We start from the raw sequence: 56896 nt of genomic DNA, 5'->3' as shown, positions 1-56896 counted from the left end.
CCACAGGCCTGGGTGATGCCGGCGCCGCGTTCCCATACGCGCATGCGGATGCGGTCGTTGGCCAAAACCTCTACGGCTTCGACGTTGGTGCGTTCGGGAAACAATTGATCGTGTTCGATCAAGGGACCGAAGGTGTTTAAGTCGATGGCGTTGGCATCGGCGACCATGAACACCGCGTGGGGATTGCCCATGTTGACGCCCACCGGGTTTTTCAGGGGACCGATTTCGATGGGCAGGTTGTCCGTGTCACAGGCATGGGACAAGGGCAAATCGCGCCAATCTAGGCGCGCCAGACCCATGTCGACGCTGTACAGTCCGTCACCAACGTTTTCGCAATCGAGCAAGCCGGAAATGGTTTCGACAATGACTTCCGTGACGTCTTGTTCCGCCATCAGCAGGCTTGCGACGCACCGTGTGGCATTGCCGCACGCACCGCTTTCAGACCCATCGGGATTGTAAATGCGCATAAAGACGTCGGCCAATTCGTTCCGGGCGGGTTCCAGGACGATCAACTGATCGCAACCGACGCCCCGTTGGCGGGCAGAAATGGCGCGCACGTCGCCCGCAGACAGGGAAAGTCCACCGTCACGACCGTCCAGGATCACGAAATCGTTGCCAAGTCCGTGCATCTTTATGAAATCAAGTGCTGCCATGGACGCTATATATGGGGGAAAAGGCCCCAAAGTCCAGGATTTTGGGCGCTTACGGCGCTTTGGTGGGGTATTCGTTGGCCAGGGTTTCAATCAGTTCAAACACATCGCGCTTGATCGTCGGGTCTTTGATGCTCATGAAGGCCAGCAAAAGGCGCTGTTTTTCCAGTTCTTGATCATATGAACCCCCGGGGGAAGCCTCAGGGCTCTGGGCATCGTCGAGGGTGTCGTAAAAAAAGCCGATGGGCACGCCGGTGGCGGCGCACAGCGCGTACAGATGGTTGGCGTAGACCCGCAATTCCCCCCGCTCCAAACGCCCCGTTGTGCCGGGGCTAAAGCCGGCATGGCGGTCCATCATCGCGGCGCTAAGGTTCAGGGACAGGCGCATCGCTTTGATGCGAATGGGAAAGAAGCGGTCGAAATCGTTGGTTAAGGGTGGCTTGGTCCGCTGCATGGGGACGTGATCATTGCTGGGGATCAGCTTGGGTTTGATCGGCGGTGTCGAGCGAACTGTCATGGGTGCGGCTTTCAAGGTGTCGCGCTAGGCTCATTAATAGGTGTATAAGTGTAGGCATGCATTATATTGGTTGTGCACTCTGAGGTATACACTAAATATTCAAACTCTTTAAGGTTGTGTTGATGGGCGCGCAAATTCATGCTCTGAGGCACATGCACAAAACTGTATGATTTTAAGAATGGGAGAAAGGGGAATGGAGCCCGTCAAAGCGCTTGGAAAAAAGGCACTCTTGGGTGTTAAGACCAATCACGCGTTGTCCGGGTCTTCCCCCAAGGCTTCGGCGTCGGCAATGGATTTGACCAACTGAAACATGCGCGCCCGCACGCTGGGACTGGCGATGCGGAAGTAGTTGTGCACCAGCTTGATCGATTCCGGCTGGCTCATGGGGTCGTGTTCGAAGGCTGCGGCGGGCTGATCGGACAGGGAGCGCATTTTTTGTGCCGAGGGCATGTCTTCAAAAAAATACGATACATCGACGTTTAACGCCTGGGCCAGTTTGTAAAGATTGCTGGCGCCAATGCGGTTGGCCCCGTTTTCGTATTTTTGCACTTGCTGAAACGTCACGTCGAGCGCCTTGCCGATATCCGACTGGCTGATGCGCAATCCCACCCGGCGGGCTTTCAGGCGTTGCCCAACATGGATATCAATGGGGTCAGGGGTTTCTTTAGGCGGTCGACGGCTCATGGTTAGGCTCCAGGATTAAGGCTATTAAAGAAGACACCGCGTAAACGTGTCAGTGTTTCGTTTAAGATAAAACAACCAAACCGGATCATGAATCAACCCTTTTGAAGTGTATAGGTTGAATTGCCCCAAAATACGGTGGTGGTGTTCAGCCTTGGAATTGTGGGAAAAAAGCCGAAAGGTGTTGACTCTCAGCGCTTCGACGGGGTAGATAGCCGCATCCATCAGCCTCATAGCTGAACCGAAGATGCCCTGAGACCTCTGCACTGAGGGCACCGCCAGTCCGCGAGTTTCGCGCACTGGCGCGATTTTCGTTTGGCCTAAGGCGTTGATGGAAGTGAGTTTTTAAGGCGTCTTTTGGGGCGTGACAAAGCTGGAATGAGCATGTTTGAAGGTTTGAGCAATAAGCTTGGCGACGTATTCGACAAGCTGACAAGACGCGGCGCGCTGAAGGCCTCGGACGTTTCCGAAGCCATGCGCGAAGTGCGTATTGCGCTGCTCGAGGCCGACGTCGCTCTTCCGGTGGTCAAAGATTTCATCGCCAAAGTGTCTGAAGCCGCCGTTGGCGAACAAATATTACGCTCCGTCACCCCCGGCCAATTGGTCGTCAAGGTGGTGCACGATCATTTGGTCGAGATGCTGGGCGCAGAACCCCAACCCTTGCGCGTTCATGGCAATCCACCCAACGCGGTGTTGATGGTCGGTCTGCAAGGTTCCGGTAAAACCACGACCACTGCGAAAATCGCCGCGCGTCTGACGCGCTTGGACAAGAAAAAAGTGCTGATGGCGTCGTTGGACATCTATCGTCCTGCCGCGCAACAGCAGTTGGCGCAGTTGGGCCAGCAAAACGACATCGCGACCTTGCCAATCGTTTTTGGCGAACAGCCCGTCGCCATCGCCAAGCGCGCCATGAACGTTGGCCGCACCGAAGGTTACGACGTGGTGATGCTCGACACCGCCGGGCGTTTGCACATCGACGAAGCGTTGATGAGCGAAGTCCAACAGGTGAGCGACGCGGTAAACCCCGGCGAAACCCTGTTGGTGACCGATGCCATGACCGGCCAAGACGCGGTCAATGTCGCCAAAGAGTTTCACGACAAGGTCGGCATCACCGGCATTGTGTTGACCCGTGTTGACGGCGATGCCCGCGGCGGTGCGGCGTTGTCCATGCGCGCCGTCACCAACACACCGATTAAATTTTTAGGCGTCGGCGAAAAAATTGATGAGCTGGATGCGTTTGACGCCAAGCGCGTCGCGGGCTCGATTTTGGGCCAGGGCGACGTGGTCGGCTTGGTCGAACGCGCCGCGCAAGTCATCGACCAAGAAGAGGCCGAAAAAACCGCCGAACGCATGATGAAGGGGCAATTCACCCTGGACGACATGGCCAATCAAATCGGTCAGTTGCGTAAAATGGGCGACTTGAAGGGCCTGATGGGCATGATGCCCGGCATGGGCAAAATGAAAAAACAGTTGGCCAACGCCGACATCGACGAAAAAAAGATCGCTCACCAAGAAGCGATCATTCGTTCCATGACATTGCGCGAACGGCGCAACCCGAAACTGATCAACGGCTCGCGGCGCAAACGCATCGCGGCTGGGTCCGGGACCACGGTTCCGGAAGTGAACCGCTTGCTCAAGCAATTCGAAACGATGAGCAAGATGATGAAGAATATGGGCAAGATGGGCAAAAAAGGCCTGCTCAAAATGCCCAATATACCGGGTATGGGTGGTGGGGCGATGCCTAACCTTCCGCCTGGTTTTAAGTGATGAACGTTACGCATTAGCCGGGGCAATGCCTTGGTTTCGAATTTTGGATTGAACGAACAAACATAGAAAAGGATAGCGAGAACCATGTCTCTGCGTATTCGACTTTCCCGCGGTGGCGCGAAAAAGCGCCCCTACTACCGTATCGTTGTTGCGGATTCCCGCAGCCCCCGTGACGGCCGCTTTATCGAGCGTGTCGGCACTTACAACCCGATGCTGGCCAAAGACAGTGACCAGCGCGTGGTGTTGAAAGAAGACCGCATCACCCATTGGGTGGGTCTCGGCGCACAGCCGTCTGACCGCGTTGCACGCTTCTTGGGCGCTGCTGGCCTGGCCGAAAAACCGGCCATTCCTCAGCAGACCAAAAAGAACAAGCCCAAAGCGAAAGCTTTGGAGCGGATTGCAGAAAAAGAAGCCAAAGCTGCTGAAGCGATTGAAGCTGCTGAAGCTGCAAAAGCTGCTGCTGCCGAAGCCGCTGCTGCACCTGCTGAAGAAGCTCCGGCTGAAGAAGCACCTGCAGAAGAGGCCGCGGCTGAGGGCTAACGCTCTTGGTCTGGCTTCAAGCCAAGGTCTAAGTTGGTCATGGTTGACCCCACTGCTCAAAGCTCCAAAGACGAGCTCATCTGTGTCGGACTTGTTGGTTCGGCGCGGGGCCTAAAAGGCGAGCTGCGCGTCAAAAGTTTTACTGCTGACGCAAGCGCTCTCGCCTCCTACGGGCCCCTTAAGGATGAAACCGGAAAAAAGGTTTTTGAGCTTAAGGTGACGGGAAAACACAAGGAGCAACTGGTGGTCCGCATCAAGGGCATCAACGACCGCACAGCGGCCGAAGCGCTCAACGGGCAAAAGCTCTATATAGAGCGCAAGCTGTTGCCGAAACCGCAAGAGGACGAGTTTTACTTTTCCGATTTGCAGGGTCTTGATGCAGAACTTCTCGACGGTACGCCGTTCGGTCGCGTGATTGAGGCCAATGATTTTGGCGGTGGGCCGTTTATTGAAGTGAAGACCATCAACCACGGCACCGTGTTGGTGCCGTTCACCAAAGCGGCGGTGCCGCTGGTGGATGTGGCGGCTGGACGTTTGGTGATTGACCTGCCTCTAGGTCTGTTGGAACCGGGTGATCCGGAACCACAAGATGGACAAGACGAAGGTCCAGACGGGGGTGGGTATGACGATTGAGACGAGGCGCGAAAACGCACCCAAGGTGCCCTGGCGGGCGGTGGCGTTGACGCTTTTCCCGGATATGTTTCCGGGGTCCTTGGGTCAGTCGTTGGCGGGACAAGCGCTTGAAGACGGGCGCTGGTCGTTGGAAACGGTGGACATCCGTGGGTTTGCACGCGATAAACACCGCACCGTAGACGACACACCCAGTGGGGGCGGCGCCGGAATGGTGATGCGCCCCGATGTGGTGGACCTGGCGGTTCGTGATGTGAGATCCAGATTGGGCGGCGACGTGCCGCTGATCTATATGACCCCCAGGGGTCGCCCGCTGTCCCAAAACCGGGTCCGGGAACTGGCCGAAGGGCCGGGTGTAGCGGTTTTGTGTGGCCGTTATGAAGGGGTCGACCAGCGTGTGCTGGACGCCCACAATGTCGAGGAAATCTCGATCGGCGACTATGTGTTGTCGGGCGGAGAAGTGGCGGCATTGGTTTTGATGGACGCGTGCGTGCGTTTGATCCCCGGCGTGATGGGGTCAGATCAATCGCACGCAGAGGAAAGTTTTGAAGAGGGGTTGCTTGAATACCCCCTCTATACGCGCCCTCAAGAGTGGGAAGGGCGCACGGTGCCAGACGTTTTGTTGTCGGGTCACCACGCGAACATCCGCGCTTGGCGGCGCGAACAGGCAGAGGCCATCACTCGGGAAAGACGTCCCGATTTATGGCTGGCGTTTAATGCGGCTCCTGAGAAATCAGGATGTGAAGAGAATTGAATTTTGATTTCGCCTGGGTGCGCCCCGGCAATGGACTTTGAAAGAAAAGGATGAGTGCCATGAACATCATCGAAGAGCTCGAAAAAGAGCAGCTTGGCAAGCTCTCGGCTGAGAAGAATATCCCGGATTTTGGCGCGGGTGATACCATTCGCGTTCAGGTGAAGGTGGTTGAAGGTACGCGCGAACGCTTGCAGGCGTTTGAAGGCGTGTGCATTGCGCGTAAAAATGCAGGTCTGAACTCTGCATTCACCGTGCGCAAGATTTCCAGCGGTGAAGGCGTGGAACGTGTGTTCCCGCTGCATTCGCCGAACGTGGCGGCCATTGAAGTGATTCGTCGTGGCGATGTGCGCCGCGCGAAGCTGTATTACCTGCGTGGCCGCACCGGTAAGTCCGCACGTATCCGCGAACAGACCGATGGCAACAAAGCCAAGCTCAACGCCGCCGATAAGGCCGTCGCAGCGTCCATCAAGGCCGATCGCGAAGCCGCTTCCAAGGCGAAAAAAGCCGCTGCTGCCGAGGCCAAAGGCGAATAAGCCTTTTGCATTGGGAAGCTCTGCTTTTGGCACCGTTCAAAACGGACCGTCAGGTGAACACCAAAAGGTGATCGCCTGACGGTAACCGTGGCTATGGGGCCAAGCGCGATGCGTGCTTATATGTGCTGTACTTAGCGCATATGCGGTTAAGTCCGTGTGATTCTGAAAACAACAAAACAGGCCCTGAACGATGCCAAAAACGCTCTTCGACAAAATCTGGGATGCTCACCTGGTTGATGTGCAAGATGACGGCACATGCCTTTTGTATATTGATCGCCACTTGGTCCACGAAGTGACCAGCCCCCAGGCTTTTGAAGGGTTACGCACCGCCGGGCGCACCGTGCACCGCACCGATGCGACGCTGGCTGTGGCCGATCACAACGTGCCGACCACGGACCGCTCCAAAGGCATCTCCAACCCGGAATCGCGTATCCAGGTTGAAACCTTGGAACAGAACGTTTCTGATTTTCACGTGCCGTATTTCCAGATGGATGACATCCGCCAAGGCGTGGTGCACATCGTTGGGCCCGAACAAGGGTTCACGCTGCCGGGCACGACGATTGTCTGCGGCGACAGCCACACCGCCACCCACGGCGCGTTCGGCGCGCTGGCGTTCGGCATCGGCACGTCGGAAGTCGAACATGTTCTGGCCACCCAGACGTTGCTGCAAAAGCCCGCCAAAAACATGCTGATCAAGGTGTCCGGCACGCTGCCGTCTTATTGCAGCGCCAAGGACATCGTACTGGCCATCATCGGCAAAATCGGCACTGCGGGCGGCACCGGATACGTGGTCGAATACGCCGGCGAGGCCATCGAAGCGCTGTCCATGGAAGGCCGCATGACGGTCTGCAATATGACCATCGAGGGCGGTGCGCGCGCGGGCTTGATCGCCCCGGACGAAAAGACCTTTGCTTATCTGAAAGGCCGTCCCATGGCCCCCAAAGCGGGTGCGTGGGAACAGGCTGTCGCTTACTGGCAGACGTTGAAATCCGATCCGGGCGCACACTATGACGCAGTGATCGAATTGGACGTCACCGACATGGCCCCGCAAATCACCTGGGGCACCAGCCCGGAAAACGTTTTGTCCATTGAAGAAAACGTGCCCGATCCGGCAAACGAATCCAACGTTGAAAAGAAAACCGCCATCGGCCGCGCCATCGCTTATATGGACTTCAAAGCCGGACAGGCCATCGAAGGTGTGAAAATCAACACGGTCTTTATCGGCTCGTGCACCAACGGGCGCATCGAAGACTTCCGCGAAGCCGCAGCCATCGCCAAGGGCCGCAAAGTCGCGGACGGTGTGCGCGCCTTGGTGGTGCCGGGTTCGGGCTTGGTCAAAGAACAGGCCGAAGAAGAAGGCCTGGACAAGGTCTTCTTGGAAGCGGGCTTTGAATGGCGCGAACCGGGATGCTCCATGTGCTTGGCCATGAACGACGACCGTCTGGCACCGGGCGACCGCTGTGCATCCACATCCAACCGCAACTTCGAAGGCCGTCAAGGCAAGGGCGGACGCACCCATCTGGTGAGCCCCGCCATGGCTGCTGCGGCAGCGATTAAAGGCTGCCTCACAGACGTGCGCAAACTGGTATAACAAGAGGGACGGCGACCATGGAAAAATTCACCAAGCTCACCGGTGTCGCGGCACCTATGCCGATTCGCAACATCGATACCGACATGATCATCCCCAAGCAGTTCTTGAAGACCATCAAGCGCGAAGGTTTGGGTGTGCATTTGTTTGATGAAATGCGCTACCTGGACGACGGTTCGGAAAATCCCGATTTTGTGTTGAACAAGCCCGCTTATCGCAACGCCCAGATCATCGTTGCGGCGGACAACTTCGGCTGTGGCTCGTCGCGTGAACATGCACCTTGGGCGCTCAACGATTTTGGCATCCGGGTGATCATTTCCACCAGCTTCGCCGATATCTTTTACAACAACAGCTTCAAAAACGGCATGCTGCCGATCCGCGTCGATGAAGAGACGTTGGGCAAATTGATGGACGACGCCGAACGCGGCTCCAACGCGACCTTGACCATCGATCTGGAAGCCCAGACGATCTCTGGCCCCGACGGCGGCGAAGTGAAGTTTGAGATTGATCCGTTCCGCAAGCACTGCTTGCTGGAAGGCCTGGACGACATCGGCTTGACGCAGAAAAAAGCGGACAAGATCGACAGCTATGAAACCAAACAGAAGGCCAGCCAGCCCTGGCTCTTTGCGTAAGGAAATTTGATCGTGTCCAACACCAAAAACATTCTCATGCTGGCAGGCGACGGCATCGGCCCCGAAGTGATGGCCGAAGTCAAAAAAGTCATCGATTGGTCCAACGACAAGCGCGATACCGGCTTTCAGGTCGAAGACGATTTGGTCGGCGGGGCGTGTTATGACGCGCACGGCTGTGCCGTCACCGACGAAACCATGGAAAAAGCCCTGGCTGCCGATGCGGTGATGTTGGGGGCCGTGGGCGGTCCCAAGTGGGACAACGTGGCGCGCGAACACCGCCCCGAAGCGGGACTGCTGCGCCTGCGCAAGGACATGGACCTGTTCGCCAACCTGCGCCCGGCCTTGGTGTTTGATGCGCTGATCGACAGTTCCAGTTTGAAGCCCGAATTGGTGCGCGGCCTGGACATCATGATCGTGCGCGAATTGACGGCGGGCGTGTACTTTGGTGAGCCCCGCGGTGAAGACGTGCGCAACGGCGTGCGCTATGGTTTTGATACGCAAATCTACAGCGAACACGAAATCGACCGGGTGGCGCGGGTGGCCTTTGAGCTGGCGAAAAAACGCAGCAACAAAGTCACCTCGGTGGAAAAAGCCAACGTCATGGAATCGGGCGTGTTCTGGCGCAAGATCGTCAATGAAGTGCACGCGGCGGACTACGCCGACGTGGAGCTGGGTCACATGTACGCCGACAACTGCGCCATGCAGTTGGTGCGCTGGCCGGCCCAATTCGACGTTATCGTGACCGACAACCTGTTCGGCGATTTGCTGTCCGATTGCGCCGCCATGCTGACCGGATCTTTGGGCATGCTGCCGTCCGCCAGCCTCGGCGCCAAAGACGAAAAAACCGGCAAAATCCCTGCCATGTACGAACCGGTCCACGGCTCCGCGCCGGACATCGCGGGCCAAGGCAAAGCCAACCCGCTGGCGACGTTGCTGTCGTACTCGATGATGCTGCGCTACAGCTTCGACATGACCGAAGACGCCGACCACTTGGACAACGCCGTGCAAAACGTCTTGGCGCGCGGCCTGCGCACCGCCGACATCATGAGCGACGGCATGACCCAAGTCAGCACGTCGGGCATGGGCGACGCGCTGATCGAAGAGCTGGAGAAGCTGAGCTAAAGCCTAATTTGTTGCTTTTGCCCCATTTCAAGTGTAAAAAAGCACAGATTTGAACGAGGACGCTTTCATGAGCCAGGGTTTGGCACAGTATGAATTGTTTCCCGCCCCGGCGCTTATGGCCGTTGGCGCTCGTTATGCTGCGAAAACAAAAACCACCAAAACCACCACTCGCTGTTAGCGGGCACATGGTTTTGCTTGAATGCAACCAGGCCCGCGGACAGCTCCGCGGGCCTTGGTTTATGGGCCCCAAGAGCAAAAAGCCAGATGCGGGCTCAAACGGAGGAGAAAGACAAAATGGGTTATAAAGTTGCGGTCGTCGGCGCCACCGGCAATGTGGGCCGGGAAATGATGCAAACGATGTTTGAACGGAAGTTTCCGGCTGACGAAGTGATCGCACTCGCCAGTCACCGTTCGGTTGGCAAAGAAGTCTCTTATGGCGACGATCAGATCTTGAAGTGTCAAGATTTGGCGACCTTTGACTTCAAGGGCACTGACATTGTTTTGTCCAGCCCCGGCGCGTCGGTTTCGGCAGAATTTTCCCCCAAGGCTGCGGCTGCGGGCGCGGTGGTGGTCGACAACACCTCGCACTTTCGCATGGACCCGGACGTGCCTTTGGTGGTGCCGGAAGTGAACCCCGAAGCCATTGCGGGCTACAAAAAGAAAGGCATCATCGCCAACCCCAACTGTTCGACCATTCAGATGCTGGTGGCGCTAAAGCCCTTGCACGATTTGGCGACCATCAAACGCGTGGTGGTGGCGACCTATCAGTCGGTATCGGGCGGCGGCAAAGCGGCCATGGACGAACTGTTCAACCAGACCAAAGGCGTCTACGTGAACCAGTCTGCGGAAGAAAATCGCAAGGTTTTCACCAAGCAAATCGCCTTCAACGTCATTCCGCACATCGATAAATTCATGGATGACGGCATGACCAAAGAAGAATGGAAGATGGTGGTCGAGACCAAAAAGATTCTCGATGCCAACATCGAAGTGTGTGCGTCGTGCGTACGGGTTCCGGTGTTTATCGGTCATTCCGAAATGGTCAACGTGGAATTCGTCAAGGGCATCAGTGAAGACGAAGCCCGTAACGTATTGCGCGAAGCGCCGGGCGTCACCGTGATCGATCACCACAAAGACGGAGGCTATGTCACGCCTGCGGAATGTGCGGGTGAAGATGCGGTGTTCGTATCACGTATCCGCAAAGACCCAACGGTCAAAAACGGTTTGAATTTCTGGTGTGTGTCCGACAACCTGCGCAAGGGTGCGGCCCTCAACACGGTTCAGATCGCAGAAATTCTGGCCAGCGATTATTTGGGCAAATAAGCCCTTTTACACGCCCAATACGATCAAGCCGCCCCCGTTCATGGACGGGGGCGGTTTTGTTTTGCCCTGATTCTAGCTCGTCGTATCTGGAGCTTTATCGTCCGAGGCGTCTGATTTGAGCGGTGTCGCAGGGGTATAACTTGGCATGTGTGCCGGGTCGTTCGGGTGGGTGCTGAAAAAATCGTTGATTTCATCTTGGCTCATGACCAGATCCGGTGAAATTTGGTCGGGATCGTGCTCGCGCCGTTCTTGTTGGTGGTTCACCTCATGGCGGCGGCGGTCGGGTCCAAAAAATCCCGGGGCATTGACGAATGGGCGCGGATTTTCAATGACGTTTTGAATGCGCGAAAACAGGGCTTTCACGGAAATGGGTTTCACCAAAAACTCCGTCACGCCCGCATCGCGCGCCGCAGAAATACGCCAATATTCCGAATGGGCGGAAATCATGATTATGGGTTCAAAGGCCTTGCTGGAATCGTGGGAGTTGCGCACCATTTTGGTGAATTCAATGCCGTTGAACGGCGTCATTTCCCAATCCAACAAGACGATGTCGGCGGGCCATTTTTTAAGGGTTTCGAGGGCTTCTTCACCGTTAGCGGCTTCGTTGATTTCATTCACGCCCAGCGTGTCCAGAATGCGTCGCAAAATGCCGCGCATGAACGAATTGTCATCGACGATGAGAAACCTGATGTTGGCAAGATAACTGCTCTGTCCCATGAGACCCTCTAAACACAGCTGGAGTATGTAGAATATTTTAGCGCCAAAAATCATACAAGTACAGAGGGTTGCATCCCAACCAAGCCTGAATCGGAATGCCGAAAGGTGTCTGCCTTATCTTACTTATGGTCTTAAACTTACATAGGGGGCGTTGGGGGCGGGGCAAGCGATTTTGCCGGTATGCGCTCTACGATGTCCGAACGCGTGCGTTTCATGGCGCTAAAAACGTTATTGGCTTACGTCGTCTTCAAACTGCAGATCAAGGGGGCCGCGACGTTCTTCTTCGCGATGGGGTAGGGGGCGTCGGCGTCGGTCGGGGCCGAAGTAAGGGTTGGCGCGAACGAACTGGCGGGGCTTTTCAATCACCGCTTTGATGCGCATCAACAAAGACTTTGCCGAAATCGGCTTGGCCAAAAATTCATTAACGCCCAAGTCCCGCGCTTGCATGATGTTGCTCATGTGCGAATACGACGTGACCATAATCACCGGGGTGAACGGTGAGGGGCTATCTTCGGATTCGCGCAACCAGCGAACGAACTCAACCCCGTCCATGGGGCTCATAACCCAATCGAGCAAGATGATGTCGGGTTTGAAGGAGCATGTTTCCTTTTGTGCGGCAATGCCGTCAGCAGCCTCGACAATATCGCGTGCGCCAAACTGCATAAGGATGAGACGTGTAATTTGGCGACTGAAGCTGTTGTCGTCGACAATCAAAAATCGCACCTTTTCCAGGTAACCAGTTGCCATGAGCGTCTTCATCCTAAATGTATATATTCGGCGAAATAAGTCGGTAGTTTAGTATGATTGTAATTATAGGCCATTGTGGGCAATAACAATCTCTTCGACAAGCGTATTGTCGGGACTTGCCATCATTTGAGAAGTTGGGCATATTGCGTGTTCGCAGGTGCACAATGACTTGATAGCGGAGGCCTCCCCATGCCCACCAACCAGCACCCCGCTCGCCCACGGCGTAGCGTTTTGTATATGCCCGGATCTAATGCGCGCGCCTTGGATAAAGGCCGTGGCCTGGCGTGCGACGCCTTGATTATGGATTTGGAAGATGCCGTTGCGCCGGATGCCAAAGAACAGGCGCGTGCTCAAATCACAGCAGCACTTGCAGAAGGCGGCTACGGCCAGCGTGAAATCATCGTGCGCACCAATGGCTTAGATACCCCTTGGGGCTATCAAGACATTGTTTCCGCCGCCACATCGGGTGCCGATGCGATATTGTTGCCCAAGGTCGAAGGCCCCACCACCATTCATCAGGTGGAACGCATTATGGAAGCCGCAGGCGCCCCCGAGACACAGTCGATTTGGTGCATGATGGAAACGCCGCTGGGCATCCTCAACGCCCAAGACATCGGCTCGGCCAGTCCACGAGTCGGCTGTTTTGTCATGGGTTCATCCGATTTGGCCAAAGACCTTCACGCCGCCCATACGCGGGAACGGGTGCCGCTGCAATCGTCGCTCAGCCATTGTTTGCTGGTGGTGCGGGCTTACGGCTTGGCCGCCATCGACGGCGTGCATCTGAACTTGGACGATGATGAAGGCTTTGCGTATTCCTGTGAACAAGGCCGCGACATGGGCTTTGATGGCAAGACGTTGATCCATCCCAAGACCATTGCCAAGGCCAACGAAATTTTCGCCCCTTCTGATGACGCCGTCGCGTGGTCGAAAAAAATCATCGACGCGTTTGAAGCCGCACAAGCCGAAGGCAAGGGCGTGGTGGTGGTGGACGGCAAATTGGTTGAAAACCTGCATGTGGCTGAAGCCAAACGGCTGGTCGCCCTGTCTGACATGATCGGCCTTTTGCAAGCCGATTTGGCGGCATAAGACCCTGTTTAATTTTTTACACACCGAAGTGATGAAAGCGACAGATGAGCATTAAAACCGGAACCGGGAACTTTTTTGAAGATTTCCAGTTGGGACAAGTCATCGAACACGCCACCCCGCGCACCGTGACGGAAGGTGACGTCGCGCTGTATTGCGCCCTTTACGGGTCTCGTTTCGCGGTTCAGTCCGCCGACAGCTTCGCCATGGACTTGGGTTATGAAGCCGCCCCCATCGATGATTTGTTGGTGTTTCACATTGTGTTTGGCAAATCGGTGCCGGATGTGTCGTTGAACGCGGTGGCCAATTTGGGCTATGCGGCGGGGCGCATGGTGAGCCCGGTGTATGCTGGCGATACGCTGTCGTCGCGCTCCGAAGTGATTGGCCTGAAAGAAACCTCGAACGGCAAAACCGGCATCGTTTATGTGCACACGGTCGGACAAAACCAACGCGGCGAACTGGTCGCGGATTTTGTGCGCTGGGTGATGGTCAACAAAAAAGACCCTGCCAGCCCTGCGCCGGATGCGGTGGTGCCCGATTTGCCCGAATCTGTGGCGGCTGAGCACTTGGCCGCACCGACGGATTTGGATATGGGCGAATACAACTTCACGCTCGCGGGCAGTGCCCACACTTGGGACGATTACGCGGTGGGCGAACAAATCGATCATGTGGACGGCTTCACCGTCGAAGAGGCTGAGCATGCGCTCGCCACCCGCATGTACCAAAACACCGCGCGCGTGCACTTTAATCAGCACACCGAAAAAGACGGCCGCTTTGGCAAGCGCATCGTGTATGGCGGCCATGTGATTTCCATTTGCCGGTCCATCACGTTCAATGGCTTAGCCAATGCGTTCAAGATTGCCGCCATCAACGGCGGTCGCCACGTCGCGCCGATTTTTGCCGGCGACACGGTTTATGCGTGGTCCGAAGTTTTGGACAAAATGGAACTTCCCGGCCATCCCGGCGTAGGTGCGCTGCGCCTGCGCACGGTCGGCCTGAAAGATCGAAATGCCCAGGGTTTCCCCTATAAGGATGGGGCGGGTAAATATGATCCTGCAGTCGTGCTGGATTTCGACTACACTGTATTGATGCCCACGCGGATATGAGTGGTTTTCACAAAAACCACATGTCCATGTTTGTGTAGGGCGTGCGTTGACATACCCGTTGGGGGGCGGGACAATCGAGTTCTCCAATAGGGAGCGGAGTTCAGCTTATGCGTGACAACACAAGACCACTTTCACCGCATTTGCAGGTTTATCGCCCGCAAATCACTTCCATACTTTCCATCTTGCACCGGATGACCGGGGTCACTTTGGCACTGGCCGCATTGCTTTTGACGTACTGGCTGGCGTCCGCAGCGTATGGGCCGGAAGCCTTTGGCCGCGCCCAGGTGCTTTTGGAATCGTGGTTCGGACGCCTTGTCTTGTTCGGCTTCACGTTTTCTTTGTTCTACCACATGTGCAACGGCATTCGGCACTTGGGCTGGGACATGCTGTGGGGCTTTGATATGCCTCGGTTGCGTATCACCGGAGCCATCGTGGTGATCACGTCCCTGTCGCTGACCGTGCTCAGCTGGCTCATGGCTTACGGCCATGTTGGCAAGTTGTGAGGAGGAATTTGAGATGATCAACACCCCGCAACAAAAGCGCGTTTTGCAATCGAAACTGGGCCGCGTGCGCGGCTTGGGCTCAACCCGCGAAGGCGTTCATCATTGGTGGGCGCAGCGCATGAGCGCGGTGGCTTTGCTGCCGCTGTCTTTGTGGTTCGTTTATTCCCTGATTACGCTGACTGGCTCGGACTACGGCACCTTCCACGCCTGGGCCAGTGAATTTGGTAACTCCGTATTCCTGGTGTTGCTTGTGGTGACCATGTTCCATCACACGCAGCTCGGCTTGCAAGTCGTGATCGAGGACTACGTGCATTCCGAAATTTGGAAAATGGGAATGCTGTTGCTCGTGAAGTACGGGTCGGTTTTGTTTGCCGCCTCCGCCATCTTCGCCGTTCTCAAAATCTCGATTGCTGGATGACCGATTATGACTGAAGCCTATCCCATTACAGATCACACCTATGACTGCGTGGTCGTCGGCGCTGGCGGCGCAGGTTTGCGCGCCACCTTCGGCATGACCAAGGCGGGCCTTAAAACCGCGTGTATCACCAAAGTGTTTCCCACCCGCAGTCACACCGTGGCGGCCCAAGGCGGCATCGGCGCCGCGTTGGGCAATATGGACGAAGACAGCTGGCAATGGCACATGTACGACACCGTCAAGGGTTCCGACTGGCTCGGTGATCAAGACGCCATCGAATACATGTGTCGCAATGCGGTTCCCGCCGTGCATGAACTGGAGCACTTCGGTGTTCCGTTCACGCGCACCGAAGAAGGCAAGATTTATCAGCGTCCGTTTGGCGGGCATATGAAAAATATGGGCGAAGCCCCTGTGCCGCGCGCCTGTGCCGCTGCGGATCGCACCGGCCACGCCATCTTGCACACGCTTTATCAGCAAAGCCTCAAACACGATGCGGAATTTTTTGTGGAGTTCATCGCCCTTGATTTGATCATGGACGAAGAAGGTGTGTGCCGCGGCGTGATCGCTTGGAACTTGGAAGACGGCTCCATCCATCGCTTTCGCGCCCAGACGACTGTTTTGGCATCTGGAGGTTATGGCCGGGCCTGGTTCTCGTGCACCTCGGCCCACACCTGTACGGGTGACGGTCATGGTATGGTGGCGCGGGCGGGTTTGCCGCTCCAGGATATGGAGTTTGTGCAGTTCCACCCCACCGGCATTTACGGTGCGGGCGTGCTGATCACCGAAGGGGCACGCGGCGAAGGCGGCTATTTGACCAACGCCAACGGTGAACGCTTTATGGAACGCTACGCCCCATCGGCGAAGGATCTGGCGTCGCGTGACGTTGTGTCGCGCGCCATGACGGTGGAAATTCTCGAAGGCCGGGGCGTCGGCGGGGATCAAGATCACATCATGTTGCACCTGGAACATTTGGGCGCGGATATGCTGGCGGAACGGCTGCCGGGCATTTCCGAAAGTGCCAAGGTGTTTGCCGGCGTCGACGTGACCCGCGATCCGATCCCGGTCATTCCCACCGTGCACTACAACATGGGTGGCATTCCCACCAACATTCATGGCGAAGTCTTGCGTCCCACTGAGGCGGACCCCGACGCGGTGTGTCCGGGGCTGATGGCCATTGGCGAAGCGGCATGCGTGTCTGTGCACGGGGCCAACCGTTTGGGTACCAACTCGTTGCTGGACATCGTTGTGTTCGGCCGCGCGGCGGCGCTTCGGGCTGCCGAGATTTTGAAAGCCGGAGCGGAACAAAAAGGTCTCGCCAAAGACAGCGCCGACAAAGCGCTGGCGCGTTTCGACAAGATGCGCCATGCCTCAGGCGCCTTGCCGACGGCGCAAATTCGCGATGACATGCAGCGGTCCATGCAACGTGGTGCTGCGGTGTTCCGCGATGCAACGATTTTGGCGGACGGCAAAAAGAAGATTGACGATATCGTCAACGGTTTGGATGAAATCGCCATCACGGATCGTTCCATGATTTGGAACTCGGACTTGGTCGAAGCGTTGGAGCTGGAAAATCTTCTCGCCTGCGCCCAAGCCACCGTGCATTCGGCGTTGAACCGGGAAGAAAGCCGCGGCGCACACGCCCGCGACGATTTCCCCGATCGCAACGACGATGACTGGATGAAACACACCGTCGCGTGGCTGGGCGAAGATAAATCCGTGAAGTTGGATTATCGCCCGGTTCACACCTGGACCTTAACCGATGAGGTCGAGTACATCGTCCCCAAAGCGCGCGTTTATTAGGCGGAGGAAAGAGACATGGTTGAATTTAATCTTCCCGCCAATTCGAAAGTGATGCGCGGTAAACTGTTTAAGGCTCTTGAAGGTGCCAAGGACATCAAACGGTTCAAGGTCTATCGCTTTGATCCCGACAGCGGGGAAAACCCACGCCTCGATACCTATGAGATCGATTTGGCGACGTGTGGACCGATGGTCCTGGACGCGATGCTCAAGATCAAGAACGAGATCGACAGCACCTTCACCTTCCGCAGGTCATGCCGTGAAGGTGTGTGTGGATCGTGTGCGTTCAACATCGACGGCACCAACACGCTGGCGTGTACCAAGCCCATCAAAGACATCCGCGGCGATGTCAAAATCTATCCGTTGCCGCACATGCCGGTGATTAAGGATTTGGTGCCCGACCTTTCGGTGCCTTATGCGCAGTATGCGTCGATTGAGCCATGGCTGAAATCGGATACCCCGGCCCCCACCGGCGAACGCCTGCAAAGTCCGGAAGAGCGCAAGCAGCTCGATGGTATGTGGGAATGCATCTTGTGTTTCTGCTGCCAAACCAGCTGCCCCAGCTATTGGTGGAACGGTGATCGCTACTTAGGTCCAGCCATTTTGTTGCAGGCTTATCGGTGGATCGCGGATTCCCGCGATGAAGCCAAGGGCGAACGGCTCGACAACGTCGACGATCCGTTCCGACTGTATCGCTGCCACACCATCATGAACTGCACCAACACGTGTCCCAAACATTTGAATCCGGGCAAGGCCATTGCGGAAATCAAGCAGTTGTTGTTGAAGCGCCGTTAAACAAGTTCAGCATCACAGAAAAAAGGCCGCCAGCAAAACTGGCGGCCTTTTTTGTTTTGGGACGGGGCAGATTTAGCCCGCCAAAAGCTTATGCATCACCGGGGTGACATCGGCGGCCATGAGGCGCGATGTTTTGTTGGTGGGGGGCAGGGGTTCGTCGTTGAAGAACATGGGCAGGGCGTCGTCGTTTTGTTCAAATCCGGCTTCGATGTTGAACCGGTGTTCCAACTGCAAGGTTTCAAAGCCGAGGCGCGCATAAAAGCCCACATCCAAATCCGTGCCGAGCGCATCGTTGATGGCGTCGATCATCATTTCCTGGTGGGTGTTGGTCACAGAACGGCCAAACAGGCACATGCCGAGGCTGTCGTTGGTGGCGCACAGGACTTGCAGCTCGAAGCTTTCCTTGACCAAATCGGCGACCGAAACATTGGTGCTGTTAAAGGTGGGGAAGTTGCCCACCGTGTGATCGGCACCTTGGGCCGTGGTCATCATGGAGATGGCGGTGACTTCGGTGACCCGCGGGTCATAGGCGCTGAGCGCTTGTTTTTTGATCACGGGCAATCGTTTGAGGCCGCGCGCTTTGCCAACCCGGGCCACGCCTTGGGCCAATTCACGGCCCCGCTCGTTGCCCAAACGCATATCGTTCATGGCCTTTTTCATGAAAGCGACGTCGCCAAATTCAGCGTCACCCGCTTCCATCAAGACGGCCAGCAGGGCCCCCGCTTCGATGGTGTCGATGCCTAAATCGTTGGCGTCGAAATTGAGATCCGCCAGATCGTCCGGGTCCTTAAGACCGCAGTTGGTGCCCATAACGCCGATGGTTTCGTATTCCACCGGCGAGACCACTTCTTTGCCGTCTTTATCCACATAGACGTTGGAACATTTGATCTGGCAACCGGGCATGCACGCATGAGAATGATCGCCACCGCGCGCCGCATTTTGTTCCAATAGGGCATCGCCGCCCATGGCAAAATAGGTGCTATCAGTGGGGGTTGCGCGGCCAATGGAAAAGTTGTTTACGGGGATTGCGCCGATGTGGTTCATCACATCCGCCGCCATCGCCGTGCCGAATTTGTGCAGCGCTTGCGCTTTGGGATCTTCGGCCAGTTTGTCGCCATAAGCGCGCACCGCACCCATCACCTTTTTACGGTCGTGGAAGGTTGGCATTTTGTGTTTGTCGATGACAATCGCCTTGACCTTCTTGGTGCCCATCACCGCGCCAACGCCACCACGCGCGGCCAGACGCGACGGACGGTTGTCGGTGTCGGAAAAAGAAACGCCTGCGATCAGGCCGCCGTATTCGCCAACCGGGCCGCACAGCGCAATGGAAGTTTTATCGCCGTAGGTTTCATGGAGCATGTGCGCCGCTTCGGCGTTGCCTTTGCCCAAATAAGGCGATGCATCTTCAAAGGTGATTTCACCTTCCTTGGGGATGCGAATAATCACCCAGGTGTCGCTGTTGCCATGCAACGTGAGGCCGGACAATTCCAACTGGCCCAAGGCAAAGGCAAAGGTGCCGCCGGCGTTGGCTTCTTTGATGCCTCCCGTCAGCGGGCTTTTGCAGCCGACGCTGATGCGGTTGGCGTTGGAAAAGTTGGTTCCGGCGAACACACCGGCGGAAAAAATCAAGGGGTTGTCGGCAGACAGCGGATCAACCGTCGCCACACCACTTTCCAGAAGAGACTTTGCAATCAGGTAGCGACCGGCGCGCGCAAGGACCTCACCGTTCTGTTCTTCTTTACGGACAGTTTGGGTTTTTAAATCGATATGAAGATAATGGCGCATGATCATCCTAAGATGCAAAGTTGGGGAGGGGGAGAGTTATACAGCGGTAAAACGTATAAATAAAGGCATGAATTGCACCCGCACAATTGAAAGCCGTGGATGCACATCACTTCTGCGTGAGGGGGAAATGTGTGAGGTTCAGCCCGCGACTTGGCTGGCAAACCATATGATGGCCCAAAACGCCGGAATCAAGGGAAAATGCCGAGCGCTTTCACCGTTGCCCGCCTGGATTCGTCTGAGTGCGATAACGTTGGCCGTCAACCACACCCCCGGGGCGGCCAAACCCCAATAGACGACGAAGCTGGTAAATTCGGCGCTGCCGCTGGTGGGCGCGGCGGCGGAACTGGTGAGCCCTGACCACCCGATGAGGGTCATCCAAAGGGCCGGAATCAAGGTCGCAAAACCAAAGATGAACACCATCATGCGCTGCGCCTTATGAATCTCTGCGGGGCTGCGGTGATCTTCGCGCTCAGATGTCTGGGGCATGGGGGTGGTTCCTTACAGGGGAGACGGCGTGCGCTTGTGCACGGTGATTTTAGACATCAGCTTCAGCGCCGACAAATCTTGCGGACCTTCTTCGGTGAGCATGTGAAAGGTGCCTTTTTCAAAGCGGATGGGAAAGGTGACGAAGACGTGGCCTTCGCCTTTTTCCAGGGCCGCCTTGGGCAATTGTTCGGCCAGTGTGGTGCCGCTTTGGAGCAAAAACCAGCTTAGCAGCTCTTCGGTGGAAAAGCCCGTGCCGGATGCGTTTTGAATGAAGATTTCGGCATTTTCGCGTTCCGTCTCAAACGCTTCAACCACGTCGGGAGCCAGGCGCAGGTCACGGCCCTTGGGGTGGTGAAAGGTCATGTCGAGGCCGATGTGCACGACTTCAAAGGTATGGGTTTCGGTGACGCGCCCGGCTTTCAAGCTTTCAACCATGGTCAATCCCAATCGCGGCGATTGATGGCGTATTGGCCTTGGGCGTCCCGCAGCGGTTGGATCAGCATTTGATCCAAGCGCTCGTCTCGTTCTTCACGAAACACGTCCAAGCCGATGGTCATACCGACGTGGCCGTCTTGGGGCTGGGCCATGTAGGTGCCAAACAGGCGGTCCCACCAGGGCAAGTTAAAGCCGAAGTTTGAATTGCATTCGCGCGCAATGGCGCTGTGATGCACCCGGTGCATATCCGGCGTCACCACCAACAAACGCAGCACCGCGTCCAAACCCAGCGGCAATTTAACATTGGAATGATTGAACATGGCGGTGGCGTTGAGCACCACTTCAAAAATCAGCACGGAAACGGGGCTTGCCCCCAACAGGGCGATGACGGCGAATTTAATGGCCAAAGACAGCAAAATTTCGATGGGGTGAAAACGCGCCCCGGTGGTAACGTCGTAATCGAGATCGGCGTGGTGCATGCGGTGCAAGCGCCAAAACAACGGAATGGCGTGGACCATGACATGCTGAAGCCAGATGAAAAAATCCAGCAACACCACAGCCGCCACCAGCTCCACCCAGCCGTTCCAGGCTACCAAGTTGAACACGCCCCAACTGCGCTCCAGAGCCACATAAGCAAACGCCACCGGGGCCATGGGCAGCACCAGTCGCGCGATGACGGTGTTGAGAACAACAATCCCCAAGTTGGAAGTCCAACGTAGTTTTTTGGACACACTTAACGCACGGCGCGGTTGGACGATTTCCCAAAGCGCCATGATGGCGAAGATGGAAAAGAACGCGCCGAGTCGAATGACGGGCTCGTGTTCCAATAAACTTTCGCCAATCATGAGGGCGCTTCTTTCATTCGATGGTGTATGAACAGCCAGTTTGCCCGGCTCCTTGTCTGGGGGCAAGGGGGCATTCTCGCGCAGTCATAAAGTACAAAAAAACAGTTATTTACAAAGGGCTGGCAAATTCTTACCCTGATAAGGCACAGACGCCAAATTAAGGCTTGAGACCTCCCATGTCCTCAGTTGATGGACCCGTTTCCGAGGGCGCGCTTCCTGCGCCCACAGGACCACTGAACGAATATCGCGCTCGTATTGCGGCGGGCGAATTGAAGCACGACCCGGCGCAGGCGCTGGCCGTGGAAAAACTGCAAAGCCTTCACAAGGCCCTTATGGAATACGAACCCCGCTCCGGCCCGGTGGGCTGGAAAGAGCGTTTCGGTCTGGAACGTCGCCGCGAAAATCCGCCTCAAGGTCTCTATTTTTATGGCGGTGTGGGGCGCGGCAAATCCATGCTGATGGATATGTTTTTTGACGACGCTCCGGTCAAACGCAAACGCCGCGTGCACTTTCACGCGTTCATGCAGCAAGTGCACATTCGCTTGAATGAGTATCGAAAATTCAAAGGCCGCGAAGCTGATCCGATCCCCCCCGTCGCCGAACAAATTGCGGCGGAAGCGGCGCTGTTGTGCTTTGACGAATTTCAAGTCACCGACATCGCCGATGCTATGATCCTCAGCCGCCTGTTTAAGGTTCTGTTTGAAAAGGGCGTGGTGGTGGTGACGACGTCCAATCGTCCGCCGTGCGATTTGTATAAAAACGGATTGCAGCGCGAAGCGTTTTTGCCGTTTATCGATCTGGTTGAAGAAAAAATGGATCTGTTGCAACTCGACGGCAAACTGGATTACCGCCTGGAGCATATGCGCCAATTAAACGTGTACCTGTTTCCCGACGATGGGGAGGCTCGTGCCAAGTTGGAAGAAGCGTTTGTCACCTTGACTCACGGGGCGCGACCGCATGCGGCCACCATTCCCGTGCAAGGCCGCGACGTCGCCGTGCCCAAGGCGGCCCAAGGTGTGGCCATGGTGCAGTTTGCCGATATCTGCGGACGACCACTGGGGCCTGCGGATTACCTGGAACTGGCGCGGCGTTTTCACACCTTGATTATTCCTTCCATCCCCCAGATGGGACCCGATAACAAAGACATGGCGCATCGTTTTGTAACGCTGATCGACGCCATGTACGAAGGGCACGTGAAGCTCATTTGTTCCGCCGCCGTCGGTCCGATGGACCTGTACGTGGCCGGGGAAGGGTCATTTGAATTTGAACGCACGGCATCGCGACTTGTGGAAATGCAATCGGAGTCTTACATGGAACTAGGGCACGAAAAACGCGGCGGATGATGCCCCAAACGACGCGAGAAATGCAGCAAAAAGGGGTTAGAACAAGAATCCCACCCCTTTGGGCAGTTTTGGTCTTGCCCCGGGCAAGAATTCGCGCTACGAAACCAGAAGATTTTTGTGCAGCGCAACATGAAGCGCTGGGGCTGGGAAATCAGCCTATATGAACACACTGACACAGTTACAGGCACACTTAACGTTGACGCTAACGCGACACTTTCGAAGATAAAGGACAGGGAAATATTATGGCACGCAGTAAAATCGCATTGATCGGTGCAGGCAATATTGGCGGCACCCTTGCACACTTGGCGGCAGTCAAAGACTTGGGCGACATCGTCATGTTCGACATCATGGACGGTGTGCCCCAGGGCAAGTCGCTCGACATCGCCCAGTCCGGCCCCATCGAAGGCTTCAACTCCAACCTCAAAGGCACCAAAAGCTACGCCGGTATCAAGGGTGCAGACGTGGTTATCGTCACCGCAGGCATCGCGCGCAAGCCGGGCATGAGCCGTGATGATTTGTTGTCCATCAACGTCGGTGTCATGAAGCAGGTTGGCGAAGGCATCAAAAAATATGCACCGAAAGCTTTTGTGATCTGCATCACCAATCCGCTCGATGCGATGGTTTGGGCGCTGCGCGAAGCTTCCGGTTTGCCGCCGCACATGGTCGTCGGTATGGCCGGTGTTTTGGACGGTGCGCGCATGCGTTTGTTCCTGGCTGAAGAATTCGGCGTGTCCGTCGAAGACGTGACCGCGTTTGTTCTGGGCGGTCATGGCGACAGCATGGTGCCGTTGCCTCGCTATTCCACTGTCGGCGGCATTCCCGTGACCGATTTGATCGACATGAAATGGACTACCAAGGCCAAAATCGACGAGATCGTACAGCGCACCCGTGATGGCGGTGCCGAAATCGTCGGCTTGCTGAAAACCGGCTCGGCTTATTATGCACCGGCCGCTGCGGGCATCAAAATGGCCGAAGCTTACTTGAAAGACAAAAAAGCCGTGCTGCCGTGCGCGGCGTTCCTTAAAGGCGAATACGGCGTGAAGAACATGTACGTCGGCGTTCCGGTCGTGATCGGGGCGAAGGGCGTGGAGCGGATCGTTGAAATCAAGCTTGATCGCGAAGAAAAAGCCCTTTTCAACAAGTCCGTGAAGGCTGTGTTCGGCTTGGTCGACACCATCAAAAAGCTGCAAGCTGCCGCCGCAGCACCTGCGAAAAAAGCTCCGGCTAAAAGAGCAGCGGCCAAAAAGGCTCCGGCTAAGAAGGCACCTGCTAAAAAAGCTCCGGCGAGAAAAGCTGCCGTGAAAAAAGCAGCGGCTGTCGCGACGCCGACACCCACGACCACACCGACACAGGCCTAATAAATCTCATCAGGGCAGGGGGCGCTTCTATGCCCCCTGAGAGGATACAGTCAGATGAACATTCATGAGTATCAAGCCAAGCAGCTGCTCGCCAAGTATGGCGTTGCCGTGCCGAAGGGCAAGGTGGCTTACACCGCGCCCGAGGCCGAAGCTGTGGCCAAAGAATTGGGCGGTCCGGTTTGGGTTGTCAAAGCACAAATTCATGCCGGCGGTCGCGGCAAAGGTGGCGGCGTAAAAGTTGTGAAGTCCGTTGAGGACGTCCGCGACACCGCCAACGCCATGTTGGGGATGCAGTTGGTGACCCATCAAACCGGGCCCCAAGGCAAAGAAGTTAAACGCGTTTATATCGAAGAGGGCTGCGACATTCAGCGCGAACTCTATATCAGCTATCTGATTGACCGCGCCACCTCGCGCATCACCATCATGGCGTCGACCGAAGGCGGTATGGACATCGAAGAAGTCGCCGCCAAAACGCCGGAAAAAATCCTCACCATCACCATCGACCCGGCCACCGGCATGTTGCCGTTCCACGCCCGTCGGGTGGCGTTTGGTCTGGGTCTTGAAGGCAAGCAAGTCGGCGCAGCGGTGAAGTTGATGCTGGGCATGTACGCGGCCTTCAATGCACTTGATGCTTCGATGATGGAAATCAATCCGTTGGTGGTGACGGGCGAAGGCGCTGTGATGGCGCTGGATGCCAAAATGAATTTCGACGACAACGCTTTGTTCCGTCAAAAAGATGTGGCTGAGTTGCGCGACGAAGACGAAGAAGATCCCGCCGAACTGGAAGCCGCACGCCACGATCTGAACTACATCAAGTTAGACGGCAATATCGGCTGCATGGTGAACGGTGCGGGTCTGGCCATGGCGACCATGGACATCATCAAATTGTTTGGTGGTGATCCTGCCAACTTCCTGGACGTTGGCGGTGGGGCGACCAAAGAGCGCGTCACCACGGCGTTTAAGTTGATCCTGTCAGACGCCAATGTCGAAGGCATCTTGGTCAACATCTTCGGCGGCATTATGCGTTGCGACGTGATCGCCGAGGGCGTGGTTGCCGCAGCCCGCGAGGTCAGCCTCAACGTGCCGTTGGTGGTCCGTCTGGAAGGCACCAACGTCGAATTGGGTAAGAAAATTTTGGCTGATTCGGGACTTCCCATCGTCTCTGCCGATGATCTGGGCGATGCCGCTGAAAAGATCGTCAAAGCCGTGAAGGAGGCCGCGTAAGATGTCCGTACTCGTAGGTAAACACACTAAGGTCATCTGTCAGGGCTTCACCGGCGCGCAGGGGACGTTCCACTCCGAACAGGCCATTGCGTATGGCACCCAAATGGTCGGCGGCGTGACGCCGGGCAAGGGTGGCACGACGCACCTGGACTTGCCGGTGTTTGACACCGTCGCCGATGCGGTTGAACGCACCGGGGCCAATGCCACCGTCATCTATGTGCCCCCGCCCTTTGCGGCGGACGCCATCTTGGAAGCCATCGACGCGGAAATTGAATTGGCGGTGTGTATCACCGAAGGTATTCCCGTGCTCGACATGGTTAAAGTCAAACGCGCGCTCGCGGGGTCCAAAACCCGTTTGGTCGGCCCCAATTGTCCGGGCGTGATCACGCCCGGCGAATGCAAAATCGGCATTATGCCGGGCCACATCCACACCCGGGGTAAAGTCGGAATCGTATCGCGTTCGGGCACATTGACGTATGAAGCGGTGGCGCAGACCACCCATGCGGGCTTGGGCCAGACGACGTGTATCGGTATCGGCGGTGATCCGGTCAACGGCACCAACTTCATCGATTGCCTGGACATGTTCTTGGCTGACGATGAAACCGAATGCATCATCATGATCGGCGAAATCGGTGGCACAGCCGAAGAAGAAGCCGCTGCATTTTTGAAGGCCTCAAAAATTAAAAAACCAGTTGTTGGCTTTATTGCCGGCGTCACGGCACCGCCGGGACGTCGCATGGGCCATGCGGGTGCGATCATTTCCGGCGGTAAGGGGACCGCGGGCGACAAGATCGAGGCGATGAAGAGCGCGGGCATCACCGTGGCCTCTTCACCGGCAACACTCGGCAAGACCATGCTTGAAGTCCTGAAGGGCTAAAGCGCATTCACCGTCCGGCCCGCGAGAGCGGGCCGGGTTCGGGTTAATGAGGGGGATAGACACAGAGGGCAGGTTGATCCGGGCAATGGGCGCGGACGACTTGTAAGGGACCCATGGCACAAACAGCAGATACATTCCTATCTGGCGCAAACGCGCTATACGTTGCCGAGCTTTATGCTCGTTATACCGAAAGCCCTTCTCAGGTTGAGCCGTCGTGGGCCAAATATTTTGGTTCCATGGACGATGAAGAACGTGAAATTCTCATCGATTTGCGGGGCGCGTCTTGGGCGCCGTCAAGTTCCGGTGTGGTCGGAAAATTCGGCCATGGCGGTATGATGGAAGTCGACAGTCCCTCAGACGCCGTCGCTGTTGAAGGCCCGAACCTCGGTCATGTCACCGCCGGTACGGTGCGTCCCAGTGCCGATGTCATTCGCGCCGCGACCAAGGACACCATTCGCGCCTTGATGTTGATCCGCACCTACCGGGTGCGTGGTCACCTGATCGCCAATTTCGATCCGCTGGGTCTGGAGGGTCGCAAGCAGCACCCGGAGCTTGATTACCGCACTTATGGTTTTTCGGACGCAGACATTGATCGGCCGATCTTCATCGACAACGTGCTGGGTCTTGAAACCGCGACCTTGCGCGAAATCTTGCAGATTCTCAAAACCACATATTGCGGTTCCATCGGTGTGGAGTTCATGCACATTCAGGAACCGGATGAAAAAGCCTGGATTCAGCGTCGCATCGAAGGCATTCGCAATCAGACGGATTTCACCATCAAGGGCAAGCGCGCCATTTTGGAACGTCTGGTGGAATCGGAAGGGTTTGAAAAATACCTCGACGTCAAATTCAAAGGCACCAAGCGTTTCGGCCTGGATGGCGGCGAAAGCGTGGTTCCCGCCATTGAACAGATTCTCAAACGCGGCGGCCAGATGGGTGTTAAATCCGTGGTTCTGGGCATGGCGCACCGGGGTCGCTTAAACGTGCTGGCCTCGGTTATGCGCAAACCCTATATGGCCATTTTCGCAGAGTTCCTGGGCGTTTCGGCAATTCCCGAAGAGCTCGAAATTTCCGGCGACGTGAAGTATCACCTGGGCGCTTCGGCGGACCGTGTGTTTGATGAGCAATCAATCCATTTGTCGTTGACGGCCAACCCGTCGCACTTGGAATGCGTCAACCCGGTGGTGTTGGGCAAAGTGCGCGCCAAACAACGTCAAATCGGCGACGAAAAGCGCGAACAGGTGATGGGCTTGTTGCTGCACGGCGATGCCGCCTTTGCGGGCCAAGGCCTGGTTCCGGAAACGTTGGATATGTCGCAGTTGCGCGGCTATCAGACCGGCGGCACCATTCACATCATCATCAACAACCAAATCGGCTTTACGACCCACCCGTCGTATTCGCGCTCTTCGCCGTATCCTTCCGATGTGGCGAAGATGATTCAGGCGCCGATTTTCCACGTCAACGGCGACGACCCGGAAGCGGTGGTGCACATCGCACGTATCGCCATGGAATTCCGTCAAGAATTTCACAAGGACGTCATCATCGACATGTTCTGTTATCGCCGTCATGGTCATAACGAGGGTGATGAACCGATGTTCACCAACCCGATCATGTACAAGACCATCGCCACTCACCCGACCACCCGCGAAATTTATGCTCGCAAGCTGAACGAACAAGGTGTGTTGACCGAGGTCGAGAGCGATAAAATGGTTGCCGCGTTCTCGGCCCATCTGGACAAAGAACGCGCTTTGGCCGAAGGCTACAAGGCCAACAAGGCCGACTGGCTGGAAGGCCAGTGGGCCGGTTTGTTCTATCTGCAAGGCGCAGAAGAAATGCGCGAAGACGATACCTCGTGCGATATGGAATTGCTGCGCGAAGTGGGCTTCGCCATTTCAGAACCGCCCGCCTTGTTTCACACCAACACCAAAATTTTGCGCCAATTTGCGGCCAAACGAACCATGATCGAATCTCAAGAAGGGGTCGATTGGGCAACCGCGGAAGCGCTGGCGTATGGCACGCTTTTGGTGCAAGGACACGGGGTGCGTTTGTCGGGTCAAGATTCCGGGCGCGGCACGTTCTCTCATCGCCATTCGGTGTTGGTCGATCAGGAAACCGAAGAACGCTACATTCCGCTGAACAACATCCGCCCCGGCGATCAGGCGCACTACGAAGTGATCGACAGTCCGCTTTCTGAGGCGGGTGTGTTGGGCTTTGAATATGGACACTCCCTGTCAGATCCCCATTGCCTGACCATTTGGGAAGCGCAGTTTGGTGATTTTGCCAACGGCGCGCAGGTGATCATCGATCAGTTCGTTTCCAGTGGCGAAACCAAGTGGCTGCGCATGTCGGGCTTGGTGATGTTGCTGCCCCATGGTTATGAAGGTCAAGGGCCGGAACATTCATCGGCACGGTTGGAGCGCTATTTGCAATCGTGTGCCGAGGACAATTGGCAGGTTGTGAACGTCACCACCCCGGCGCAGTTTTTCCATGTGATGCGCCGTCAATTGCGCCGCAACTTGCGCAAGCCGTTGATCGTCATGTCCCCGAAATCACTGCTCCGTCACAAGTTGGTGGTGTCCAACTTGGGCGAGATGGGACCGGGTACCTGTTTCCATCGGGTGTTACCGGAACACGATCGTTTGGTTTTGGACAAAAAAATTCGCCGCGTGGTTTTGTGTTCGGGCAAGGTTTACTACGATCTTTTGGAAGAACGCCGTCGCCGCGAAATCAAAGACGTCGCCATCGTACGGGTGGAACAACTCTATCCGTTCCCGTGGCAGGGCTTGATGCAACAGCTGGGTCGTTATCCCAACGCTGAAGTGATTTGGTGCCAGGAAGAACCCGCCAACATGGGGGCCTGGACGTTTGTCGCGCAGCGCCTCGAAACCATTGTGCGTGATCTCAACAACAAAATCTTGACCGTGAATTATGTCGGACGTCGCGGGGCCGCCAGCCCGGCAACGGGGTTGAACCGCCATCACGTCGAACAGCAAAAGTGGATCGTGGACCAAGCCCTAGAAGGCGACATGAATAAACTGGTGCAGCCGCATCAACGTCCCCACTATTAAACAAAATGGATAACCCCGGGAGGGGTCAAACGAAAGCGAGAGGTCTAAAATGACTGTCGAAATTAAAGTACCAGTTCTGGGGGAATCGGTTTCTGAGGCGACCGTGGCAAAGTGGTTCAAGCAACCGGGTGATGCCGTTGATCTGGATGAGCCCATTGTCGAACTTGAAACCGACAAAGTGACGGTGGAAGTTCCATCCCCTGCGGCGGGCGTGCTCAAAGCCATCGCTTTTGAGGATGGCCAGGACGTTGGTGTCGGTGCCGTGTTGGGGACCATTGATGATAAAGCTGTTGCGGCCTCTGCTCCTTCTGCGGCCGCCGCACCGGCCCCCGCTGCCGCGGCTGCACCTGCGGTGAGTGCAGAAGACGCGCTGTCGCCCGCTGTGAAAAAACTCATCGATGAAAATCATCTCGACGCCAGCACCATCGTCGGCTCCGGTAAAGACGGGCGCATCGTGAAGGGTGACGTTCTGGCGCATCTGGAAAACAAAGCCGCTACGCCCGCTCCCGCATCCGCATCCGCATCCGCTCCTGCAGCTGCTCCTAAGGCATCAGCGGCGACGGCTCCGACCGCCGCGCAATATCCGCCGCGTCCCATTGGCCCGCGGGAAGAACGCGTGCCCATGACCCGTTTGCGCAAGCGCATTGCCGAACGTCTGAAAGAAGCGCAAAACACCGCCGCCATGCTCACCACCTTTAACGAAGTGGACATGACCAACGTCATGGATTTGCGCAAGCGCTTTAAAGACGGCTTTGAGAAAAAGCACGGCGTCAAGTTGGGCTTCATGTCGTTCTTCACCAAAGCGGTGGTGACGGCGCTCAGGGAACTGCCTGCCGTGAATGCGGAAATCAACGACGGCGACATCATCTTCAAAAACCACTACGACATCGGCGTTGCCGTGGGTACGGAAAACGGTTTGGTGGTTCCGGTGGTGCGCGATTGCGACTCTTTGGGTTTTGCCCAAATTGAACAATCCATCAACGACTTCGGTCGGCGCGCGCGGGAAGGTCGCTTGACCATGGATGAAATGTCCGGTGGGACCTTCACCATCACCAACGGCGGGATTTTTGGCTCCTTGTTGTCGACGCCCATCTTGAACCCACCGCAGTCGGGCATCTTGGGCATGCACAAAATTCAGATGCGTCCCATGGTCATGCCTGACGGGTCCATCGAAGCCCGCCCGATGATGTATTTGGCGCTGTCCTATGATCATCGCATCGTTGATGGTCGTGAAGCCGTGACCTTCTTGGTGCGAGTCAAAGAATGCATCGAAGATCCTGACCGCATCATGTTGGACGCTTAAAGCTTAAAATAGAGCCGGAGATTTTTTTATGGCTGAGAACGCATTTGACGTCATCATTATTGGCGGTGGACCGGGCGGCTACGTCGCCGCCATCCGCGCCGCGCAATTGGGCTTTACCACCGCGTGCGTGGATATGCGCGAAACCTTGGGCGGCACCTGCCTGAACGTGGGCTGCATTCCGTCCAAAGCGTTGTTGCAATCGTCGCACTTGTTTGAAGAGGCCGGGCACGGTTTGGCACAACACGGCGTTGGCGTCGCTGCACCCAAGCTGGACTTGAAAACCATGCTGGGGCGCAAAGACGCCGTGGTCGGCGATTTGACCAAGGGCATAGCGTTCTTGTTTAAGAAAAACAAAATCACGCACATTGTCGGTGCAGGCGTGATCTCGGCACCGGGCAAAGTGAAGGTCGGCAAGGATACCTTTGCTGCCAAGCATATCATCATCGCTACGGGGTCCGAACCGGCACCGCTGGCCGGTGTGACCATTGATGAAAAACAAATCGTCACCTCGACCGGGGCTTTGAATCTGCCCAAAGTTCCGAAATCCATGATCGTCATCGGTGGTGGTGTGATTGGTTTGGAATTGGGCTCGGTGTGGCGGCGTTTGGGTGCGGATGTCACGGTGGTCGAATTCTTGGCGGAAATTCTCCCCGGTATGGACGGTGAAGTGGTCAAACAAGCGGCGCGCACCTTCAAAAAGCAGGGCTTGAATTTCAAAACCGGAACCAAGGTGACGGGGGCAAAAACGGCCAAGACGGGCGTCACGCTGACGGTCGAAGCGGCTGCTGGCGGTAAGGCCGAAACCTTGAAGGCGGACGTCGTGCTGGTGTCCATTGGTCGTCGTCCGTTCACCGACAAGCTGGGCCTGGATAAGGTCGGTGTCGAAATGGATCCGCGTGGGTTCGTGAAAACCGACGGGCACTTCAAAACCAATGTTGAAGGCATTTACGCTATCGGTGATGTTATCGGTGGTCAGATGTTGGCGCACAAGGCTGAAGAAGAAGGCATTGCGTGTGTCGAAATTCTGGCCGGACAAGCGGGTCATGTGAATTACGGGGCCATTCCCGGCGTCGTTTATACCCACCCGGAAATCGCTGCCGTGGGCAAAACCGAAGAGGCGCTGAAATCGGCAGGCGTCGCCTATACGGTCGGCAAATTCCCATTTATGGCCAATTCCCGCGCCCGTGCGGTGGGCGATACCGAAGGCTTCGTCAAAATTTTGGCGGACGCCAAGACGGACCGCGTGCTCGGCGCGCACATCATCGGTCCCGGTGCGGGTGAATTGATTCAGGAAATCGTTTTGGCGATGGAATTCGGCGGTGCGTCGGAAGACATAGCGCGCACCAGCCACGCTCATCCCGGCACTTCTGAAGCGGTGAAAGAAGCCGCCTTGGCGTGCTTGGGTCGGGCCATCCACATATAGACCATATAGCGGCCCTTATGCGGGCCAACGGTCTTTGAAATGCATTGGGCCTGAACGATCTTCCGTTCAGGCCCAATTGTATTTTTTTAGAACAGTGCCTTAGGCGCTTAAAGCCCCCAGCGCTAAATCCGTGAATTGGGTGTGTACCTCACCGTCGGTTTGGACGTAGCACAGCACGCCATGGATGGTGTGCGAAAAGGCCAGTCCGCGGGCCACCAACTCCATAAGTATTTTGGCGGTTTTTTGTCCCGGCATGTGCAGCAGGTCAGAAATATCGTTTATGCACAGTTTGGCGATGTGAACCATGGCCAGCACCCGGGCTTCATCGGTGTCGATGGCGCCTTTGGTCGCGACGACCATGCGCTCAGCGGCATAGCGGCTGATCATCATGATTTCTTCAGAACTGCCGGACAGTTGGCAGATGTAAGGAATACGCACTGCATCATGCTGTGCAAGCGCCACCCGCGCCGCGCGACGGGTAACCTCGTCCAGGCAATAGGTTTGTAAAGGAGTCGGTGTCAGAGCCGTATCTGGCATAGTATACTCCAAGTATTGTGTCCTTATGATTGTTCTTATTAAACCATAAAGAGTGCTCGTTTGTAAAGACCGCCGCCCGGCATGAGACCCTGCTTGAGGCCGGGCGGCAGATACTTTAGCGGTTTGCTCCCGGTTTTGACCCGGACGCGCGATGTGATTTATTTCCCCTTAAACTCACCACCGGCGGCTTCGGTCAAAGCCGCGCGGATGGCCTCGGGTGAGGCCATGATGTTCATGAAGCTGTTGTCACCCATCATCGACAGATCAGGGAAATTGATGGCGATGCGAAAGCGTGCATACAGCGCATAAACCTGATTGCCCGAGACGATGAATTCATAGGGCAGGTGTGCGGTTGAGCGGGTGTCTTTGAAATCGATTTCGCTCATGATGAAGGTATCGGAACGAAATTTTGTATCGTTGTTGGCCAAATCGCCCGACAAACCCACGGCAAAGTAGCTTTCGTCTTTACCCGGGACGTCAATGCGCGTCACCAAAGTTGTGCCGGATTTGTTGCTGGCCAGCGCGGCTTCGACCCCTTTGATGGCGTCCGCATAGCTGTCGTATTTGGCCAGTTTGGACGGATCGTCGAAATATTCCATCAAGAACGCGTAGTGATAACCGCTCAATTCTTTGGCGGTCAGGCCGTTTTCAGAGCCAAACTCCCCCTGATTGCCCAGTGCGGCGCTGAGCGCGCTGCTGACGCCGGCCAAGTCGCCGGCCATGCGGTAGGCGGCGGCCATGTAAGTCGGGTTGGTGTACGCCACCTGGACGGTGCCCTTAACGTCGGTGATGGAAACGCGCTGGGCGACCCCATAAGCGCCGAATTCGGATTTCGCGGCGTTGGCTTTTAAGGCGTCATTGGTGATGATGAGCACCATTGCGCCGTCATAGGGCGCATACGTGCCGGCAATTTCAAAACCAGCGTTTTGCAGTTTCGACGTGGTGTCAGTGACTGTTGCGGCAAGCGAGCCAGCCCCCTGGCTTGCCAAAACAAACGGTTTCATTTTTTCATTGGCTTGGGCCGGGCTGTGCAGCGACAAAAGTGCGGCAAAAGCGACGGCAAGAAGCGTGCGTAAACGGATCATTATTTATTTCCCCCTGTGTGTGTTTATGCTCTTTCATATGAGAAAAATGTGCACAGTGGGTAGTACTATGCGCGCACACAAAGCGGGTTCTTGAACGTCGCTTATAAAAGAAATGCAGAAATTTCAGTTATTTTTGCCGTTTGGCGCGGGGATGGGCATGGGCATAGACCGCTTGCAGACGTGCTGAATCGACATCGGTATAGCGCTGTGTGGTGCTGAGCGAGGCATGGCCCAACAGCTCTTGAATGGTGCGCAGATCCCCGCCGCCGGACAACAGATGTGTGGCAAAGCTGTGGCGCAAGGCATGTGGCGTGGCGGTGTCGGGCAAATCCAAATAGGCCCGTGCATCCCGCACCATGGCTTGGGCCACACCCGCTTGCAAACGTTTGCCCTTTGATCCCAAAAACACCGCCCGGTTGGGCGATTGGGCAAAAGGGCAGGCTTTCAGGTACTGGGAGAGGGCCGCGGAAACTTGGGGCAAAACCGGCACGAGACGTTGTTTGTTGCCCTTGCCGGTGATGACAAAGACGTCGCCTTTGGGCAGATCCTTGATGTCCAGTTCCAACGCTTCGGCGATGCGCAGCCCGCAGCCGTACAACAAGAACAGCAGCGCCCGGTCGCGCTTGCCGACCCAGGGTTCTGCGGCCAAAACATCAACCAGCTCTACCAGTTCCAGCGCTTCTTCAACGCTCAGCGCTTTGGGCAGGGATTTGGCCAGCTTGGGCGTGCGCACAGCGTGAATGGCGGCGTTGGAGAGCACGCCTTGGCGTTCGAAGTGTTTGAACAGCGTGCGCAAGGTCGAAAAGCGTCGTGCAATGGTGGCGCGGCTTTTGCCGTCAGCGCTGAGACGCGCCAACCACGCGCGAAAATCTACGGCGCGTAAATGCTCTAAATCTTTAACGCCGGGGGGGTAGCCCAAATGCTCGGCCAGAAAAATCAAGAACAGGGAGGCATCGCGGGTGTAGTTGGACAGGGTGTGGGGGCTACAGCGTTTTTCATGGCTGAGCCAATCCAGCCAACCTTGAAGGGCGCGTTTCAGCGCAGGCTCGGCAGGGACCGTATCGAGCGGCCCGACCGTCTCAGCAGACGGGGGGGCGATTACGCCGGGGCCAGCCATTTTTGGAACAGCTTTTCACTGACCCGCGCCAAGAAGTTCAGCAAGTCCGTACCTTGGCCGGCATGAAAAGCGCCCGACATATAAGAGCCCAACGCAATGACGCCGCCCGCCGTATAGGCGCTGGGGCGCAGCCGCGCCAAGGCCGCGGAGCGCACGGCCGTACAGTCTTCGCCAAAAATAGTGCCATCGTCCAGCATGTCGCGGACCAGCGCTACATCGCCGCCTTCACCGATATGGGCATCCAAAAAATTCATCGGCAACATGCGCACGCCGGGCAAACGTAAGGCGGCTTCGGCTTTGATGTGCTGCTCGAAGCCAAATGCGACCACGTCCACATCCAAAAGCAACGGCAAATCTTCGGTGATGATGCGTGCCATGTGGGCTGCGTCTTGCGCCGACAGCAACGCCAAGACGGCGGCATGCGTGCGCGTCAAATAGGTCATGTTGGAACGGCTGGTCTCAATCACGTCCTGAGTGCAGGCGGTGAGATTTTGGATTTCGTCGCGCAAACGGTCGACCATGGCGGATTGAAAATCAATCGCGCCGTCCGCGCGGGGCGCCGTTGTGGGGCCTTGCATGTTGACCAAAATTTCCGGATTGCGGGAAAAGAAACCGGGGTTATCCAAAAGGTACTGGCCGATGTCCTCATCGTTCAGCAGGGTTTCGGCATTCAGCATGTTGGTCGTCATAGGGCGTCCCTCACAGTTAAATGGCCCCTGTTGGTGTCAGCGAAAATAAAGGGCCGAATCGTCTGAGCTCATCATGAACCATTTTCGTTAAGGCTTTCCTTCCGTAGACTTAATACCGAGGAACGGAAATAATGACCTATAATTATATTCGGGGATTGGGTGAGGGGTGCGTGCATTGTCTGATTGTTTTCGTCATTGCGAGCCCCCAAAGGGGGCGCGGCAATCCATACGGTGGCACGGAGTGCACGATCCTGGATTGCTTCGCTGCGCTCGCAATGACGATGGGTGGCGAAGACTTTTACAGCCCGCTGTCATCAAGGATTATAGGGGTCTGAATTTACGCTGCGGGGCATTAGGGGCATGACAAAAGACGATTCGCCCATAGAAGAGTTTCTCCCCGGTATGCGCTGCGGCGTGTTGCTGCCGGTGCCGCTGGGCCAAGTGTACGACTATAAAGTGGCCGACGACATGACTGTGCGCGCGGGTGATTTTGTGCGGGTGTCATTTGGCCCCAGAAAGCTGGTGGGCGTGGTGTGGGGGCCGGGGGCTGGCGAGATTGAGGACCAAAAGCTCAAAGCCATCGTCGAAAAATTGCCCGCCCTGCCCATGACGGCGTTGATGCGGCGCTTTATCGCGTGGCTGGCGAATTACACATTGTCGAGCCTGGGCGCGGTCCTCAAAATGGCTATGAGTGTACCGGACGCCCTGGAATCGCCCAAAGGCGTGAAGGTCTACCGGGTGGCGGCAGAGATGCCCGACCTGCGCTTGACGCCCGCCCGCGAACGGGTGTTGGCGGTGCTGAAAAACGGCCCACCCTTAAGTGCATCTGATGCCGCCCTAGAGGCCGCATGTACCCCTGCTGTAGTAACCGGCTTGGCCAAAGCTGGAGCTCTGGAAGAAGTCAGCCAGATTCAAGAACCTCAATGGCAAAACCCCGACCCGACTCTGGACGGGCCAAGTTTGTCAGGTGATCAGCATGCGGCGGCGACGGATTTGGTGGCGAAAACCAAATCCGGCGGATTTGCTGCGGTGCTGCTGGACGGGGTGCCGGGGTCGGGCAAGACCGAAGTTTATTTCGAAGCGGTCGCCGAAGCCTTGAAACACGGCCAGCAGGTGTTGGTGTTGCTGCCTGAAATTGCCCTGAGTTCGCAGTGGTTGGGGCGTTTTGAAAAACGATTCGGAGCGCCTCCGGCCCAATGGCATTCGGAATTGGGGGTGAAGGAACGCCGTGAAACCTGGCGTGCCGTGGCCGATGGCCGCGCCCAAGTGGTGGTGGGGGCGCGCTCCGCGCTGTTTTTACCGTTTAAAGATTTGGCCCTGATCGTTGTCGATGAAGAGCACGACCCGGCTTTTAAGCAAGAAGAGGGCGTCATTTACAACGCCCGCGATATGGCCGTGGTGCGTGCCCATCTGGGTGAAATTCCCATTTGTCTGGTGTCCGCAACACCGTCCCTGGAAACGGCGGTGAATGCCAGCAGTGGCAAGTATGGTTTATTACATTTACCGCAACGGCACGGTGGCGCGGTGTTACCCGCCCTAGACCTGATCGACATGCGGCGCGAAAAATTGCCCGCGACCCGGTGGCTGTCGCCGTCGCTGATCGACGCATTGACAGAGACCTTTCAAGCGGGCGAGCAGGCGATGTTGTTTTTGAACCGGCGTGGCTATGCGCCGCTGACGCTGTGCAGGACCTGCGGGTTTCGTCTCAAATGCCCCAATTGTTCGGCGTGGCTGGTGGAACACCGGGTGCGGGGGCGGCTTCAATGTCACCATTGCGGCCACATCGACCGGATGCCCCAGCAGTGCCCCGAATGCCATGCCGAGCACAGTTTTCACGCCTGCGGACCCGGTGTCGAACGGGTCGCCGAAGAAGCCATCAATGCCTTTCCCGACGCTCGTGTGGCGCTGGCCAGCTCCGATACCTTGACCGGACCGCGTGCCGCTCAGGATTTGGTTGCGCGCATTGAACGCCACGATGTGGATTTGATCATTGGCACGCAAATCGTCGCCAAGGGCTATCACTTTCCCATGTTGACCCTGGTGGGCGTGGTGGATGGAGACCTCGGTTTGGCAGGCGGGGATTTGCGCGCCGCCGAGCGGACCTATCAGCTTCTCTACCAAGTTGCCGGACGGGCCGGACGTGGCCAGCATCCAGGAAGGGTGCTGGTGCAGACCTTCCAACCCGACCATCCGGTGATGCAGGCGATGAAGTCGGGCGTGCGCGATCAGTTCATCAACGCCGAAATCAAAGCCCGTGAAGAATTGTATATGCCACCGTTCGGTCGTTTGGTGGCGTTGATCGTGTCGGGCAAGGTTGAGGCCGCTGTTGAGGCGCAAGCGGTGAGCTTGGCGCGCATGGCCCCTGGATACGATGGCATCGAAGTTTTGGGACCCGCGCCCGCCCCGCTGGCGCTGTTGCGTGGACGTTATCGTCGGCGTTTGTTGATGAAGTTGAGGCCTGGCATTGTTCCACAACCTATCATTCAAGAATGGTTGGCGCGTTTGGGTGTGGCAAAACGACGCGAAAAAGGGGTGCGAATCCAAATTGACGTCGATCCGCAAAGTTTTTTATAAGCGCCTGTGTATGAGGGGGGACAAATATACGAAACCCAACATTTTTATTGTGCACCTGCGTTGTTCTTTTGCAGAGACTGATTTAGCGCAGAATTCAGCCAATTTTGTAACATCAAGCCTGTTTTATATGCAATATCGCTAATATGTGAAAATAAGCATATAGGGCGCTGTGTCACAAATCCTCCAACCCCCTGTGTTTCTGCGAAAAAAAATATCGAAAGAGTCGCCTTGCAACCCCCATACCCGTGTGTTAGATAACTGCCGCGTTTCGCAGTGGCAGCATTTTTGTTTTTGCCGTCACAAAGATCGTTCTGCGGGGGGCCTTAGGTCCTCTCCTAACGCCGTATCACACTTTAGGTCAGGGAATCTTCCCAAGTGTCATCCGAGACCACTGCCACCACCGGCCTTGCAGGCCGCTACGCCACAGCTCTTTATGATCTGGCGGAGTCTGCTAACAAGCTGGACAAGGTTGCCGAAGACCTCAAGGGATTGAGGGCTCTCATTCACGATAGTGCCGATTTGGGACGGGTGATCACGTCACCGGTCCTGTCCCGGGGCGATCAGGTTAAGGTCTTGACCGCGCTGTGCGCGAAGGCCGAAATGGACGAACTTACGGGCCGTTTTGTCGGTACCGTCGCCCAGAACCGTCGATTGCCCGTGCTGGACGGCATCATCAAAGCGTTCTTAAATGAACTTTCTCGCCGCCGGGGTGAATCCTCGGCACATGTCATTTCGGCCAAAAAGCTTTCAGACGCTCAGCTTCAGGCCGTGATCGACGTTTTGAAGGCTTCGGTGGGGACCAAAATCTCTGTCGAGACCGATGTTGACGAGAGCTTGCTTGGCGGGATGATCGTCAATGTGGGTTCACGCATGATCGATTCGTCGCTTAAAACGCAATTGCAGCAGCTACACCTCTCCATGAAGGGGATTGGATAATGGATATCCGTGCCGCGGAAATTTCCGCAATCTTAAAAGATCAAATCGCAAATTTTGGGACCGAGGCAGAAGTTGCCGAGGTTGGCCAGGTGTTGTCCGTCGGTGACGGTATCGCCCGTGTTTATGGCCTTGATAACGTCCAGGCCGGTGAAATGGTCGAGTTTCCGGGCGCCATCAAGGGCATGGCCCTGAACCTTGAAGAAGACAACGTCGGTGTTGTCATCTTCGGCAATGACCGGGGTATCAAAGAAGGCGATATCGTTAAGCGCACCGGCACCATCGTTGACGTTCCCGTCGGCCGAGGTCTCTTGGGTCGCGTCGTTGACGGCTTGGGCAATCCCATTGACGGTAAAGGTCCCATCACGGACGCCAAGCGCTCGCGCGTGGAAGTCAAGGCACCGGGCATCATCCCGCGTAAATCGGTTCACGAACCGATGCAGACCGGCCTGAAGGCGATCGACAGCTTGATCCCCATCGGGCGTGGTCAGCGCGAATTGATCATTGGTGATCGCCAAACCGGTAAAACGGCTGTCATCATCGACACCATCATCAACCAAAAGCCCACCAATGCAGCGGCCAGCAACGACAGCGACAAGCTGTTTTGCATTTATGTCGCCATTGGTCAGAAGCGCTCCACGGTTGCCCAGTTGGTGAAATCTTTGGAAGACAATGGCGCGATGGAATATTCCGTGGTCGTTGCGGCAACCGCATCCGACCCCGCACCAATGCAGTTCCTGGCTCCTTACACGGGTGCCACCATCGGTGAATTCTTCCGCGACAACGGTCAGCACGCGGTCATTTTCTATGACGATTTGACCAAACAAGCTGTTGCTTATCGTCAGATGTCGCTGTTGCTTCGTCGTCCTCCTGGTCGTGAAGCCTATCCGGGCGACGTGTTCTATCTTCACTCTCGCCTTTTGGAGCGCGCCTGTAAGTTGGGCGATGCAGCGGGCAACGGGTCTTTGACGGCACTCCCCGTTATCGAAACCCAGGCGGGTGACGTTTCGGCATACATTCCGACGAACGTGATTTCCATCACCGATGGTCAGATCTTCTTGGAATCGGAACTCTTCTACAAAGGCATCCGCCCCGCTGTGAACGTGGGTCTGTCGGTGTCTCGTGTGGGTTCTGCGGCGCAGATTAAGGCCATGAAGCAGGTTGCGGGTTCGATTAAGTTGGAACTGGCTCAGTACCGCGAAATGGCAGCGTTTGCCCAGTTTGCTTCAGATCTTGACCCGGCGACGCAGCGGCTCTTGGCGCGTGGTGCGCGCTTGACCGAGCTGTTGAAGCAGCCGCAATACAGCCCGCTCACCGTTCAAGAACAGGTTTGCATCATCTATTCTGGTGTGAAGGGCCATTTGGACAAAATCGCAACCAAGGACGTTACTCGTTACGAGCATGCTCTGCTCGGCGAGCTGCGCGCCAAAGGCGGCGATATTTTGAACGTCATTCGGGATGAAAAAGCCCTGTCTGCGGAAACCGAAGCAAAGCTGGCGAAGTTTATTGCAGACTTCACCAAGTCTTTCGCTTAATCGTAGACTTCAAGGAGCGGAGCGGGACAACGGCTCATGGCTAACCTCAAGGACCTAAAAATCCGGATCGACAGCGTCAAATCGACGCGCAAGATCACTTCGGCGATGAAAATGGTCGCGGCTGCGAAATTGCGCCGCGCTCAAGACGCCGCCGAGTCCGCACGCGCATACTCACAGCGTATGGACACGGTGCTGCGTTCCCTGGCCGGCTCGTTTGCCGGTGTGGAAGGCGGACCGGAGTTGCTTGCCGGTAACGGGCAAGACCAAACCCACTTGTTGGTGGTGTTTACATCAGACCGTGGCCTCTGCGGCGGCTTCAATGGCACGATTGTACGCGAAACCCGTCGGCTCATTCATGAACTGAGGGGCAAGGGCAAAACAGTCAAACTGTTGTGCGTCGGGCGCAAAGGCGGTGACCTTCTGAAATCCGAATTCCGCAGTGATATTGTGGACCGGATCACCGGTATCGGTGGCAAGAAGGGCATTGAATACACGGAAGCGACTGCCGTTTCAGACCGCATAACAGCCATGTTTGAGGCTGGCGAATTTGATGTCTGCACCATCGTTTTCAACAAGTTCCAGTCGGCGATGACGCAGATTGTAACCAGCCAGCAACTGATCCCGTTTGCGCCGGAAGACGCAGGTTTGGGAGCCGATGTGGGTGGTCATGAGTTGAAAGCCGTTTACGAATTTGAACCCGAAGAAAGCGAAATCCTTGAAGTTCTGTTGCCGAAGAATCTCGGTGTCCAGCTCTTCCAGGCAATGCTTGAAAGCTCAGCATCTGAACATGGTTCGCGTATGACGGCCATGGACAATGCAACCCGCAACGCTGGCGAAATGATCGACAGGCTGACGCTGAAGTACAACCGTACGCGTCAGGCAAATATCACCAGTGAATTGATTGAAATCATCTCCGGCGCTGAAGCGCTGTAGAGAAACGCTGCACACCCCTGAAGGAGCTCCAGCGATGGCCAAAGAAAACATCGGACAAATTACCCAGATCACGGGCGCCGTTATCGACGTGCGTTTTAAGGCTGGCGAACTGCCCAACATTCTAAACGCATTGGAATTGCAACACGAAGGCAAGCGCCTGGTTCTCGAAGTTGCCCAGCATTTGGGTGAGAACATGGTGCGGACCATTGCGATGGACTCCACCGACGGCTTGCAACGCGGCCAGGACGTGACCGATACCGGTGCGCCGATCATGGTTCCGGTTGGCCCGGAAACCCTGGGACGCATCATCAACGTCATCGGCGAGCCGATTGATGAACGCGGTCCGGTGGTGACAAAATCCAAAGCCCCCATTCACAACGAAGCTCCGGCGTTCTCTGAACAGTCGACGTCTTCAGAAATTCTGCAAACCGGCATTAAGGTCGTTGACCTGATCGCACCGTACGCCAAAGGCGGCAAGATCGGTCTGTTCGGCGGTGCCGGTGTGGGCAAGACGGTTCTGATTATGGAACTGATCAACAACATCGCCAAAGGTCATGGTGGCTATTCGGTGTTTGCGGGCGTTGGTGAACGGACCCGTGAAGGCAACGATCTCTACCACGAAATGATTGAATCGGGCGTTATCGACCTGGAAGGCACAGGCTCCAAAGCTGCCTTGGTTTACGGTCAGATGAACGAGCCTCCCGGAGCCCGTTCGCGCGTGGCGTTGACCGGCTTGACGTTGGCGGAATACTTCCGTGATCAAGAAGGCCAGGACGTGTTGTTCTTCGTTGATAACATCTTCCGCTTCACCCAGGCCGGTTCCGAAGTGTCCGCGCTGTTGGGCCGCATCCCATCCGCTGTGGGTTACCAGCCGACGCTGGCCACCGACATGGGCGCGCTGCAAGAACGCATCACCTCGACCAAGAAGGGCTCCGTCACCTCGGTGCAGGCGATTTACGTGCCGGCCGATGACTTGACCGATCCGGCGCCTGCGACGTCGTTTGCTCACTTGGACGCCACCACGGTTTTGAGCCGCCAGATTGCCGAGCTCGGCATCTACCCGGCTGTGGATCCGCTGGACTCCACCTCACGCGTTCTTGATCCCCGTGTTGTGGGTGAAGAACACTACGGTGTGGCGACGCAGGTTCAGCAGATTTTGCAGACCTACAAAGGCTTGCAGGACATCATCGCGATTTTGGGCATGGACGAATTGTCGGAAGAAGACAAAATGACCGTTTCACGCGCACGCAAAATTCAGCGCTTCTTGTCCCAGCCTTTCCACGTGGCCGAAGTCTTCACCGGTTCGCCGGGCAAGTTGGTGTCGCTCGAAGACACCATCAAGGGCTTTAAAGGCATCGTCGAAGGCGAGTATGATCATCTGCCGGAAGCTGCTTTCTACATGGTTGGCACCATTGAAGAGGTCGTCGAAAAGGCCAAAAGCATGGCCGCCGCAGCCGCCTAACGCACGTTCGGGTTTGGAGTAAATCACATGGCCGACAGGGTCGAGTTCGAACTGGTATCGCCGCAGCGGCTGGTGAAGGCGCAATTGGTGGACATGGTCGTTATACCGTGTTCAGAGGGTGATATCGGTGTGTTGCCGGGTCACACGCCGTTGATCGGAACCGTGCGCCCGGGCGTGGTGGATATGTACGAAAACGGCAAAGTGTCGGAAAGCATTTTTGTGTCCGGCGGTTTTGTTGAAGTGACTCCGGATCGGTGCACACTGTTGGCGGAAGAGGCCACCTACATTCACGACCTGGACCAAGGCACAGCGCAAACGCGTCTCGACGCAGGACGCCAAGACCTGGAAAAGGCCAGCAGCGAAATAGAAAAAGCAAATGCTGAGGCGTCGATCAAAACCGCCGAAGCCATGCTCGCAGCCCTCGGCGTGTCGAGTGCAGCGCATTAAGACATCGCGGACGTTATCGGGCTGACGCCGCACACTCTGCAAAACGGCTCTCCACAAATGGGGGGCCGTTTTTTTTGTCTTTGTGCTAAACCACACTAGAAAAATGGCCTTACGAAGGTTACAGTGACATGACAATGAAGTGGGGGGCAGCGGAGCGCCTAAATGAAGAACTGTTTGTTGTGCCCTAAGGGGACAAAATGTCGTGGTTACGTCCTGAGCGAATTGATTCTAAAGCTTTATGATGCTGTTGAACAACACGGTAGCGGGGCTGGCTATGTCGAGGCACTGACCAAGTCCTTGACCCGTCAAGATATGGAACTGCTCAGTGAGCAAGGTCAAAAGGCCCGCGTGACGTGCTGGAGCAAAGGGTTTGTCTTGGTTTTGGCGCGCAAGGTTGCAGACTTGTCGCGCACGGTGGAAAACGATGATGAACTGCGCATCGGGATTGAGCGCCTGGTGGTCAGTGTTGATGGCCTGTTCACCAAATTGCCGAAGGGCCTCAGCATCGATCTTTCAGACCTGATTATGGATGTTTTCAACCGGGCGACTGAAATTCTTTCCCAAGAAGGCGGCAAGGCCGGAGTTCCGGCGACGATCTTGGGTAAAGTGATTTTCGATGCCGCCCGGACCCGCTAAAAGTACCCGCTAAAAGGACCTGCTGAAGCCAGGATCTGGGTATGTGGACGGAAAATTATTTTAAGTAGTCAATATAGCCTTGGTCGGCTTTCAAGATGTGGTTGGTCAGCCACTTTTTGAGAAACTCCAAAACCTCATGAATGTTGATGGCCTCGGGCTTGGTTTTATAGATCAACGCGATGTCGCGCACCGTTTTGGTGATGTCTTGGTGCATCGCCAAGTGCATTTGCACGTCGGGATAGTCGGTTTCTAGAAACAACGTCTCTTCACGTTGAAAATGGCGTTCGACATAGTCAATCAGGTGAGAAATGGTTTGCTCAATGCGCGCCTCCGATGAGCCCCGGTCAACGCACATGAACAGTTCATTGGTGATGTTGACCAGCGTCATGTGATCAAAATCGATGACAGCGTGACCAACTTTAAAGCTGTCGTTCCATTGAATAAAGGTCATGGGTGCAATCCTGAGTATAATCCAAAAGGCTTATATAAGGGGCCGAATTAAAACCATTACATCCATAAGGTCAATGTTTCATTTTAATAAAAATAAAATGACAATCTTTTAAGCGCTTATGGCGCTTTGGCGCATAGATGGGTAGACTTTAAGCGTGGGCAAAGCGACAGAGGGGGGATTGTCATGCGGTTGTATCTGATGCGTCATGGCAAGGCTGAATTTGGGCCTGAAGACGCTGATCGGCGGCTCAGCGTGCGGGGACGTGAAGATGTCAGTGCCGTTGCCGCGTATTTGGGTGGTCAAGACATTGCGGTGTCAAAAGTCGTGCACAGCACCTTGGCCCGCGCCCGTGAAACGGCCGAAATCGTTTCCGCACAGATTGCCCCCACAATTGTGCTTGAAGAAATGGATGGCATTGAACCTTGGGGCAATGTCAAAGCCTTCGCCAGTGTTGCGGAAACCTGGACCGATGACACCTTGGTGTGCGGGCATGAACCGTTTATGGGGGAAGCGGCCTCTTATTTGTTGACCGGAAACCCTCATGGTGGCCTGGTTGAGGTCAAGACCGGTTCCATCATGTCTTTGTCACGGGGGCCTTATGGGGATGGTTGGCAATTGCGCTGGATGATGGGACCGCGCTTGGTGCGGGGTGCCAAAAAAGAAGAGGATTGAGCCGATGAAGCTGTATTTGGTGCAACATGCCCAAGCCCTCACCAAAGAGCAAAGTCCGGAGCGCCCGCTCAGTGAACAGGGCTTGGCAGACGCCGCCAAAATGGCGGCTTTTTTACTTAATGGCGGGGTGTTGGTCGATGAAGTGGCACATTCCGGCAAAGTCCGCGCCGAGGAAACCGCCAATATCTTGGCCAAAGCCGCGTGGTTTGGAAAAGCCTCAGTGCATTTGGATGGGATTGGTCCGAACGACCACACCGATCATTTGCTGCACGGTGCAGAGGCGGCAGGCGGTGATTTGATGGTCGTCGGGCACCAACCGTTTCTGGGCCGAATGGTCGCGCGGTGTTTGACCGGGCGCGAAGACGGTGTCACCGTTGGCTTTACGCCCGGCACCATTGTGTGTCTGGAGCGCGCCCAACTTGGCTGGCAATTGAATTGGATGATGCGCCCTGAATTGGTGGGCTAAGACGAAATCCCAACCTCGACTTTGAGCCATTCAGGTGGGGTGTTGTCGATGAACGTGTGACGGATGTGCTCCAACGCGGTTTTGTGGCCGTGGAAGGGAATCAGATTGATCGAGTCTATAACACTGAGCCATTTGAATTCAGAATGCTCTTCGTTGAGGCTAATGTTATCTTCTCCATCCACATATGCCACGAACATCGGCACAATTTCGATCACGTTGACCCGGTGGTTGTACCACTGATCGCAGAAATTGGCGGTGTAAAGCGCTAACGGCGTCAGGCCGGTTTCTTCCTCAACCTCGCGGAATGCGGACTGCCAGGCGCTTTCGCCTTCATCCACATGACCCGTGACCAACGACCACACGCCGTCCAATGGCTTTAAGGTTCGGCGCATGACCAGCACTTCAGTCCCATTTGACGTTTGCCGCAACACGGCACAGGCGACGGCGGTGGAACGGAGCGGGATTTGGCTGTTGGGTCCAAACATGACGGGTCCTCGAAACGTTAGCGTTTTTTGGTCTTTCTGCGTGATCCTGCGCCCGCTTGGGCGGCGGCGAATTTAGACACGCCCGCGCCATCCAGGCCCAACTCATGGGCTTCCAGGCGGCGGATTTCATCGCGTAAGCGGGCGGCTTCTTCAAATTCCAAATCGGCGGCGGCTTTTTTCATGCGTCCGTCCAGGTCAAGAATGTGCTGTTTGAGGCTTTTGCCTACCAGATGCGGGTCGCCACTGTCGCCGGTATCGACGGTGACGTAGTCTTGTTCATAAACGGAGCCCAGGGCATCGCCGATGTGCTTTTTGATGCCTTCGGGGGTGATGCCGTGCTCCAGATTATAGGCTTCCTGACGGGCACGGCGGCGGTTGGTCTCGCCGATGGCGTAGTCCAAGCTGTTGGTCATCTTGTCGGCATACAAAATCACCCGGCCGTCCAAATTGCGCGCCGCCCGACCAATGGTCTGCACCAGGGATGTTTTGGAGCGCAAAAAACCTTCTTTGTCGGCATCCAAAATCGCCACCAGCGCGCATTCGGGGATGTCCAGGCCTTCGCGCAACAGGTTGATGCCGATCAGCACGTCAAACGCGCCCAAACGTAGATCGCGGATGATTTCAATGCGTTCTAAGGTTTCAATGTCGGAATGCATATAGCGTACACGAATGCCGTGCTCGTGCATGTATTCGGTCAGCTCTTCCGCCATCTTTTTGGTTAAAACCGTGACCAGAACACGCTCTGCCTTCGCCGCACAGGCTTTGCATTCGCCCAGCAAATCATCCACTTGGGAGGCAACCGGGCGGACAATACATTCGGGATCGGTGAGGCCGGTGGGGCGCACCACTTGTTCGGTGAACACACCGCCGGTACGTTCCAGTTCCCACGGGCCGGGGGTGGCGGAAACGAAGATGGTCTGCGGGCGCATGGCGTCCCATTCTTCAAATTTCAGCGGGCGGTTGTCGATGCAACTGGGCAGGCGAAAGCCGAACGAGGCCAAGGTCGATTTGCGATTGTAATCGCCTCGGTACATGCCGCCGATTTGCGGTACCGAGACGTGGCTTTCGTCAGCGATCATCAAGGCGTCCTCGGGCAGATACTCAAACAAGGTGGGCGGCGGCGCACCTGGGGCGCGGCCGGTTAAATAGCGTGAATAGTTTTCGATGCCGCTGCAATGTCCGGTGCTTTCCAGCATTTCCAAATCAAAGGTGGTGCGCTCTTCAATGCGTTGAGCTTCCAGCAGTTTGCCTTCGGCACGAAAGGTTTCGATTTGCGCCTTCATCTCCGCCTTGATTTGCGGAATGGCTTGCAACAAGGTTGGGCGCGGGGTGACGTAGTGGCTGTTGGGATAAACGGTGATGTGGTCCAACTGGGCGTTTTTTTCGCCGGTCAGGGAATCGACCTCAAAAATACTTTCCAGTTCATCGCCAAAGAAACTCAGCCGCCAAGCGCGGTCTTCATAGTGAGAGGGGAAAATCTCCACCACGTCGCCGCGCACCCGGAACATGCCGCGGCCAAAGGCCGTGTCGTTGCGCCGATATTGCAGCGTCACCAGGGATTTGAGAACGTCGTCTTGGGTGTATTCCTGGCCCACTTCCAGCTTCACCACCATGTCGGCATAAGTTTCCGCCGAACCGATGCCGTAAATGCACGACACGGACGCCACGATGATGACATCGCGGCGTTCAAACAGGGCGCGGGTGGCGGAATGGCGCATGCGATCAATTTGTTCGTTGATGGAGGCGTCTTTTTCAATGTAGGTGTCGGTGCGTGCGACGTAGGCTTCGGGCTGGTAATAGTCATAATACGAAACAAAATATTCCACCGCATTGTGAGGGAAAAAGTCGCGCATTTCCGCATACAGCTGCGCCGCCAGGGTTTTGTTGGGGGCCAAAATCAGCGCTGGGCGTTCCACTTGGGCGATGGCGTGGGCGATGGTGAAGGTCTTGCCAGAACCCGTCACGCCCAGCAAAACTTGATTTTGCTCGCCGTCTCGGAGGCCTTGAACCAGCTCTTTAATGGCTTCGGGCTGGTCGCCTGCGGGTGCAAAATCGGACACCAGCTCAAACGGCCGTCCTTGGCCTGGCTTGGGCTGCGGCTTGGGCTGGGCATCAGCCAGATATCCGGGTTTCACAAGATCGCTCATGACTTTGTTATAAGACGATGGGGCTAGGGTGCAAGCGTAATGATCGACTCGCATTGAGGGCAGAATCGGGCTATATATTTCTCAAATCACAACAGGGGGAGGCGTGATGAGCATGAATCATCCCGCAATTTTTCCGGCCACGATGATGCCGGATTCGGATTGGTGGAAGGCTTTATGGCCGGATCCAGAGGGTGTGCTTCGGCGCTTGGGCATTGATTTTGGGGTTTCGGTCCTGGATTTGTGCTGTGGCGATGGACACTTTACGGTTCCATTGGCGCACATCGTTGGCGGTATGGGCCGGGTGATGGCCGTCGATTTGGATGCTGCGCTGCTGGAAAAGGCTAAAAACCGTGCGGCCCGCGCAGGTGTGCTGAACGGCACCATCCGCTGGATTGAATGTGATGCATGCTCTTTGCACAACGTATTGCCGTCCCAGCCCGATTACGTTTTGATCGCCAACACCTTTCACGGCTGCCCGGACAAACAACAGCTGGCCCGCGAAGTGTTTAACGCCTTGAAACCGGGCGGTCAGTTGGCCATCGTCAACTGGCACTCTCGGCCCAAAGAAGACACCACCGTCTTGGGCCAACCGCGCGGCCCCAACACCGCCTTACGCATGACGCCTGACGCGGTGATGGACGAAGTCTTGCCGGTGGGCTTTCGTCTGCACGGCGTGGTCGAATTGCCGCCCTATCATTATGGGATCGTGTTTGACAAACCGAAGGCCAGCTAAGGTCAACCAGGTTCATCTGGGGCCTGCGCCTTTAGACCCAACTGGGCGATTTGGCGATCCTGCCAACGCCCGAGCGAAAGACAGCCAACAATGGCCCCAATGGCGGCGAGCGCCATATCTTTTTGGGTGTCCCACTCGTCGCCTTGGGTGCCCAGAAACGCACTGGCGCCGTCCGCGCTCAGTTCCCCGGCCAGCCATTCAATCAGTTCATAAGCCGCACTGATGCCCAGACACGACAGCACAACAAGCGCAAACAGCCATTTGCCGGGGCAGAGCGGCGATGTGCGGATCAAAAGCTCGCGCGCGATGATCGCGGGGACGAAGCCTTGGACAAAATGGCCCAAGCGGTCATAGTGATTGCGACTTAGGTCAAACGCGTCCTGCAGCCATTGGCCCGCCGGGACCAAGGCATAGGTATAATGCGCACCGATCAACAAGATCAACGCATGAACCGCAATCAAACCATAACTGAGCGGGGTCAGCGGGAATCGGCCATGGGTTAAAATCAACACAGGGGCGACAAAGACCACCGGCACGGCTTCCATCCACCAGGTCGCCATGTCATGAGGGCCCGTCACGGACCACGCCATCACGGCGGCGACGAGGGCCAGCAAGCTTAGCTCAAAACGATAGGACAGGGCGTTCATGGGCTTATGGTAGCCGCTTTGCCTTTCCTTGCATACACGGTCCATTCGCGTGTTGCGATTTGGCACCGTTCGTCGTAGTTTCCTGCAGTATTTTCACTTTTGACGAAGGGGTCATTATGCCTTTTATCGCCGACCGTCTGAGCCGCATTAAGCCGTCCCCCACCATTGCCGTTTCCACCAAAGCCGCTGAGCTCAAAGCCGCGGGCATGGATGTGATCGGTTTGGGCGCTGGGGAACCGGATTTCGACACCCCCGATCACATTAAAGCCGCCGCCAAGGCTGCCATTGATGCGGGCGCCACCAAGTACACCCCCGTCGAAGGCACCATGGCGTTGCGTCAAGCGATTTGCGCCAAGCTCAAACGCGACAACGAACTGGATTATACGCCCGCGCAAATTCAGGTCGCGTGCGGCGGCAAGCAAAACATCTATAACGCCATGATGGCGACCCTGAACCCCGGCGATGAAGTCATCATTCCGGCGCCCTATTGGGTGTCGTATCCGGACATCACGCTGTTGGCCGAAGGCACCCCGGTGTTTGTCGATTGCCCGGTGACGGACAATTTCAAGCTGAAACCGGCGGCCCTGCAAGCGGCGATCACGCCCAAAACCAAGTGGCTGATTTTGAACTCGCCGTCCAACCCCACGGGCGCGGCCTATTCGCGCACGGAAATGAAGGCGTTGACCGATGTGTTGATGAAGCCGGAAAACAGCCACGTGTGGGTGATGACCGACGATATGTACGAACACATCGTTTATGACGATTTTGAATTCGTCACCCCCGCCCAGGTGGAGCCGGGCCTGTATCCCCGCACCTTGACGCTCAACGGCGTGTCCAAAGCCTATTGCATGACCGGCTGGCGTGTTGGCTATGCGGCCGGTCCTGCCGACGTCATCAAAGCCATGAACAAGGTGCAATCGCAATCGACCACCCACACCTCGTCGATTTCGCAAGCCGCCGCCGTGGAAGCGTTGAACGGCGATCACAGCTTCATCAAAGGCAACAACGATGCCTTCAAGGGCCGCCGTGATCTGGTCGTCAAAATGTTGAACGAAGCCGAAGGCCTGGAATGCCCGACGCCCGAAGGCGCGTTTTACGTTTACCCCAGCTGCGCGGGCTGCATCGGCAAAACCACGCCGGACGGCAAAGTGATCAACAACGATGGCGACTTCGTCACCTACCTGTTGGAAGCCGAAGGCGTCGCCGCCGTGCACGGCGAAGCGTTTGGCTTGAGCCCCTACTTCCGGGTGTCGTACGCCACCTCGAACGCCGCGCTCACCGAAGCGTGCACCCGCATCCAGCGGGCATGTGCCGCGTTGAAGTAAACACTTCCCCGATTGGGGCCGTTGTCATACGAATATGAAAAAACCGTATCAGTTTTATCCTGATACGGTTTTTTCTTGGCTGTGATTTATGAAATTCTCTCAATAGAAATCCGGTAGGACATGCCGATTTTTTCAAGCAGCTTGATTTTGATATTGCTTTTCGGGTCGGCGTACTCGGATACGCCTGGAAGGTCAAACGCCGCACCTGTCAAATATGATGTTGTTGGGTTGGCATTCACCAGTTTTACGGGGGCCCTTCCATTTCGGCATTCCGCAATGTCATCGTTCGCGTGCATGATCAAGATGCCATGAGCCGGCAGAACGCTGTCAAATAGGCCGATGGGTTGACGGTTTTCGATCAGAATAGAGCGTGTCGGTGACAATGGGATGCGGATGACGAGGACATCGGATGTTTCGTCTTCCAACGGCCCCAACAGCACCTCGTTAGAGGCACCGGGTTCAATGGTCTTGACCTTATGGGAAGCCAACCACCCGAGGCGGAGCTTGGTCCAAGAGGATATGCCCGGCGGCGGCTGTTGGTATTTGTAAAAGTGACAAGACATCGGGTCCCAATAGCCCATGTTGATCATGGCGGCGGCAAAATCATCGGCGATGGTTGGATGCTGTTCTTGAAGGTCATGATCGTAAAGGCAGGGCACTCGGCGCTTGCCGTTTACCACACCGCCCCAGACATGGGCGCTGTCGTGAAAAAGCGTACCTAAATGAGCGGATGCGGTGAAGATGGCAATGCCGTTGGGAACGACTTGGCCCTTGCCCTGAGTTTTAAAGACTATCTCTTGTCGCCATCCCAACATGCCCGGATACCCACAGAGGCCGACCATGCCATAGTCTTTGAAACGGGCCCCCATGAAGATGGCAACATAATCAAAGCGGGAGAAATCGTGTGCTTTGTCGGCACCGTCAATGGCGTCTTGGAGCAGACGGACAACCCGAGACTTGTCCACCTTGAGATTGGCGGGTGAGATTGCGTATTCGGAAATCGGGGCAGGCATTTGATGCCAGTCTGTAAACTCGAACTCAACACAGACCTTGCCGTACGACATTTCGCTAACGTAGCGGCTCAGTTTTTGAAAGCGATCAATGGGAAAATGTTTTTGGAAGGGGCGTTGCAAGTTGGGAAAGTCAATCAGAATCACCAAGCCCCTAAGCGGCTTGCATGCGGTGTCCGCTAAAGTGGCAAAAGGAAATTGGCATGCCGTCAGGGCTAATGGTCCGATCAAGAATTGCCTGCGCGAAAATGTAAGGGGCATGATCAAAACTTCCGAGTGGAATCGTGCGTTTAAATCAGTCAGGCAATCGCAAAAATAATATAAGATTAATGATGCTCTTGTCGTGTCGGTCTGTCCAGAGACGGGCGATCCTATGGACTATAATATTTTTCCTTTCACAATCCTCTCCCACCTCCGTCAATAGCATGACGAGGGTGTGACCCTTGGACGGATTGAGCATTTCGGGGAGGCCTCTTATGGCGATGGACGTTGTGACGGTTGCGTATTTGGCCGATTGCACCATGCAGTCGACACGCATCCATTTTGAACTGGATATTCCGGTGCCGCCGGGCAAGGCGGCGGCGCTGAAGGCGGCGATGGACAGTGGCGACTGGGCGTCGGTGAAGGCGCAGGCCAAGGCTTTTGCCCCGTTGGCGGTGTCGGGTTCGCTGGATTATTTTATCAGCGTGGCCCCCCAGAAAAGCACGCCCCCAAGCACCCCGGCCGTGAAAAAACCTGCCGCTTAAAATTGATGGGAAGAGGCCATGATCGTTAACAACGTCGATATCAATGTCGTCACCGACTTCACCGCGTTTACCGATACGGTGCGTTTTCAAGTGGCAGTTCCGGTGGCCGAAGCGGATGCCGGCGCCATCTATACCGCGTTGGCGAAAGGCGATTGGGCGGCGACCGAAACGACCATTACGTCAGCGGTCCAGAAATCTGCGCCGAAGCAAATCCAGACTTTGGTGACGGCTTTGCTGGCCGCGTACAATGGCACCTCGGGCGGCACGGGCGGTTCTGATACCCCCGCCGGAAACGACCCCGCGCCTGCACCCGTCACGCCGCCTGCGACATAAGTCGGCAGCTGAAGCGGTGGGACGGAATATCTCAACGTACGGGCGGATCATCTCTTGGCAACCGTGTTGAGGAGCAGTACCCTTTTATCCCTAAAAGATGGGTAAAAGGCTCCTTTGACCTGATTGTGGGCCGCACCCGAGAAGAGGGAGGCTGTCCATGACCAAATCCAAATCGACGCCACGCTGTGTGGCCCTGATCGGCCCGTATCTCAGCGGTAAAACCACTTTGTTGGAAAGCTTGCTGATGGCCGCCGGGGCCATTAACCGCAAGGGCAGCGTGCGAACAGCGAGCACCGTTGGAGATGGCTCTCCCGAAGCGCGCAGTCGGCAAATGTCGACGGAACTGAACGTCGCACACTGCACGTATTTGGGCGATCCCTGGACCATTTTGGATTGCCCCGGATCGGTTGAATTGTTGCAAGAAAGCCAAGGGGCATTGATGGTGGCGGATGCCGCCATCGTTGTGTGCGAAGCCGATCCCTCCAAAGCCCTTACCGTCGGTCCGGTGCTGCGCATGTTGGATGATTACGACGTGCCGCACATGGTGTTCGTCAACAAAATGGACCAAGACGGCGGCAGTGTGAAAGCAACCCTGGAAGCCTTGCAGGAGCATTCGCGCCATCCTTTGGTGTTGCGCGAAATTCCCATTCGTGAAGACGGTCACGTGGTCGGGCACGTGGATTTGGTGTCGGAACGGGCTTTTAAATGGCGTGACCACGAAACCTCCGAATTGGTTGGGCTGCCCGATAAACTGCTGGAAGCGGAACTGGGCGCGCGCGAAGAGATGCTCGAAGCGCTGGCCGATTTTGACGATACACTTTTGGAAGAATTGCTGGAAAACGTCAGCCCTTCGTCACAAGAGGTCTATGACAATCTGACACGCGACTTGGCCCACGACGACATCGTTCCGGTGTTTTTTGGCTCTGCCGAGCACGACAATGGGGTGCGACGTTTATGGAAAGCGTTGCGTCATGAAACGCCGGAAGCCTCCGCAACGGCCCAACGCTTGGGCTTGGGTGAGGCCGATGCTTTGGTGTTTAAAACGCTGCATGCGGGGCACATGGGCAAGGTGTCGATTGCCCGGGTGTGGTCCGACAACTTGAAAGATGGACAAGATTTTCCCCAAGGGCGCATCTCGGGATTGTATCAGATCTTGGGGCAAAAGTTTGACAAGGTGGCGAGCGTGGCGACGGGTGACGTGGTGGCGTTAGGTCGTCTTGAAGGCGCGCATACGGGTGATGTGCTGAGCAAAGACACAGGTCCAGATCAATTGTCTTGGCCCGAACCGTTGCGTCCGCTGTATTCCTTGGCCATTGAAATGAACGGCCAAGCCGATGAGGTGCGTCTGACCGGTGCGGTGCAAAAGCTGTGCGAAGAAGACCCGTCCTTGATTTTGGAACACGACCCCGTTTCGGGTGAACTGGTGCTGTGGGGACAAGGCGAAATGCATTTGCGCATTGTCATGGACAAGCTGACGGGGCGTCATAATCTGGACATCGTCGGCAAGCGCCCCCAGGTGCCGTATAAAGAAACCATTCGCGCCACCACGACGCGGCGCGCGCGGCATAAAAAACAGTCGGGCGGTCATGGTGAATTTGGCGATGTGGAAATCATTGTCAAACCCTTGGCGCGCGGTGCGGGCTTTCAGTTTGAAGATGCCGTGCATGGCGGCGCGGTGCCGCGCCAATACATTCCGTCAGTCGAAGCGGGGGTGAAAGAATATTTGGCTCGCGGCCCCTTGGGCTTTCCCGTGGTGGACATTCACGTCACCTTGACCGACGGCCAGTCCCACAATGTGGACAGTTCCGATTTCGCCTTTAAAAAGGCCGCTCAACAGGCCATGCGCGAAGCCATGCCCGATTGTCAGCCGGTGCTGCTGGAACCGATTTGTGAGGTGAAGGTTTTGGTGCCGAACACGTTTACCTCCAACGCCCAACGGATTTTGTCGGCGCGACGTGGACAGATTTTGGGATTTCAGCCCCGCGATCAATGGCACGGTTGGGATGAAGTAACGGCACATTTGCCCGCCGCTGAAATGCACGACTTGATCATTGATCTCAGGTCTCAAACCCTGGGGGTGGGAACCTATGACTTTCGCTATGTTCACTTGCAGGAATTGGTCGGCCGCAATGCCGATGAGGTGGTCGCCGCGCGTTTGGCTTGAGGGGGCATTTTGGGGCGGGTCCTAGGCTCACGTCCGGGGCCACGTTTCAGCGCGGCTTTACATCTTTTGCGAAAAAAAAAGGCCGGACTCCTAAGAGCCCGGCCAGTTCGAAAGGGTGGTCTCACGTCCTGGGGGAGACGGAGAGTCCTTTAGGAGGGTCCGCAGAGTGTCAGAGGGGAGGGGAGGTATCCCTGCGGTCTCCCGATGTCGCTGATCGTGTCAGGTACATCGTATGTTCCTTATATAAGAAGAAACTAATGAACTGTCTAGGGGTAAATAAAAATATTTTGCCAATATTTTTTAAATATAAAATGAAGTTTTTTCACAAGTCATTGATAATGGATGAAAAAATGCATATTTTACATTGTAATCATTTTAAAAGTAGGGGTAATTTTTGTGCATTAAAGGAGGCTTAGAATCACATTTGGATGCATTTCAGGCGATTTGGGGGCTATGAAAAGGCGCTCACCGTGCATTCTTGACGGAAAATCCATCCCCATTGGCTTCCATAAGCGAATCCATCCCCAAAAAAACGGGGCGTCACAAAGCGCGAAATGATCGCCGTGACGCCCCGAAATCCGTTTTTCAGGACCTGCTGTTGAGCAGGGACCCTATAGACTTAGTTGGTTTTGCAGGTTTTGATGCCGAACGGCAGATATGCCGGGCAGATGCCCACAACGGCGGTCAGCAACGGCACAATGCCAATATAGCCGTAAACGGCATACTCATTCTTGCTGAGAAGGGCGAAGGTGACGGCACCAACGCCGACGACGATGCGCAAAATGCGATCAATGCTACCAAGGTTCATGGGTCTCTCCTAAAGATACTGAACGGTAATGAACGGTAATTTCAAGGGGTAGATAACCATATCAAGTACCCTGGTGTCTGTAACCAAGTCACAAACACACAAATGCTTGGCTTTAGGCCTCACACAGGCGGCTGAGCTGGGCGGACTCCAGCACCGTGAGGTGCCCCCGGTGGAGCCGTACGAGGCCGCGGCGCTCATATTCTTTAAGCTGGCGGCTGATGACTTCCCGCGCACTGCCCAATTCGACGGCCAGTTGTTGGTGGGTGAGGGGCAAGGTGCCGTCGGCATCAGCCTTATCGAGCAGAAAGCGCGCCAAACGGATATCGAGGCGGCCAAAGGCGACTTCCTCAATCAGCACCATCAGGTTGGCCAAACGGGTGGCGTAGGATTTGAAGACAAAGTCGCGCAACACCTGGGAGGTGGCCAGCAATTGATGAAATACGGCGGCCGGGATCGCCACGGCGCGCACTTGGGTTTCTGTGATGCCCTGGGCCCCATAGGGGTCGTGGCCCAACAAACAGGCGGTGGTGAGGATGCACGTTTCACCGGCATCAACCCGGTACAGGATAATTTCTCGGCCGTTTTCCGACGTCATCTGCACGCGAACGACGCCGCCTAAGACCAACAAAAAGCTCTGACAGGCATCCCCGGCACGAAAAATCGTCTGTCCGGCGGGAATATCGACCACCTGAGAAGTCTCCGCCAATCGCGCCATGGTGTCGTTTTCCAGGCACTCCAAGGCGGGAAAGAGGCTCAGCCAGTTTTGCGCCGTGGTGGGGAGAGGGGATGTCATGACAGATGTCCGATATGCGATGGCGTAAGGGTGAGCCCAGTGTAGGCAACCCTGCGGCCAATGCAAAGCATTCGATCAATGGTCTGTTTTGATGCGGGAAAAACAAAAAAGCCCCGGAACGAAA

Annotated in this window: 55 protein-coding genes and 1 pseudogene (1 of these 56 cut by a window edge); 36 read left to right on the top strand and 20 right to left on the bottom strand. The window is 56.1% G+C overall.

The annotated features are described in order from the left end of the window. The 3 genes from dapF to BEN30_RS01875 all read right to left on the bottom strand — a co-directional run. Positions 1 to 629 carry the 5' portion of a diaminopimelate epimerase gene (gene dapF, locus BEN30_RS01885; protein WP_245648954.1) on the bottom strand. Its footprint begins 190 nt before the window's first position, so only the first 629 of its 819 coding nucleotides appear in the window; its start codon is at positions 627 to 629; its stop codon lies off the left edge, out of view. 73 nt (positions 630 to 702) lie between these two features. Next, on the bottom strand, positions 703 to 1167 hold the full coding sequence (locus BEN30_RS01880) for a helix-turn-helix domain-containing protein (RefSeq protein ID WP_069956642.1): 465 nt from the start codon (positions 1165 to 1167) through the stop codon (positions 703 to 705). Between the two features lie 246 nt (positions 1168 to 1413). Beyond that, complete coding sequence (locus tag BEN30_RS01875) at positions 1414 to 1851, bottom strand: helix-turn-helix domain-containing protein (RefSeq protein ID WP_069956641.1); 438 nt, start codon at positions 1849 to 1851, stop codon at positions 1414 to 1416. A gap of 381 nt (positions 1852 to 2232) precedes the next feature. Between BEN30_RS01875 and ffh the strand changes: the two genes are divergently transcribed. The 9 genes from ffh (at position 2233) to BEN30_RS01830 (ending at position 10734) form a co-directional block, all read left to right on the top strand. Beyond that, entirely contained in the window at positions 2233 to 3615 is a 1383-nt protein-coding gene (gene ffh / locus BEN30_RS01870; protein ID WP_069956818.1) for a signal recognition particle protein, read from the top strand. 84 nt (positions 3616 to 3699) lie between these two features. Next, positions 3700 to 4155, top strand: a complete 456-nt coding sequence (gene rpsP, locus BEN30_RS01865) for a 30S ribosomal protein S16 (protein WP_069956640.1) — start codon at positions 3700 to 3702, stop codon at positions 4153 to 4155. Positions 4156 to 4194: 39 nt separating this feature from the next. Next, positions 4195 to 4788 carry a ribosome maturation factor RimM gene (gene rimM, locus BEN30_RS01860; protein ID WP_069956639.1) on the top strand — a complete coding sequence of 198 codons (594 nt, stop codon included), beginning with the start codon at positions 4195 to 4197 and terminating at the stop codon, positions 4786 to 4788. Then, on the top strand, positions 4778 to 5539 hold the full coding sequence (gene trmD, locus BEN30_RS01855; RefSeq protein ID WP_069956638.1) for a tRNA (guanosine(37)-N1)-methyltransferase TrmD: 762 nt from the start codon (positions 4778 to 4780) through the stop codon (positions 5537 to 5539). Before rimM ends, trmD begins: the two co-directional genes overlap by 11 nt. Before the next feature lie 59 nt (positions 5540 to 5598). Continuing rightward, positions 5599 to 6072, top strand: a complete 474-nt coding sequence (gene rplS, locus BEN30_RS01850; protein ID WP_069956817.1) for a 50S ribosomal protein L19 — start codon at positions 5599 to 5601, stop codon at positions 6070 to 6072. Positions 6073 to 6262: 190 nt separating this feature from the next. After that, positions 6263 to 7663: a 3-isopropylmalate dehydratase large subunit gene (gene leuC / locus BEN30_RS01845; RefSeq protein WP_069956637.1), complete on the top strand. Its 1401-nt coding sequence runs from the start codon at positions 6263 to 6265 to the stop codon at positions 7661 to 7663. Between the two features lie 17 nt (positions 7664 to 7680). Then, complete coding sequence (gene leuD, locus BEN30_RS01840) at positions 7681 to 8292, top strand: 3-isopropylmalate dehydratase small subunit (protein ID WP_069956636.1); 612 nt, start codon at positions 7681 to 7683, stop codon at positions 8290 to 8292. A gap of 12 nt (positions 8293 to 8304) precedes the next feature. Continuing rightward, on the top strand, positions 8305 to 9414 hold the full coding sequence (leuB, locus tag BEN30_RS01835; RefSeq protein ID WP_139134798.1) for a 3-isopropylmalate dehydrogenase: 1110 nt from the start codon (positions 8305 to 8307) through the stop codon (positions 9412 to 9414). Positions 9415 to 9708: 294 nt separating this feature from the next. Continuing rightward, positions 9709 to 10734: an aspartate-semialdehyde dehydrogenase gene (locus tag BEN30_RS01830; RefSeq protein WP_069956815.1), complete on the top strand. Its 1026-nt coding sequence runs from the start codon at positions 9709 to 9711 to the stop codon at positions 10732 to 10734. 72 nt (positions 10735 to 10806) lie between these two features. On the opposite strand, the gene BEN30_RS01825 is transcribed toward BEN30_RS01830, so the two are convergent. Together BEN30_RS01825 and BEN30_RS01820 are read right to left on the bottom strand one after the other, a co-directional pair. After that, positions 10807 to 11451: a response regulator gene (locus BEN30_RS01825; protein ID WP_069956635.1), complete on the bottom strand. Its 645-nt coding sequence runs from the start codon at positions 11449 to 11451 to the stop codon at positions 10807 to 10809. Between the two features lie 228 nt (positions 11452 to 11679). Then, positions 11680 to 12198 carry a response regulator gene (locus BEN30_RS01820; protein WP_069956814.1) on the bottom strand — a complete coding sequence of 173 codons (519 nt, stop codon included), beginning with the start codon at positions 12196 to 12198 and terminating at the stop codon, positions 11680 to 11682. A gap of 189 nt (positions 12199 to 12387) precedes the next feature. Here BEN30_RS01820 and BEN30_RS01815 point away from each other — a divergent pair, with 189 nt between their 5' ends. The 6 genes from BEN30_RS01815 (at position 12388) to BEN30_RS01790 (ending at position 17897) form a co-directional block, all read left to right on the top strand. Then, entirely contained in the window at positions 12388 to 13284 is an 897-nt protein-coding gene (locus BEN30_RS01815; protein WP_069956634.1) for an HpcH/HpaI aldolase/citrate lyase family protein, read from the top strand. Between the two features lie 44 nt (positions 13285 to 13328). Beyond that, complete coding sequence (locus BEN30_RS01810; RefSeq protein ID WP_069956633.1) at positions 13329 to 14387, top strand: MaoC family dehydratase; 1059 nt, start codon at positions 13329 to 13331, stop codon at positions 14385 to 14387. Between the two features lie 107 nt (positions 14388 to 14494). Then, entirely contained in the window at positions 14495 to 14890 is a 396-nt protein-coding gene (gene sdhC / locus BEN30_RS01805) for a succinate dehydrogenase, cytochrome b556 subunit (protein ID WP_069956632.1), read from the top strand. Between the two features lie 13 nt (positions 14891 to 14903). Continuing rightward, entirely contained in the window at positions 14904 to 15308 is a 405-nt protein-coding gene (gene sdhD, locus BEN30_RS01800; RefSeq protein ID WP_069956631.1) for a succinate dehydrogenase, hydrophobic membrane anchor protein, read from the top strand. 6 nt (positions 15309 to 15314) lie between these two features. Further along, the gene (gene sdhA / locus BEN30_RS01795; RefSeq protein ID WP_069956630.1) at positions 15315 to 17105 is read left to right on the top strand and encodes a succinate dehydrogenase flavoprotein subunit; all 1791 of its coding nucleotides are present in this window, start codon (positions 15315 to 15317) and stop codon (positions 17103 to 17105) included. A 15-nt stretch (positions 17106 to 17120) separates the two neighbouring features. Further along, on the top strand, positions 17121 to 17897 hold the full coding sequence (locus BEN30_RS01790; RefSeq protein WP_069956629.1) for a succinate dehydrogenase iron-sulfur subunit: 777 nt from the start codon (positions 17121 to 17123) through the stop codon (positions 17895 to 17897). A 72-nt stretch (positions 17898 to 17969) separates the two neighbouring features. On the opposite strand, the gene BEN30_RS01785 is transcribed toward BEN30_RS01790, so the two are convergent. From BEN30_RS01785 to BEN30_RS01770, 4 genes are all read right to left on the bottom strand, one after another. Next, a complete protein-coding gene (locus tag BEN30_RS01785) occupies positions 17970 to 19682 on the bottom strand; it encodes an aldehyde ferredoxin oxidoreductase C-terminal domain-containing protein (RefSeq protein WP_069956813.1) in 1713 nt (570 codons plus the stop codon). Positions 19683 to 19820: 138 nt separating this feature from the next. Continuing rightward, on the bottom strand, positions 19821 to 20168 hold the full coding sequence (locus tag BEN30_RS01780; RefSeq protein WP_069956628.1) for a hypothetical protein: 348 nt from the start codon (positions 20166 to 20168) through the stop codon (positions 19821 to 19823). Between the two features lie 12 nt (positions 20169 to 20180). Next, a complete protein-coding gene (locus BEN30_RS01775) occupies positions 20181 to 20603 on the bottom strand; it encodes a hypothetical protein (protein ID WP_069956627.1) in 423 nt (140 codons plus the stop codon). Between the two features lie 2 nt (positions 20604 to 20605). After that, the gene (locus BEN30_RS01770) at positions 20606 to 21448 is read right to left on the bottom strand and encodes a sterol desaturase family protein (protein WP_084004906.1); all 843 of its coding nucleotides are present in this window, start codon (positions 21446 to 21448) and stop codon (positions 20606 to 20608) included. A gap of 176 nt (positions 21449 to 21624) precedes the next feature. Here BEN30_RS01770 and zapE point away from each other — a divergent pair, with 176 nt between their 5' ends. The 7 genes and pseudogenes from zapE (at position 21625) to lpdA (ending at position 32044) form a co-directional block, all read left to right on the top strand. Continuing rightward, on the top strand, positions 21625 to 22791 hold the full coding sequence (gene zapE / locus BEN30_RS01765) for a cell division protein ZapE (RefSeq protein WP_069956626.1): 1167 nt from the start codon (positions 21625 to 21627) through the stop codon (positions 22789 to 22791). Positions 22792 to 23033: 242 nt separating this feature from the next. Further along, a pseudogene (gene mdh, locus BEN30_RS01760) lies at positions 23034 to 23978 on the top strand (malate dehydrogenase); the annotation flags it as partial. A 225-nt stretch (positions 23979 to 24203) separates the two neighbouring features. Next, positions 24204 to 25373: an ADP-forming succinate--CoA ligase subunit beta gene (sucC, locus tag BEN30_RS01755; RefSeq protein WP_069956625.1), complete on the top strand. Its 1170-nt coding sequence runs from the start codon at positions 24204 to 24206 to the stop codon at positions 25371 to 25373. A gap of 1 nt (position 25374) precedes the next feature. After that, positions 25375 to 26250: a succinate--CoA ligase subunit alpha gene (sucD, locus tag BEN30_RS01750; RefSeq protein ID WP_069956624.1), complete on the top strand. Its 876-nt coding sequence runs from the start codon at positions 25375 to 25377 to the stop codon at positions 26248 to 26250. Between the two features lie 113 nt (positions 26251 to 26363). After that, complete coding sequence (locus tag BEN30_RS01745) at positions 26364 to 29318, top strand: 2-oxoglutarate dehydrogenase E1 component (RefSeq protein ID WP_069956623.1); 2955 nt, start codon at positions 26364 to 26366, stop codon at positions 29316 to 29318. A 49-nt stretch (positions 29319 to 29367) separates the two neighbouring features. Then, positions 29368 to 30621 carry a 2-oxoglutarate dehydrogenase complex dihydrolipoyllysine-residue succinyltransferase gene (odhB, locus tag BEN30_RS01740; RefSeq protein ID WP_069956622.1) on the top strand — a complete coding sequence of 418 codons (1254 nt, stop codon included), beginning with the start codon at positions 29368 to 29370 and terminating at the stop codon, positions 30619 to 30621. Between the two features lie 28 nt (positions 30622 to 30649). Beyond that, positions 30650 to 32044 carry a dihydrolipoyl dehydrogenase gene (lpdA, locus tag BEN30_RS01735; protein WP_069956621.1) on the top strand — a complete coding sequence of 465 codons (1395 nt, stop codon included), beginning with the start codon at positions 30650 to 30652 and terminating at the stop codon, positions 32042 to 32044. A 99-nt stretch (positions 32045 to 32143) separates the two neighbouring features. On the opposite strand, the gene BEN30_RS01730 is transcribed toward lpdA, so the two are convergent. From BEN30_RS01730 to BEN30_RS01715, 4 genes are all read right to left on the bottom strand, one after another. Then, a complete protein-coding gene (locus tag BEN30_RS01730; protein WP_069956620.1) occupies positions 32144 to 32581 on the bottom strand; it encodes a hypothetical protein in 438 nt (145 codons plus the stop codon). 158 nt (positions 32582 to 32739) lie between these two features. Continuing rightward, positions 32740 to 33666, bottom strand: a complete 927-nt coding sequence (locus tag BEN30_RS01725) for a hypothetical protein (RefSeq protein WP_069956619.1) — start codon at positions 33664 to 33666, stop codon at positions 32740 to 32742. A 127-nt stretch (positions 33667 to 33793) separates the two neighbouring features. Continuing rightward, positions 33794 to 34783: a tyrosine recombinase XerC gene (locus BEN30_RS01720; RefSeq protein WP_084004904.1), complete on the bottom strand. Its 990-nt coding sequence runs from the start codon at positions 34781 to 34783 to the stop codon at positions 33794 to 33796. Next, entirely contained in the window at positions 34765 to 35472 is a 708-nt protein-coding gene (locus BEN30_RS01715) for a DUF484 family protein (protein ID WP_069956618.1), read from the bottom strand. The genes BEN30_RS01720 and BEN30_RS01715 overlap by 19 nt, the downstream gene beginning before the upstream one ends. A gap of 360 nt (positions 35473 to 35832) precedes the next feature. Here BEN30_RS01715 and BEN30_RS01710 point away from each other — a divergent pair, with 360 nt between their 5' ends. From BEN30_RS01710 to BEN30_RS01680, 7 genes are all read left to right on the top strand, one after another. After that, entirely contained in the window at positions 35833 to 38046 is a 2214-nt protein-coding gene (locus BEN30_RS01710; RefSeq protein ID WP_069956617.1) for a primosomal protein N', read from the top strand. A gap of 375 nt (positions 38047 to 38421) precedes the next feature. Beyond that, a complete protein-coding gene (locus BEN30_RS01705) occupies positions 38422 to 38982 on the top strand; it encodes a F0F1 ATP synthase subunit delta (protein ID WP_069956616.1) in 561 nt (186 codons plus the stop codon). Then, a complete protein-coding gene (gene atpA / locus BEN30_RS01700) occupies positions 38982 to 40514 on the top strand; it encodes a F0F1 ATP synthase subunit alpha (protein WP_069956615.1) in 1533 nt (510 codons plus the stop codon). The genes BEN30_RS01705 and atpA overlap by 1 nt, the downstream gene beginning before the upstream one ends. Before the next feature lie 36 nt (positions 40515 to 40550). Then, positions 40551 to 41447, top strand: a complete 897-nt coding sequence (locus BEN30_RS01695) for a F0F1 ATP synthase subunit gamma (RefSeq protein WP_069956614.1) — start codon at positions 40551 to 40553, stop codon at positions 41445 to 41447. Between the two features lie 34 nt (positions 41448 to 41481). Next, positions 41482 to 42909 carry a F0F1 ATP synthase subunit beta gene (atpD, locus tag BEN30_RS01690; protein WP_069956613.1) on the top strand — a complete coding sequence of 476 codons (1428 nt, stop codon included), beginning with the start codon at positions 41482 to 41484 and terminating at the stop codon, positions 42907 to 42909. 27 nt (positions 42910 to 42936) lie between these two features. Next, positions 42937 to 43356 carry an ATP synthase F1 subunit epsilon gene (gene atpC / locus BEN30_RS01685; protein WP_069956612.1) on the top strand — a complete coding sequence of 140 codons (420 nt, stop codon included), beginning with the start codon at positions 42937 to 42939 and terminating at the stop codon, positions 43354 to 43356. A 162-nt stretch (positions 43357 to 43518) separates the two neighbouring features. Next, positions 43519 to 43992 (top strand): hypothetical protein, encoded by a 474-nt coding sequence (locus BEN30_RS01680; RefSeq protein WP_069956611.1) that lies wholly within the window; start codon positions 43519 to 43521, stop codon positions 43990 to 43992. Between the two features lie 55 nt (positions 43993 to 44047). Here BEN30_RS01680 and BEN30_RS01675 read toward each other — a convergent pair whose 3' ends face one another. After that, a complete protein-coding gene (locus BEN30_RS01675; protein WP_069956610.1) occupies positions 44048 to 44443 on the bottom strand; it encodes a bacteriohemerythrin in 396 nt (131 codons plus the stop codon). A 183-nt stretch (positions 44444 to 44626) separates the two neighbouring features. On the opposite strand from BEN30_RS01675, the gene sixA (BEN30_RS01670) reads away from it, so the two are divergent. Then, entirely contained in the window at positions 44627 to 45115 is a 489-nt protein-coding gene (gene sixA, locus BEN30_RS01670; protein WP_069956609.1) for a phosphohistidine phosphatase SixA, read from the top strand. A 4-nt stretch (positions 45116 to 45119) separates the two neighbouring features. Then, positions 45120 to 45581 carry a phosphohistidine phosphatase SixA gene (gene sixA / locus BEN30_RS01665; RefSeq protein ID WP_069956608.1) on the top strand — a complete coding sequence of 154 codons (462 nt, stop codon included), beginning with the start codon at positions 45120 to 45122 and terminating at the stop codon, positions 45579 to 45581. On the opposite strand, the gene BEN30_RS01660 is transcribed toward sixA (BEN30_RS01665), so the two are convergent. Both BEN30_RS01660 and uvrB read right to left on the bottom strand, forming a co-directional pair. Next, on the bottom strand, positions 45578 to 46066 hold the full coding sequence (locus BEN30_RS01660; protein ID WP_069956607.1) for an NUDIX hydrolase: 489 nt from the start codon (positions 46064 to 46066) through the stop codon (positions 45578 to 45580). The genes sixA (BEN30_RS01665) and BEN30_RS01660 overlap by 4 nt on opposite strands. A gap of 17 nt (positions 46067 to 46083) precedes the next feature. Next, positions 46084 to 48213 (bottom strand): excinuclease ABC subunit UvrB, encoded by a 2130-nt coding sequence (gene uvrB, locus BEN30_RS01655; RefSeq protein WP_084004903.1) that lies wholly within the window; start codon positions 48211 to 48213, stop codon positions 46084 to 46086. 112 nt (positions 48214 to 48325) lie between these two features. Here uvrB and BEN30_RS01650 point away from each other — a divergent pair, with 112 nt between their 5' ends. Then, positions 48326 to 48946: a class I SAM-dependent methyltransferase gene (locus BEN30_RS01650; protein WP_084004938.1), complete on the top strand. Its 621-nt coding sequence runs from the start codon at positions 48326 to 48328 to the stop codon at positions 48944 to 48946. Positions 48947 to 48948: 2 nt separating this feature from the next. Here BEN30_RS01650 and BEN30_RS01645 read toward each other — a convergent pair whose 3' ends face one another. After that, the gene (locus tag BEN30_RS01645) at positions 48949 to 49638 is read right to left on the bottom strand and encodes a DUF2238 domain-containing protein (RefSeq protein ID WP_211563239.1); all 690 of its coding nucleotides are present in this window, start codon (positions 49636 to 49638) and stop codon (positions 48949 to 48951) included. A 71-nt stretch (positions 49639 to 49709) separates the two neighbouring features. Here BEN30_RS01645 and BEN30_RS01640 point away from each other — a divergent pair, with 71 nt between their 5' ends. Next, positions 49710 to 50918, top strand: a complete 1209-nt coding sequence (locus BEN30_RS01640; protein ID WP_069956604.1) for a pyridoxal phosphate-dependent aminotransferase — start codon at positions 49710 to 49712, stop codon at positions 50916 to 50918. Between the two features lie 86 nt (positions 50919 to 51004). Here the strand turns inward: BEN30_RS01640 and BEN30_RS01635 are convergent, their stop codons facing one another. Beyond that, positions 51005 to 52075, bottom strand: a complete 1071-nt coding sequence (locus BEN30_RS01635; RefSeq protein WP_139134796.1) for a hypothetical protein — start codon at positions 52073 to 52075, stop codon at positions 51005 to 51007. 329 nt (positions 52076 to 52404) lie between these two features. On the opposite strand from BEN30_RS01635, the gene BEN30_RS01630 reads away from it, so the two are divergent. From BEN30_RS01630 to BEN30_RS01620, 3 genes are all read left to right on the top strand, one after another. Continuing rightward, positions 52405 to 52674 carry a hypothetical protein gene (locus BEN30_RS01630; protein ID WP_069956602.1) on the top strand — a complete coding sequence of 90 codons (270 nt, stop codon included), beginning with the start codon at positions 52405 to 52407 and terminating at the stop codon, positions 52672 to 52674. Between the two features lie 18 nt (positions 52675 to 52692). Next, a complete protein-coding gene (locus BEN30_RS01625) occupies positions 52693 to 53007 on the top strand; it encodes a hypothetical protein (protein WP_069956601.1) in 315 nt (104 codons plus the stop codon). 157 nt (positions 53008 to 53164) lie between these two features. Continuing rightward, positions 53165 to 55171 carry an elongation factor G gene (locus tag BEN30_RS01620; RefSeq protein ID WP_069956600.1) on the top strand — a complete coding sequence of 669 codons (2007 nt, stop codon included), beginning with the start codon at positions 53165 to 53167 and terminating at the stop codon, positions 55169 to 55171. A gap of 619 nt (positions 55172 to 55790) precedes the next feature. On the opposite strand, the gene BEN30_RS01615 is transcribed toward BEN30_RS01620, so the two are convergent. Further along, on the bottom strand, positions 55791 to 55979 hold the full coding sequence (locus BEN30_RS01615) for a YgaP family membrane protein (RefSeq protein ID WP_069956599.1): 189 nt from the start codon (positions 55977 to 55979) through the stop codon (positions 55791 to 55793). A gap of 112 nt (positions 55980 to 56091) precedes the next feature. Further along, complete coding sequence (locus BEN30_RS01610) at positions 56092 to 56772, bottom strand: Crp/Fnr family transcriptional regulator (RefSeq protein ID WP_069956598.1); 681 nt, start codon at positions 56770 to 56772, stop codon at positions 56092 to 56094. Positions 56773 to 56896 lie beyond the last annotated feature (124 nt).

Source organism: Magnetovibrio blakemorei (assembly GCF_001746755.1).
Classification (GTDB): Bacteria; Pseudomonadota; Alphaproteobacteria; order Rhodospirillales; family Magnetovibrionaceae; genus Magnetovibrio; species Magnetovibrio blakemorei.
The sequence above is the reverse complement of the archived record's forward strand: the minus strand, read 5'-3'. Positions and strand labels throughout refer to the sequence as shown.

Bases quoted from the DNA above. Each gene is read 5' to 3' on its own strand.
- BEN30_RS01880 (WP_069956642.1), bottom strand. From the start codon at position 1,167: ATGACAGTTCGCTCGACACCGCCGATCAAACCCAAGCTGATCCCCAGC.
- BEN30_RS01875 (WP_069956641.1), bottom strand. From the start codon at position 1,851: ATGAGCCGTCGACCGCCTAAAGAAACCCCTGACCCCATTGATATCCAT.
- ffh (WP_069956818.1), top strand. From the start codon at position 2,233: ATGTTTGAAGGTTTGAGCAATAAGCTTGGCGACGTATTCGACAAGCTG.
- rpsP (WP_069956640.1), top strand. From the start codon at position 3,700: ATGTCTCTGCGTATTCGACTTTCCCGCGGTGGCGCGAAAAAGCGCCCC.
- rimM (WP_069956639.1), top strand. From the start codon at position 4,195: ATGGTTGACCCCACTGCTCAAAGCTCCAAAGACGAGCTCATCTGTGTC.
- trmD (WP_069956638.1), top strand. From the start codon at position 4,778: ATGACGATTGAGACGAGGCGCGAAAACGCACCCAAGGTGCCCTGGCGG.
- rplS (WP_069956817.1), top strand. From the start codon at position 5,599: ATGAACATCATCGAAGAGCTCGAAAAAGAGCAGCTTGGCAAGCTCTCG.
- leuC (WP_069956637.1), top strand. From the start codon at position 6,263: ATGCCAAAAACGCTCTTCGACAAAATCTGGGATGCTCACCTGGTTGAT.
- leuD (WP_069956636.1), top strand. From the start codon at position 7,681: ATGGAAAAATTCACCAAGCTCACCGGTGTCGCGGCACCTATGCCGATT.
- BEN30_RS01830 (WP_069956815.1), top strand. From the start codon at position 9,709: ATGGGTTATAAAGTTGCGGTCGTCGGCGCCACCGGCAATGTGGGCCGG.
- BEN30_RS01825 (WP_069956635.1), bottom strand. From the start codon at position 11,451: ATGGGACAGAGCAGTTATCTTGCCAACATCAGGTTTCTCATCGTCGAT.
- BEN30_RS01820 (WP_069956814.1), bottom strand. From the start codon at position 12,198: ATGGCAACTGGTTACCTGGAAAAGGTGCGATTTTTGATTGTCGACGAC.
- BEN30_RS01815 (WP_069956634.1), top strand. From the start codon at position 12,388: ATGCCCACCAACCAGCACCCCGCTCGCCCACGGCGTAGCGTTTTGTAT.
- BEN30_RS01810 (WP_069956633.1), top strand. From the start codon at position 13,329: ATGAGCATTAAAACCGGAACCGGGAACTTTTTTGAAGATTTCCAGTTG.
- sdhC (WP_069956632.1), top strand. From the start codon at position 14,495: ATGCGTGACAACACAAGACCACTTTCACCGCATTTGCAGGTTTATCGC.
- sdhD (WP_069956631.1), top strand. From the start codon at position 14,904: ATGATCAACACCCCGCAACAAAAGCGCGTTTTGCAATCGAAACTGGGC.
- sdhA (WP_069956630.1), top strand. From the start codon at position 15,315: ATGACTGAAGCCTATCCCATTACAGATCACACCTATGACTGCGTGGTC.
- BEN30_RS01790 (WP_069956629.1), top strand. From the start codon at position 17,121: ATGGTTGAATTTAATCTTCCCGCCAATTCGAAAGTGATGCGCGGTAAA.
- BEN30_RS01785 (WP_069956813.1), bottom strand. From the start codon at position 19,682: ATGCGCCATTATCTTCATATCGATTTAAAAACCCAAACTGTCCGTAAA.
- BEN30_RS01780 (WP_069956628.1), bottom strand. From the start codon at position 20,168: ATGCCCCAGACATCTGAGCGCGAAGATCACCGCAGCCCCGCAGAGATT.
- BEN30_RS01775 (WP_069956627.1), bottom strand. From the start codon at position 20,603: ATGGTTGAAAGCTTGAAAGCCGGGCGCGTCACCGAAACCCATACCTTT.
- BEN30_RS01770 (WP_084004906.1), bottom strand. From the start codon at position 21,448: ATGATTGGCGAAAGTTTATTGGAACACGAGCCCGTCATTCGACTCGGC.
- zapE (WP_069956626.1), top strand. From the start codon at position 21,625: ATGTCCTCAGTTGATGGACCCGTTTCCGAGGGCGCGCTTCCTGCGCCC.
- sucC (WP_069956625.1), top strand. From the start codon at position 24,204: ATGAACATTCATGAGTATCAAGCCAAGCAGCTGCTCGCCAAGTATGGC.
- sucD (WP_069956624.1), top strand. From the start codon at position 25,375: ATGTCCGTACTCGTAGGTAAACACACTAAGGTCATCTGTCAGGGCTTC.
- BEN30_RS01745 (WP_069956623.1), top strand. From the start codon at position 26,364: ATGGCACAAACAGCAGATACATTCCTATCTGGCGCAAACGCGCTATAC.
- odhB (WP_069956622.1), top strand. From the start codon at position 29,368: ATGACTGTCGAAATTAAAGTACCAGTTCTGGGGGAATCGGTTTCTGAG.
- lpdA (WP_069956621.1), top strand. From the start codon at position 30,650: ATGGCTGAGAACGCATTTGACGTCATCATTATTGGCGGTGGACCGGGC.
- BEN30_RS01730 (WP_069956620.1), bottom strand. From the start codon at position 32,581: ATGCCAGATACGGCTCTGACACCGACTCCTTTACAAACCTATTGCCTG.
- BEN30_RS01725 (WP_069956619.1), bottom strand. From the start codon at position 33,666: ATGATCCGTTTACGCACGCTTCTTGCCGTCGCTTTTGCCGCACTTTTG.
- BEN30_RS01720 (WP_084004904.1), bottom strand. From the start codon at position 34,783: ATGGCTGGCCCCGGCGTAATCGCCCCCCCGTCTGCTGAGACGGTCGGG.
- BEN30_RS01715 (WP_069956618.1), bottom strand. From the start codon at position 35,472: ATGACGACCAACATGCTGAATGCCGAAACCCTGCTGAACGATGAGGAC.
- BEN30_RS01710 (WP_069956617.1), top strand. From the start codon at position 35,833: ATGACAAAAGACGATTCGCCCATAGAAGAGTTTCTCCCCGGTATGCGC.
- atpA (WP_069956615.1), top strand. From the start codon at position 38,982: ATGGATATCCGTGCCGCGGAAATTTCCGCAATCTTAAAAGATCAAATC.
- BEN30_RS01695 (WP_069956614.1), top strand. From the start codon at position 40,551: ATGGCTAACCTCAAGGACCTAAAAATCCGGATCGACAGCGTCAAATCG.
- atpD (WP_069956613.1), top strand. From the start codon at position 41,482: ATGGCCAAAGAAAACATCGGACAAATTACCCAGATCACGGGCGCCGTT.
- atpC (WP_069956612.1), top strand. From the start codon at position 42,937: ATGGCCGACAGGGTCGAGTTCGAACTGGTATCGCCGCAGCGGCTGGTG.
- BEN30_RS01680 (WP_069956611.1), top strand. From the start codon at position 43,519: ATGAAGAACTGTTTGTTGTGCCCTAAGGGGACAAAATGTCGTGGTTAC.
- BEN30_RS01675 (WP_069956610.1), bottom strand. From the start codon at position 44,443: ATGACCTTTATTCAATGGAACGACAGCTTTAAAGTTGGTCACGCTGTC.
- sixA (WP_069956609.1), top strand. From the start codon at position 44,627: ATGCGGTTGTATCTGATGCGTCATGGCAAGGCTGAATTTGGGCCTGAA.
- sixA (WP_069956608.1), top strand. From the start codon at position 45,120: ATGAAGCTGTATTTGGTGCAACATGCCCAAGCCCTCACCAAAGAGCAA.
- BEN30_RS01660 (WP_069956607.1), bottom strand. From the start codon at position 46,066: ATGTTTGGACCCAACAGCCAAATCCCGCTCCGTTCCACCGCCGTCGCC.
- uvrB (WP_084004903.1), bottom strand. From the start codon at position 48,213: ATGAGCGATCTTGTGAAACCCGGATATCTGGCTGATGCCCAGCCCAAG.
- BEN30_RS01650 (WP_084004938.1), top strand. From the start codon at position 48,326: ATGAATCATCCCGCAATTTTTCCGGCCACGATGATGCCGGATTCGGAT.
- BEN30_RS01645 (WP_211563239.1), bottom strand. From the start codon at position 49,638: ATGGACCGTGTATGCAAGGAAAGGCAAAGCGGCTACCATAAGCCCATG.
- BEN30_RS01640 (WP_069956604.1), top strand. From the start codon at position 49,710: ATGCCTTTTATCGCCGACCGTCTGAGCCGCATTAAGCCGTCCCCCACC.
- BEN30_RS01630 (WP_069956602.1), top strand. From the start codon at position 52,405: ATGGCGATGGACGTTGTGACGGTTGCGTATTTGGCCGATTGCACCATG.
- BEN30_RS01625 (WP_069956601.1), top strand. From the start codon at position 52,693: ATGATCGTTAACAACGTCGATATCAATGTCGTCACCGACTTCACCGCG.
- BEN30_RS01620 (WP_069956600.1), top strand. From the start codon at position 53,165: ATGACCAAATCCAAATCGACGCCACGCTGTGTGGCCCTGATCGGCCCG.
- BEN30_RS01615 (WP_069956599.1), bottom strand. From the start codon at position 55,979: ATGAACCTTGGTAGCATTGATCGCATTTTGCGCATCGTCGTCGGCGTT.
- BEN30_RS01610 (WP_069956598.1), bottom strand. From the start codon at position 56,772: ATGACATCCCCTCTCCCCACCACGGCGCAAAACTGGCTGAGCCTCTTT.